General features: G+C 38.5%; 46 protein-coding genes (2 of these 46 running past the window's edge). 8 read left to right on the top strand and 38 right to left on the bottom strand.

Translation table 11 applies throughout. From position 1 onward, the window contains the following. Window positions 1-795 carry the 5' portion of a DNA helicase RecQ gene (recQ, locus tag AC3E9U_RS10695; RefSeq protein ID WP_488746899.1) on the bottom strand. The gene continues 1,401 nt to the left of window position 1, outside the view, so only the first 795 of its 2,196 coding nucleotides appear in the window; the start codon lies at window positions 793-795; its stop codon lies beyond the left edge, outside the window. Between the two features lie 87 nt (window positions 796-882). Here recQ and AC3E9U_RS10690 point away from each other — a divergent pair, with 87 nt between their 5' ends. From AC3E9U_RS10690 to lptB, 4 genes are all read left to right on the top strand, one after another. Continuing rightward, window positions 883-1,848 carry a KpsF/GutQ family sugar-phosphate isomerase gene (locus tag AC3E9U_RS10690; RefSeq protein ID WP_488746898.1) on the top strand — a complete coding sequence of 322 codons (966 nt, stop codon included), beginning with the start codon at window positions 883-885 and terminating at the stop codon, window positions 1,846-1,848. Between the two features lie 26 nt (window positions 1,849-1,874). Further along, complete coding sequence (gene tatC / locus AC3E9U_RS10685) at window positions 1,875-2,666, top strand: twin-arginine translocase subunit TatC (protein WP_488747155.1); 792 nt, start codon at window positions 1,875-1,877, stop codon at window positions 2,664-2,666. A 2-nt stretch (window positions 2,667-2,668) separates the two neighbouring features. Then, complete coding sequence (locus tag AC3E9U_RS10680; protein ID WP_488746897.1) at window positions 2,669-3,013, top strand: carboxymuconolactone decarboxylase family protein; 345 nt, start codon at window positions 2,669-2,671, stop codon at window positions 3,011-3,013. Between the two features lie 177 nt (window positions 3,014-3,190). Next, the gene (gene lptB, locus AC3E9U_RS10675; RefSeq protein ID WP_488746896.1) at window positions 3,191-3,931 is read left to right on the top strand and encodes an LPS export ABC transporter ATP-binding protein; all 741 of its coding nucleotides are present in this window, start codon (window positions 3,191-3,193) and stop codon (window positions 3,929-3,931) included. 96 nt (window positions 3,932-4,027) lie between these two features. Here lptB and AC3E9U_RS10670 read toward each other — a convergent pair whose 3' ends face one another. Both AC3E9U_RS10670 and AC3E9U_RS10665 read right to left on the bottom strand, forming a co-directional pair. Then, window positions 4,028-4,903, bottom strand: coding sequence for a glycoside hydrolase family 25 protein (locus tag AC3E9U_RS10670; protein WP_488746895.1), 876 nt, complete (start codon window positions 4,901-4,903; stop codon window positions 4,028-4,030). Window positions 4,904-4,906: 3 nt separating this feature from the next. Then, entirely contained in the window at window positions 4,907-5,650 is a 744-nt protein-coding gene (locus AC3E9U_RS10665; RefSeq protein WP_488746894.1) for a CDP-alcohol phosphatidyltransferase family protein, read from the bottom strand. Window positions 5,651-5,915: 265 nt separating this feature from the next. Here AC3E9U_RS10665 and AC3E9U_RS10660 point away from each other — a divergent pair, with 265 nt between their 5' ends. Together AC3E9U_RS10660 and AC3E9U_RS10655 are read left to right on the top strand one after the other, a co-directional pair. Continuing rightward, on the top strand, window positions 5,916-6,992 hold the full coding sequence (locus tag AC3E9U_RS10660) for a putative type IX sorting system protein PorV2 (RefSeq protein ID WP_488746893.1): 1,077 nt from the start codon (window positions 5,916-5,918) through the stop codon (window positions 6,990-6,992). After that, window positions 6,992-8,137, top strand: coding sequence for a lipoprotein N-acyltransferase Lnb domain-containing protein (locus AC3E9U_RS10655; RefSeq protein WP_488746892.1), 1,146 nt, complete (start codon window positions 6,992-6,994; stop codon window positions 8,135-8,137). The genes AC3E9U_RS10660 and AC3E9U_RS10655 overlap by 1 nt, the downstream gene beginning before the upstream one ends. Before the next feature lie 194 nt (window positions 8,138-8,331). On the opposite strand, the gene AC3E9U_RS10650 is transcribed toward AC3E9U_RS10655, so the two are convergent. The 33 genes from AC3E9U_RS10650 to AC3E9U_RS10490 form a co-directional block, all read right to left on the bottom strand. Further along, on the bottom strand, window positions 8,332-9,717 hold the full coding sequence (locus tag AC3E9U_RS10650; RefSeq protein WP_488746891.1) for an exopolysaccharide biosynthesis polyprenyl glycosylphosphotransferase: 1,386 nt from the start codon (window positions 9,715-9,717) through the stop codon (window positions 8,332-8,334). 102 nt (window positions 9,718-9,819) lie between these two features. Beyond that, complete coding sequence (locus AC3E9U_RS10645; protein ID WP_488746890.1) at window positions 9,820-10,845, bottom strand: glycosyltransferase family 4 protein; 1,026 nt, start codon at window positions 10,843-10,845, stop codon at window positions 9,820-9,822. Further along, a complete protein-coding gene (locus AC3E9U_RS10640; protein WP_488746889.1) occupies window positions 10,811-12,169 on the bottom strand; it encodes an O-antigen ligase family protein in 1,359 nt (452 codons plus the stop codon). The genes AC3E9U_RS10645 and AC3E9U_RS10640 overlap by 35 nt, the downstream gene beginning before the upstream one ends. Next, window positions 12,160-13,242: a glycosyltransferase gene (locus tag AC3E9U_RS10635; protein WP_488746888.1), complete on the bottom strand. Its 1,083-nt coding sequence runs from the start codon at window positions 13,240-13,242 to the stop codon at window positions 12,160-12,162. The genes AC3E9U_RS10640 and AC3E9U_RS10635 overlap by 10 nt, the downstream gene beginning before the upstream one ends. Window positions 13,243-13,306: 64 nt before the next feature. After that, window positions 13,307-14,425, bottom strand: coding sequence for a glycosyltransferase (locus AC3E9U_RS10630; RefSeq protein ID WP_488746887.1), 1,119 nt, complete (start codon window positions 14,423-14,425; stop codon window positions 13,307-13,309). After that, window positions 14,425-14,964, bottom strand: coding sequence for a serine O-acetyltransferase (locus tag AC3E9U_RS10625; protein WP_488746886.1), 540 nt, complete (start codon window positions 14,962-14,964; stop codon window positions 14,425-14,427). Before AC3E9U_RS10625 ends, AC3E9U_RS10630 begins: the two co-directional genes overlap by 1 nt. A 5-nt stretch (window positions 14,965-14,969) precedes the next feature. Then, window positions 14,970-15,962 carry a glycosyltransferase family 2 protein gene (locus AC3E9U_RS10620; protein WP_488746885.1) on the bottom strand — a complete coding sequence of 331 codons (993 nt, stop codon included), beginning with the start codon at window positions 15,960-15,962 and terminating at the stop codon, window positions 14,970-14,972. Beyond that, complete coding sequence (locus tag AC3E9U_RS10615) at window positions 15,931-16,431, bottom strand: GNAT family N-acetyltransferase (protein WP_488746884.1); 501 nt, start codon at window positions 16,429-16,431, stop codon at window positions 15,931-15,933. Before AC3E9U_RS10615 ends, AC3E9U_RS10620 begins: the two co-directional genes overlap by 32 nt. After that, window positions 16,431-17,180: a class I SAM-dependent methyltransferase gene (locus AC3E9U_RS10610; RefSeq protein WP_488746883.1), complete on the bottom strand. Its 750-nt coding sequence runs from the start codon at window positions 17,178-17,180 to the stop codon at window positions 16,431-16,433. The genes AC3E9U_RS10615 and AC3E9U_RS10610 overlap by 1 nt, the downstream gene beginning before the upstream one ends. Then, a complete protein-coding gene (locus AC3E9U_RS10605) occupies window positions 17,177-18,244 on the bottom strand; it encodes a lipid II:glycine glycyltransferase FemX (RefSeq protein WP_488746882.1) in 1,068 nt (355 codons plus the stop codon). The genes AC3E9U_RS10610 and AC3E9U_RS10605 overlap by 4 nt, the downstream gene beginning before the upstream one ends. After that, a complete protein-coding gene (locus tag AC3E9U_RS10600) occupies window positions 18,244-19,863 on the bottom strand; it encodes a hypothetical protein (protein ID WP_488746881.1) in 1,620 nt (539 codons plus the stop codon). The genes AC3E9U_RS10605 and AC3E9U_RS10600 overlap by 1 nt, the downstream gene beginning before the upstream one ends. Then, window positions 19,856-21,397: a glycosyltransferase family 2 protein gene (locus AC3E9U_RS10595; RefSeq protein ID WP_488746880.1), complete on the bottom strand. Its 1,542-nt coding sequence runs from the start codon at window positions 21,395-21,397 to the stop codon at window positions 19,856-19,858. The genes AC3E9U_RS10600 and AC3E9U_RS10595 overlap by 8 nt, the downstream gene beginning before the upstream one ends. An 8-nt stretch (window positions 21,398-21,405) precedes the next feature. Continuing rightward, window positions 21,406-22,215 (bottom strand): FkbM family methyltransferase, encoded by an 810-nt coding sequence (locus AC3E9U_RS10590; protein WP_488746879.1) that lies wholly within the window; start codon window positions 22,213-22,215, stop codon window positions 21,406-21,408. A 5-nt stretch (window positions 22,216-22,220) separates the two neighbouring features. Beyond that, window positions 22,221-23,390 carry a glycosyltransferase family 4 protein gene (locus AC3E9U_RS10585; RefSeq protein WP_488746878.1) on the bottom strand — a complete coding sequence of 390 codons (1,170 nt, stop codon included), beginning with the start codon at window positions 23,388-23,390 and terminating at the stop codon, window positions 22,221-22,223. A gap of 59 nt (window positions 23,391-23,449) precedes the next feature. Continuing rightward, the gene (locus AC3E9U_RS10580; RefSeq protein ID WP_488746877.1) at window positions 23,450-24,847 is read right to left on the bottom strand and encodes a UDP-glycosyltransferase; all 1,398 of its coding nucleotides are present in this window, start codon (window positions 24,845-24,847) and stop codon (window positions 23,450-23,452) included. Window positions 24,848-24,861: 14 nt separating this feature from the next. Beyond that, on the bottom strand, window positions 24,862-25,767 hold the full coding sequence (locus tag AC3E9U_RS10575; RefSeq protein WP_488746876.1) for a hypothetical protein: 906 nt from the start codon (window positions 25,765-25,767) through the stop codon (window positions 24,862-24,864). Window positions 25,768-25,771: 4 nt separating this feature from the next. Beyond that, on the bottom strand, window positions 25,772-27,199 hold the full coding sequence (locus tag AC3E9U_RS10570) for an MBOAT family O-acyltransferase (RefSeq protein ID WP_488746875.1): 1,428 nt from the start codon (window positions 27,197-27,199) through the stop codon (window positions 25,772-25,774). Window positions 27,200-27,208: 9 nt separating this feature from the next. Next, window positions 27,209-28,924 carry an asparagine synthase (glutamine-hydrolyzing) gene (asnB, locus tag AC3E9U_RS10565; RefSeq protein ID WP_488746874.1) on the bottom strand — a complete coding sequence of 572 codons (1,716 nt, stop codon included), beginning with the start codon at window positions 28,922-28,924 and terminating at the stop codon, window positions 27,209-27,211. Continuing rightward, a complete protein-coding gene (locus tag AC3E9U_RS10560; RefSeq protein ID WP_488746873.1) occupies window positions 28,924-29,625 on the bottom strand; it encodes an acylneuraminate cytidylyltransferase family protein in 702 nt (233 codons plus the stop codon). The genes asnB and AC3E9U_RS10560 overlap by 1 nt, the downstream gene beginning before the upstream one ends. After that, window positions 29,625-30,788, bottom strand: a complete 1,164-nt coding sequence (neuC, locus tag AC3E9U_RS10555; RefSeq protein WP_488746872.1) for a UDP-N-acetylglucosamine 2-epimerase — start codon at window positions 30,786-30,788, stop codon at window positions 29,625-29,627. Before neuC ends, AC3E9U_RS10560 begins: the two co-directional genes overlap by 1 nt. Next, complete coding sequence (locus AC3E9U_RS10550; protein WP_488746871.1) at window positions 30,778-31,785, bottom strand: N-acetylneuraminate synthase family protein; 1,008 nt, start codon at window positions 31,783-31,785, stop codon at window positions 30,778-30,780. Before AC3E9U_RS10550 ends, neuC begins: the two co-directional genes overlap by 11 nt. 3 nt (window positions 31,786-31,788) lie before the next feature. After that, entirely contained in the window at window positions 31,789-32,877 is a 1,089-nt protein-coding gene (locus AC3E9U_RS10545; protein ID WP_488746870.1) for an acyltransferase family protein, read from the bottom strand. Then, complete coding sequence (locus tag AC3E9U_RS10540; protein WP_488746869.1) at window positions 32,874-34,013, bottom strand: acyltransferase family protein; 1,140 nt, start codon at window positions 34,011-34,013, stop codon at window positions 32,874-32,876. Before AC3E9U_RS10540 ends, AC3E9U_RS10545 begins: the two co-directional genes overlap by 4 nt. 37 nt (window positions 34,014-34,050) lie before the next feature. Next, window positions 34,051-35,145 carry a glycosyltransferase family 4 protein gene (locus AC3E9U_RS10535; protein WP_488746868.1) on the bottom strand — a complete coding sequence of 365 codons (1,095 nt, stop codon included), beginning with the start codon at window positions 35,143-35,145 and terminating at the stop codon, window positions 34,051-34,053. Beyond that, entirely contained in the window at window positions 35,145-36,365 is a 1,221-nt protein-coding gene (locus AC3E9U_RS10530; protein ID WP_488746867.1) for a glycosyltransferase, read from the bottom strand. The genes AC3E9U_RS10535 and AC3E9U_RS10530 overlap by 1 nt, the downstream gene beginning before the upstream one ends. A 51-nt stretch (window positions 36,366-36,416) precedes the next feature. Further along, complete coding sequence (locus tag AC3E9U_RS10525) at window positions 36,417-37,619, bottom strand: glycosyltransferase (protein WP_488746866.1); 1,203 nt, start codon at window positions 37,617-37,619, stop codon at window positions 36,417-36,419. Window positions 37,620-37,632: 13 nt separating this feature from the next. Beyond that, window positions 37,633-38,736: a non-hydrolyzing UDP-N-acetylglucosamine 2-epimerase gene (wecB, locus tag AC3E9U_RS10520; protein ID WP_488746865.1), complete on the bottom strand. Its 1,104-nt coding sequence runs from the start codon at window positions 38,734-38,736 to the stop codon at window positions 37,633-37,635. A 22-nt stretch (window positions 38,737-38,758) separates the two neighbouring features. Then, the gene (locus AC3E9U_RS10515) at window positions 38,759-39,784 is read right to left on the bottom strand and encodes a glycosyltransferase family A protein (RefSeq protein WP_488746864.1); all 1,026 of its coding nucleotides are present in this window, start codon (window positions 39,782-39,784) and stop codon (window positions 38,759-38,761) included. Continuing rightward, a complete protein-coding gene (locus AC3E9U_RS10510) occupies window positions 39,768-40,697 on the bottom strand; it encodes an NAD-dependent epimerase/dehydratase family protein (protein ID WP_488746863.1) in 930 nt (309 codons plus the stop codon). Before AC3E9U_RS10510 ends, AC3E9U_RS10515 begins: the two co-directional genes overlap by 17 nt. A gap of 203 nt (window positions 40,698-40,900) precedes the next feature. Further along, the gene (locus AC3E9U_RS10505) at window positions 40,901-42,046 is read right to left on the bottom strand and encodes a glycosyltransferase (protein WP_488746862.1); all 1,146 of its coding nucleotides are present in this window, start codon (window positions 42,044-42,046) and stop codon (window positions 40,901-40,903) included. Next, window positions 42,046-42,897 (bottom strand): class I SAM-dependent methyltransferase, encoded by an 852-nt coding sequence (locus tag AC3E9U_RS10500; protein WP_488746861.1) that lies wholly within the window; start codon window positions 42,895-42,897, stop codon window positions 42,046-42,048. Before AC3E9U_RS10500 ends, AC3E9U_RS10505 begins: the two co-directional genes overlap by 1 nt. Before the next feature lie 82 nt (window positions 42,898-42,979). Beyond that, window positions 42,980-44,236 carry an ABC transporter ATP-binding protein gene (locus tag AC3E9U_RS10495; RefSeq protein ID WP_488746860.1) on the bottom strand — a complete coding sequence of 419 codons (1,257 nt, stop codon included), beginning with the start codon at window positions 44,234-44,236 and terminating at the stop codon, window positions 42,980-42,982. A gap of 55 nt (window positions 44,237-44,291) precedes the next feature. Beyond that, entirely contained in the window at window positions 44,292-45,161 is an 870-nt protein-coding gene (locus AC3E9U_RS10490) for an ABC transporter permease (RefSeq protein WP_488746859.1), read from the bottom strand. A gap of 487 nt (window positions 45,162-45,648) precedes the next feature. Between AC3E9U_RS10490 and AC3E9U_RS10485 the strand changes: the two genes are divergently transcribed. Then, entirely contained in the window at window positions 45,649-46,059 is a 411-nt protein-coding gene (locus AC3E9U_RS10485) for a hypothetical protein (RefSeq protein ID WP_488746858.1), read from the top strand. A gap of 118 nt (window positions 46,060-46,177) precedes the next feature. Here AC3E9U_RS10485 and AC3E9U_RS10480 read toward each other — a convergent pair whose 3' ends face one another. Continuing rightward, window positions 46,178-55,837, bottom strand: coding sequence for a DUF8693 domain-containing protein (locus AC3E9U_RS10480; RefSeq protein WP_488746857.1), 9,660 nt, complete (start codon window positions 55,835-55,837; stop codon window positions 46,178-46,180). 398 nt (window positions 55,838-56,235) lie between these two features. On the opposite strand from AC3E9U_RS10480, the gene AC3E9U_RS10475 reads away from it, so the two are divergent. Then, entirely contained in the window at window positions 56,236-56,970 is a 735-nt protein-coding gene (locus AC3E9U_RS10475) for a tyrosine-protein phosphatase (protein WP_488746856.1), read from the top strand. Between the two features lie 17 nt (window positions 56,971-56,987). On the opposite strand, the gene AC3E9U_RS10470 is transcribed toward AC3E9U_RS10475, so the two are convergent. Beyond that, on the bottom strand, window positions 56,988-57,671 hold the 3' end of the coding sequence (locus tag AC3E9U_RS10470) for a GumC family protein (protein WP_488746855.1). Its footprint extends 1,713 nt past the window's final position; only the last 684 of its 2,397 coding nucleotides appear in the window; its start codon lies beyond the right edge, outside the window; its stop codon occupies window positions 56,988-56,990.

Raw genomic sequence — 57,671 nt, 5'->3', positions numbered from 1 at the left:
ATACGGAACCGCGCTAATGCCGTTCACCTGCAAAACCTGAGCGATTTCCTCTACCTTTTTACGGCTCAGACAGTAAATCACTCCCGATTTCCCTTTATGCTGTTTGATGAAACGGATAATATCCCCTTCAATGTTTTTGGTTTTGGTGCGTACCTCATAGAACAAATTCGGACGGTTGAACGATGCTTTAAACGTGTTAGCATCTGTCATGTCCAAATTCTTAAGTATGTCTTCCTGAACTTTAGGAGTAGCTGTTGCCGTCAATCCGATAACCGGAATGTCACCCAACTGCTTGATGATAGCTCTAAGATTTCTATATTCCGGACGGAAATCATGGCCCCATTCTGAAATACAATGCGCTTCATCTATGGCCACAAATGAAATGGGCACTCCTTTTAAAAAATCAACATACTCTTCTTTTGTTAACGATTCGGGGGCGACGTATAACAATTTAGTCAAACCGGAAGTAATATCTTTCTTCACCTGATTGACTTCTGTTTTGGTAAGCGAAGAGTTTAAAACATGGGCAACACCATATTCCGAAGACAAACTTCGGATAGCATCCACCTGGTTTTTCATCAAAGCAATAAGCGGAGAAACGACAATAGCCACACCATCCAGCACCAAAGCCGGCAATTGATAGCACAATGACTTACCTCCACCCGTCGGCATTATCACAAAAGTATTGTTCCCAGTAATGATACTTTTGACAACGCCTTCCTGTAATCCTTTGAATTGGTTAAAACCAAAATATTTTTTTAACTCTTTATGTAAGTCAATTTCGCTTGGTTTCATTATTTATTAATAGGTATTTTTACATAAATTTGCAGAGAATAAAGATACAAAAATCTTTAATATTCACAAATTATTAAATTTTCTATTTTGACAGTCAGGGAAACCATTTTGGCCACAGCCAAAAAAACGATATTATCGGAAAGCGAAAGCATTGCCAACCTTATAAACTTCATTGATGATGATTTTGCAAAGGCGGTAGAATTGATCTACCATTGCAAAGGCCGTCTGATCGTAACCGGTATCGGAAAAAGTGCCATTATTGCCACTAAAATGGTAGCCACTTTTAATTCCACCGGAACGCCTTCCATGTTTCTTCATGCCGCAGAAGCCATTCACGGTGATTTAGGAATGGTACAACCGGGCGATGTGATTATCTGCATTTCAAAAAGCGGTAACAGTCCGGAAATCAAAGTATTGGTTCCATTGTTAAAACGTTTTGGCAACACGCTTATCGGGATGACTGCTAACAAAGACTCTTTCCTGGGCAAGGAATCCGATTGCGTTTTGAATGCTCACGTAGACAGAGAATCCTGTCCTAACAATTTGGCACCTACCAACAGTACCACAGCCCAATTGGTTTTAGGAGATGCTTTAGCCGTTTGTCTGATGGAAATCCGTAACTTCGGAAGCGAGGATTTCGCAAAATACCATCCGGGAGGCGCTTTGGGCAAAAAACTATTACTTCGCGTAGTTGATATGCTGGATCAGACACACCGTCCTCAGGTGACTCCTGATTCCGATATCCGACACATAATCATGGAGATTTCCGAAAAACGTTTAGGTGTTACGGCAGTAGTTGAAAACAACCATGTGGTAGGAATCATAACCGACGGTGATATCCGAAGAATGCTTGAAAAAAGAGACAGTTTTGGCGATTTGACCGCTAAGGACATCATGACCAAAAATCCGAAAACAGTTCAGCTGTCAGATATGGTGGTAGATGCTTTCAACACTATGGAAAACTACTCCATCACGCAAATGATTGTTACTGAACAAGATCAATACAAAGGAGTACTTCACATTCATGACATTTTAAAAGAAGGAATTATATAATGGCCGCAGACAAACCCGGAAAAGAAATGTCTTTTTTACAACATCTGGAAGAATTCAGATGGTTGTTGGTTCGAAGTACTATTGCTATTCTGATAGGCGGTTGTGTTGCTTACTATTTCAGTGATTTTATTTTCGACACCGTAATCTTCGGCCCGAAAGACGGCAATTTCATCACCTATCGTTTCTTTTGCGATATGGCCAACCAATATGATTTAGACAAAAGTTTTTGCATTCAGGAACTTCCGTTCGAACTGCAAAACAGAACCATGGAAGGACAGTTTTCCATGTTGATATGGACTTCCATTACGGTAGGATTCGTAATCGCCTTCCCTTTCATTTTATGGGAATTGTGGAAATTCGTAAGCCCTGCCCTGTATGAAAAAGAGCGAAAAAATATCAAACTTTTCATTTTCATCGCTTCTATTCTGTTCTTTATGGGAGTCGCTTTCGGATATTTCGTATTAACTCCGCTATCGATTAACTTCTTAGCCAACACTACGATAAGTCATCATATTAAAAACGCCATTGACGTGGAATCCTATATCGGATTGGTAAAAACCACTTCGCTGGCAACCGGACTTGTGTTCGAGTTACCGATTGTGATTTACTTCCTGTCCAAACTCGGCATTGTCAGTCCGAAATTCTTAAGGGATTATCGAAAATATTCCTACGTAATAATCCTGATTATTGCAGCGATTGTCACACCGCCGGATGTTATCAGTCAGACGATTGTATCCATTCCGCTGATCCTTTTATATGAAGTGAGTATTTTCATATCGCATTTCGTGACCAAAAAAGAACAACTGAAAACCACATAATTATGGCTGATTTAGTAAAAGAATTCAACGACTATCGTTCCAAAATGAACGAAAAACTGTTAGCCGACAACAACAAGATCGTTAAACGTATCTTCAATCTGGACACTAACGCTTACGCGGAAGGCGCTTTGGATGTAAAAACCAAAGAGCTTTTAGGACTGGTGGCTTCTGCTGTTTTACGTTGTGATGACTGTATCAAATACCATTTGGAAACCTCATACAAAAATGGCATCACAAAAGAAGAGATGATGGAAGCCATGGGAATTGCCACATTAGTTGGCGGTACCATCGTGATTCCGCATCTGAGAAGAGCTTACGAATTCTGGGAAGCATTGGAGAACAATTAGACAATTTGAAAATGAGGTAATTTGAAAATGACACAACTCGAAAAAAAATTACCATTAAAACAATTTGTTAATTATTAAACCTGATAATTTTATTCTTCTTTAATTTGCTAAACATTTGATTTATGCACCCATATCATTTGGCACATTTTCAAATTTTCAAATTTTCAAATTACTTTTATGAAATTAAGAGCCGAAAATATAATTAAAACCTACAAAGGACGAAGCGTGGTAAAAGGCGTTTCAGTAGAAGTGAATCGAGGAGAAATCGTAGGTTTATTAGGTCCGAACGGAGCCGGAAAAACCACTTCCTTCTATATGATCGTTGGTTTGGTAAAGCCCAATGCCGGTAATATCTATCTTGATGACACCAATATCACTGATTTCCCGATGTACAAACGCGCCCAGCACGGAATCGGATATCTGGCTCAGGAAGCTTCGGTTTTCCGAAAACTAAGTATTGAGGATAATATTTTAAGCGTACTACAACTTACCACTCTTTCTAAAAAAGAACAGGAAGCAAAAATGGAATCATTGATTAATGAATTCAGCTTGCAGCACATCCGCACCAACAGAGGTGATTTACTTTCCGGAGGAGAGCGTCGTCGTACGGAAATTGCCCGTTGTCTGGCTACCGACCCGAAATTCATTTTATTGGACGAGCCCTTTGCAGGAGTTGACCCTGTAGCGGTAGAAGACATTCAGCGCATCGTAGCCCAATTGAAAAACAAAAACATCGGAATTCTTATTACCGACCACAATGTACAGGAAACGTTGGCTATTACCGACAAAACCTACCTGATGTTCGAAGGAGGAATTCTTAAAGCAGGAGTTCCGGATGAGTTAGTGGAAGATGAAATGGTACGACGTGTTTATCTTGGTCAGAATTTCGAATTACGTAAAAAGAAACTGGAGTTTTAATCTCTCGATTATAGTAAACAGAAGCCTCAAACATCAAAAATGAGGCTTTTTTTATGCCTTTACAAGGCAAAAAAAATCGAAAACAACACAGTTTAACTACTTAATCGTCAACCCTTTCAAATCCTCACTATTCCCATTAAACACATTCACATCCACCATACCGGGAATGCCTGGAATTTGCGCTTTTTCAGTAAACTGCCAAAACAGCCAGTCTTTTTGGATCCGTTCCACAAAAAAATTATAATTGGCAATCCATAAAGGATAACCTTTAAATTCTTTCCTCAGAAAATCAGCATAATAACTCTCACACGAATAAATTATCGGTTTCACTTTATAGTGCTTTTCCACATGAACCAACCAACGGCGCAATCCTTTTTTCAGATCATCGATAGATTGATTGCGGGGTAGTTTTTCAATATCGAGTACCGGAGGTAAATCCCCTTTTTTAAGTTTTACGGCCCGGATGAAATTTTCAGCCTGGGTAATTGAATTTTCGTTCGGACGGTAGTAATGATAGGCGCCGCGAATAAAATAATTAGATTTGGCAGCTTCCCAGTTTTCCTTGTAACGGGAATCTGTTTTTGAACTTCCGGCTGTAGCGCGGATAAAAACGAAAGACAACGGGAAATCATCTTCTATTTTGTCGATTTTTGCCCAATCGATCTTTGATTGGTATTCGGAAACATCAAAACCGATCTGATGGGTATCGTGACGGCTCAATACTTCGAAAATACGAATATCTTCTATTTCACGCTCTTCCCTGGTAAGTTCGCTGACATTTCTCTCGGTTTTAAATCCCAAGTAATAAAGAATCCCGTTTCGGTAACTATATAAAACACCAACAAGAAGAACGACAAAAAGCACCCCAAAAGTAAACATCATCAATTTCCCCAAAGGAGTTTTAGATGTTTTTGAAGATTTTGTGCGGGATGTTTTTTTCGGCATGGATTTCCTTGCTGAAACGCGTTTCATGAATTAAACCTGCTTGTTTAAAACCGTATTGTTTAGCACTGAAAGCAATACATAAAACAGAATGATCATTGGAATGGCCAAAAACTGAAAAACTGCCAATAGTACTACGCAAACTGCTAAAAACAGCACCTGAAGTTTATTTTTTTCCCAACTGAAGTACTTTACTTTCAATGAAAACAATGGAATTTCAGCATTTAAAAGATAAGCACTTAAAAAACTCAATCCCACTAAGAAATAAGGGTTACTCAAAATATCCGTAAGCCATTCATAATCACTGAAATACATGATCATCGGAATACTCATTATTAAAAGAGCGTTTGCCGGTGTTGGCAATCCGATGAATGAATCGGTTTGTCGTGTATCGATATTGAACTTTGCCAAACGGTAACACGAAGCAATTGTAATTATAAAACCAATGTAAGGCACTATAGCCATGTAGTGTGTATCAGGTGTTAAAGTATAAATATCCTGGTTCTCCTGAATACCAGATAAAAGCTTGTACATCACTAATCCCGGTACCACACCACTGGTTACCATGTCGGCAAGCGAATCCAGCTGTACCCCTAATGGACTTTGTGCATTAAAAACGCGAGCAAAAAAACCATCCCAAAAATCAAAAAAAATACCCAGACACACTAAGGAAAATGCCTCACGATAACTACCATTGAAAGCATGGATCAAGGCCAAAAGTCCGGCAGTAAGATTTAAGAACGTGATAAAATTTGGGATTTGCTTTTTAAATGACATACTTTTTCTTTTTAAACTGACACAAAGTTATACAATAAGTTCATATAAAATGGAGTTTAGTATTTGAGATTTTTGATTCGTACAAAAAAGTTGTTGATGCTATATAATTAATTGGTAAGTCATTTTGGGAACGATGTGAAAGAATGTTTTTTAATGACCGTTTCATCATATTATATTATATTTGCCCGACGCAGAAATGATAAAAGACTTAACAAGGTTATTTGTAAACAATTATCGATCTCGCCTTTTCACGCTAGCAATTAAAATGACTTTGAATAAGACCTACCTTTTATTGGTGCTTTTTTTCTCGGTAACCACTTACTCTCAGGCTGTTAGAAAGTATTCTAATGAGTTTATGAGTATTGGTGTAGATGCTGCAGCTTTAGGTATGTCGAATGCAGTTGTATCTCATACTGCTGATGTTAACTCAGGTTATTGGAATCCGGCCGGTCTTTTAAAAATGGAAGACAAACAGGTTTCTTTGATGCACGCGAGTTATTTTGCCAATATTGCCCAATATGATTATGCTGCATTTGCAATGCCGATCGATGATCGCAGTGCGCTCGGTGTTTCCTTTATCCGTTTTGGGGTGGATGACATCTTAAATACTACACAACTTATCGACAGTCAGGGCAATGTGGATTACAACCGAATCAGTTTGTTTTCAGCTGCTGATTATGCCGTTACTGTTTCTTACGCCCGGGCTTTACCTGTTCAGGGATTCAATTATGGTGTAAATGCAAAAATCATCCGTCGTGTCATTGGCGATTTTGCAAGCTCCTGGGGATTTGGCTTTGACTTAGGTCTGCAATATGAAAGCCAGGACGAGTGGAAGTTCGGATTAATGCTGCGCGACATCACCACAACTTACAACACGTGGGCTATAAACGAAGAAGAGTACAAAAAAATCAAGGACGCCGTTCCCGGAGAGAATCAGGAAGCCCCTGAAACATCTGAAATCACTTTACCTAAGGCACAATTAGGACTGTCCAAAAAGTTTATTTTCCACTACGATTACAGCCTTTTGGCAGCAGCAAATTTAAACATGCAGTTTGCCAGAACAAACGATATCATTTCAACCGATGTTGTAAGTATCGATCCAGCCATCGGATTTGAAGGCGGCTACATCGATTTGGTTTTTCTTCGCGCCGGCGTTGGAAATTTCCAAAACATTACTGAAATAGACAATTCAAAAAAAGTGAGTTTCCAACCTAATATAGGTATCGGATTCAAATACAAAGGCATTCAGGTGGACTATGCATTGACCGATTTAGGCGATCAGAGTGCCGCACTATATTCCAATATTTTTTCCTTAAAAGTTGACTTAGGTATTTTCAGATAATGGCATCACAGTTTTCCTCCAGAACGATTTTTAGTTATTTACATCTACTGTTCACGTTATCTTTCTTTTCCGTAGCCAAGGCTCAGAACGATTCTTTATCCGACAATGCAGCCATCAGTATTCTTACTTGCGGAACAGGTGCCGAACTGTATTCTTTATACGGACACACAGCATTACGGATTAACGACCCGGTGAACCATATCGATATTGTTTACAATTACGGAACGTTCGATTTCAGTACGCCGAATTTTTACGGGAAATTCATAAAGGGAGATTTGCAATACTTTGTATCCACAAGCAGTTTTGCCGAATTCAACTACAATTATGTGTATGACAACCGTGATATTTTAGAACAAAAGCTAAATCTTTCACATGATCAAAAGCAAAAAATCTACAATGAACTAAGTGATGTTCTTGCCTCCGAAAAACGATTCTATACTTATAAATTCATCGACAGGAACTGCACCACTATGGTTCGCGATGTCATCAATAATGTGCTGGAGCATCCTATTTCTACAAATGTACCAGATACACAGAAAAAATACCGTCAGATTCTTTACGATTATCAGACCGATAAGTTTTACGAGAATTTGGGCATCAACCTAATGTTCGGCGCCAAAACCGACAGACAGTGCGATCAATTGTTTCTTCCGATCGAATTACTGGAAGGCATCGAGCATACAACAATCAATGGTAAAAAATTAAGTGACACGACCGTAACTGTTTTTAAGAGTCAGGAAACCGGTGGAAAGAAATCCGTTTGGAATAACTTCTACACTTTTGCCGTACTTCTGCTGGCGGTCGCGTATTTTGCTTATAAAAAGCGCGCGGTTGCCATCGCATTTCTGTTGATTGCCGGATTATTTGGACTTTTCATTTCTCTTGTCGGATTATATTCGCTTCATCAGGAAGTATTATGGAATTACAATGCATTATTATTGAACCCGATCTACATCCTTATAATTCTTTTTGCATGGAGAAAAAACACGGTATGGACCAATCGATTGGTTTTCCTAGGTTTCGGATGCATCGGAATTTACCTAGTTTACATGCTGAATAAAGCCCATCTGATCATGATGTTGCCGATTGTTATTGTGGCAGTCGTTTCCCTCTTTAAAGTGAAGAAATTCGGCGGTCTAAACTAAAGATCCATATTACGTTATCCTACACTCGTTTTAGAATATCATTATAAAAAATAAGATACAGAAACAAGTTCAGCATGACGGGAAAATTACGAGTTCAGCATATCGGGAAATTCACATACACCTTTATCTCGCTGAAAGAAATAGCTCTGGAGCACCAAATATGAAGAATGTTTTTGCTGCCTTCTACCTTCTGATTACTGCCCCCTGAAGAACAAGACCGTACTAAGTGTTTTCAAAACGATGTTTACATCCAGGAACAGACTGCGGTGTTTGATATAGTACAAGTCGTATTGAAGCTTGATTAAGCTGTCATCAATAGTTTCCCCATACGAATGCTTTACCTGAGCCCAGCCGGTAAGTCCGGGTTTAATAACGTGTCGGGTTTGGTAAAAAGGCATAATTTCCGCAATCTGGTTTACGAAGACCGGACGTTCGGGACGCGGACCGATAACAGCCATATCACCTTTTAAGATGTTTATAAACTGGGGAAATTCGTCTATTCGGGTTTTTCGCAGGAACTTTCCGAAAGGAGTTATTCTTGTATCATTCACCGTCGCAAAAACGGCTCCATTGCTTTCCGCATTGATGATCATTGAACGGAATTTGTAAATTTTAAACGGTACACCGTTTTTCCCAACGCGTTCCTGAGAATAAAGTAAAGGCCCTCTGTTAGCGACAAAATTACCAATTATCAGCAACGGTAAAAGCAACAAACCAACCGCTAGTCCAAATACTGAAACCACCATGTCAAACAAACGGATAGAGTACAGATAAAGTTTATTCTGATTGCTTCTGCTGAATGGAAAATACTTGTAAAAATCCTTTTCGGTAAATTGTACCGGAAGTCGGTTAGTACTGTTTTCGTACACCTGGGAATACTCGCGGATAACAATTCCTTTCTCTAAAAAAAGAAGCAATTTATCGTATATCTCAACCGGTACATCTTCATTGCTCTTATTGGCGATTACGATTTCCGCAATAGAATTTGACAGAATAAATTCCTCCAGAGAACAAGGAAGTATTTTTGTAAGATTAACTATTTTTTTTGAGGATTCCTTAGTGCTCAGATACCCCACCACCTTATAGTTGGGGTCAGCTTTTTCAAGTTCGTGCACCAAACTTTCCACCGTTTTATCATCTGCCAGAAAAAGGACTTTTTTATAAAAGTGGTGTGAGGCCAGGAATTTCTGGTAAAACATTCTCCATAAAAACAACGTCCCCAAAATAGCCACATAGAAAAAGATGATCTGTAATCGGTTTTTTGGAAGCGGGGGCGTTAAAATTGGTGTTAGCAAGTAAACGGAAACCGTAGCGGTAGCGCTTAGTATTATGCTTTTTATGACCTGAACCTGATTTCCCGCCACCTGGAGATTGTACATTTCGAATATTGTTCCGAAAAACAAGATGTAGAATGTCAGCACAAATGTCCAGTAATAACTGTGTATGGAAATGTTGAAGTAATCAAATTTCAAATAAACACCAAGAAAATACAATGCCAGTAACACTAACAGCACATCAAAAGCCCGAAGAAGAATCTTCCGCTCGGATATTTCAAAATGTATTTTTTTGCTGTTAGTCATCGTCATTTCGTATCAGCGCAAATTAACAAATTATTATATAGAAAAGCACTAGTATGTAACAATTAACAAAATAATTGTTGCATCCCTATAAAGACAATCCTTTTAATGATTTCCAAGCAGCAATTCGTTCCAGGACAATCTGACTTTCTCCCAGTCCCAACTTTCTGCTTTTTTTCGGGCATTTCGCACAATAGACCGAACCTCATCAGGATTTTCAATCAGGTATAGCACTGCATTCGTCATAGCTTTAACATCGTCATCGTTCACTAAAAATCCTTCTTCCTTATCTTTCAGCAAAAAAGGAATACCTCCCACATTTGTTGAAACCACAGGTAATCCCAAAGCCATGGCTTCCATTACGCTTACAGGGGTGTTATCTAAATGTGTTGTATTTATAAAAATATCGCTATCAGCAGCAATCGCAATCCATTCCTCTTTAGCAAGTCGGCCGGTAAAAAAAACAGTGCAGTTATTTTCTTCAGCGTACGCTTTGCAGATTTCCATGCTTCCGTCTCTGTCGGGACCTATCATGTACAAAGTAGCCTCTGGATAGGATTTTTTGACTTCTGTCAAAACAGCAACTGCCATTTTAGGGTTATATATTTTATCGAAAGCGCGTACCCATAGTAGTTTTGGAGCAACTTCCCCTCTTTCTTTATACGTATACTTATGAAGTTCAACGGTATTGGGAATATATATTACGTTTGTAAAACCGTACTTTTTAAACGCTGCGTAGAGGTAATTTGAGGGAGCAACATTCTTGTAGGCGTTCCCAAACAGCATTGCGGATAACTTTGGGTTATTCTTCAATCGTATTGGTAAATTCCCGCCATGGAGTATCGGGATGTACTTTTTGGACAACAGACGACACAATTGACTTACCAGAAAAGCAAACCAAAACCCGAAAGTGCTGTAGGTATCTATGAGTACAAAATCGACCTGTCTGCGGTAGCGTAAAACAGAGATAAGCATGTCGAACAGTCGAAGCAGCGGATTTCTTTTTTCCGAAGCATAAAAAACAGTGTAGCCCTCGCCGGACAGTAAAGTTCCTAACGTTTCGATTGTCGTCACATTGGCTCCCTTCCCCGAAAGCTTATTCCCTATGTACAGTAGGTTCTGGTTCTTCAATGGTATAAACATTTAATAACGAAAGTGCGTAGATAAAAGCAGGGGCGGCCAATCGCATTGCGGCATGGTTGAGGGTCAGCAGCCAGAATATTAAAAACGGCAGCGTGTAGACATTATAATTGACTTCTTTTTTAAAGAAAATGACAATGGGTGTCAAAAATAATATGAGCAACCCTATAAGACCAAAACTACCATGTTCTCCTAACATTCGCGTAAGTTCATTATGAGAATTAACTCCTTGCTCATATCCGATGCCTCCATTTCTAAGTTCCCTTCCTCTTCCTACACCAACACCAAAAACAGGATTTTCCTGAAACATCTTTATCTCACTCTCCATAATTTCTTCCCTACCGGTCATCTGCGATTTTTTCTCTCTCCCTAAGGCATCTTTATTTGCATATCGGTTTTCGATAAGTCCGCTGGTTTGACTTGAGGAATAGGTCCAAACTGCTGCAAAAATGAAAAAAGAAATAAAAACAAAAGCGACTAAAGTATTTTTCGCCCGTGAATTAATCAGTCGGTAAACAACAAACAGTAAGATGGCGATCATTGCCACGCTTGTCATCATCCCTCCACGTGAAAAAGTAACTAAGCCTCTAAAAGAAATATAAAACAATAAGGCTAAATTGACTGCGAACAACAAACCTTTTTTAGACTCAAGCAACAATCTGCTAAAAAAAATAAAGCTGCCCAATCCTAATATGGTTGAAACCTGATTAGGACCAAAACCTCCTGAGGTTTCGAAGTTTGAAGATGTTCCCGTAACTGCGTCTTTTATACTCGGCGTATATAGAAACAAATAAAAAGTCGTAGCTACAATCGGCAATCCAATTGCTAAAAGCAAATTATTAACCTCTTTAAAAGTTAATCGTTTATCATAACAATACAGGCATGAAATTGCTAACAAAACAGGTCCAAACACATTAAAAATCAGGTTTTTCCTAACATCCGTCTGCAGACTCAAAGTATAAGAACCTATTATTACGCTCGGTAGTAACAAAACCATAAAAAACAGATAGATCGAAGCTTTTCGGGACATCCCACTGAAAAAAATACCCAATAAGCAGAAAAAGGCAATGCCGTATTTGGCAAATTCCAAAATAAAATAACCTCCGGTCATCCTGTGCAGTACTTCTCCGCCCATTAGATATCCGCATACATAAAGCACTTCGTTGTTTTTATTTTCGTTTTTTAAGACCCAAAAAAAACCAAGTACGGCGACAATCGGTAAATACAATTTCCCCAACGGCTTAATGGTAAAGACTGCCAATGCAATTAAAAAATGCAGTAATATCAGCCCTATGTAATTTCTTTTTAGCTCCAAAGTCTACCCTTGTTTAATAACGTAAAATATTTTTCTAAAATAGCTTTTTCAGCGTAATTTTCGAGTATCTTTTGATTTAAATTCTGCCCCCGCTTTTCCCGCTCCGTACTCTCTTCAATTAAATTGCAAAGTGCTAGGTAAAAAGCCTCCACATCTAAGTTTTCAATTAAAAAACCGTTTTCTTTCGTAATAATACCGGCAATTTCCCCGACATTGGTAACCACAACAGGTAATTTATGAAAACCGTATTCCAATAAAGCTACCGGCAACCCTTCTGATTTAGAAGTCAAAACCCCTATTGTACTTTGATTCAAGATGTTTGAAACATCATTTCGGGAACCATAAATAAAAACCGTATCCTGCAATCCGTTTTCGGTTATTGCTTTTTTGATCGCTTTGGAATAGCTGTCATTAAAATCTTTTCCGACCAAATGAAAACTCCAGTCCGGATAGCTTTGACGTAATTTTCGGGCTACTTCCACTAACAGAAAATGATTCTTCTGCGGCCGTAAGTTAGCCAGACAGACAATCCTTTTACCATTAAGACCACTTAAAAAAGTTGTTGCTGTTTCTGCTTGTTTCTCTCCGGTAAAATTGGGCAGATACCCTATTTCTTTGCAATGCAAGTTTGCTTTTCCCCACTCCAACAACTGATTATTCACGACAATTATCCTAAAAAAAAGAAATGAGGCCATTTTCAGAACGCCAGCTTTTCGCTGCTCCAAAAACTCGCTGTTGCCATAATGGTCATGCCAGACAATCCTGATTTTGGGATAAATCAGTTTCAACATTACGGCCAGTAAAAATGAGCTACTGTGGGCCTGAACAATTTCAACTTTGTTCTGTATAATGTACTTTCTAAAAACGAAAAGCGCTTTTAAATCGATGGTCTTTTTTCGTCCTAAAAACTGATAATGGACATTTGGCGCAATCTGCAGTTTCAGATCACCTTCTTTTCTGGTGGTAATGAGTCCCGAAAACGCAATATGATTAGCCAAAGTATTCGCATACGTAACAGCCATCTGTTCTGCTCCACCAGTTTCCAAGCTATCAATCAGTTGTACAATGCGCATGACTTAAAGTAATAGGTGCAAAAATAGAAAAATAGACAGGAACTGCAGAAAAACTTTTCGACATCTATCTGTGAAGAAAACCCGCAATTTCCCGTTCAAATTTATCCAGCGTGAATTCTCCGGACCACAGCATTCCTTCCTCCGCCATTTTCTCATAAACCGAGGGTTGCTCAATCAATTTCATAATTTGATCCACATCCGTATTTGATTCTTGCGAAAGCAGAATACCTCTGATGCCTTCGCCAAGCATATAGGGCACGCAGGAAATCCTGGTCGAAAGCGGCACACATCCCCAAAACATAGCCTCGGCCACGACTTTTGGCCATCCTTCGCTTTGAGATGGCAAGATCATGAAGTGGCTGGTTTTATAGGCTTCCTGAATTCGTTCGGATGGTTGATTTCCATGCAGGACAACGCAATCTGATAAATTATGTTTCAGAATATAATCCTCAAGAATGATCCTTTCAAATCCTTCACCAAAAATATCAAGACCCGCCTGTATTCCTTTAGCTTTTAATCCCGCAATTAATTCGACTGCATAAAGAGGTTTCTTCCCTTTCGACAAAGTCCCTACAAAAAGAAAACGCAAAGGTTCGTTTAGCTTTCTAACAGCGGTCACTTTCTTGTCCGATTCTTTGTACGTGGCCGTAAAAAAAGGAACTATATTTTTTGTACTGCCTTCCCATCCTCCGTAAACAAGAACTTTTATGTTTCTGGTTAAAAATGTGTTGCTTAAAATCGATTTTTGGAGACGGTAACTCCAAGGCTGTTTGCTGTTAGGGTCCCAATTTCCGGCATATTTAGCTGTTTTTGGCACATTTGGAAAGAAAATCTGAACCATGCATCCCAATAAACCGACATTCCCGGGACAACGCAAATGGATATGATCGGCACGTCGCATCGCTTTATAAATCAAAACCAAATTACACAGTACGAAATAAAAACTTCTTATAAAATCCAGAGGAGCTTTTATATTAAAATCTTTAAGCGCTACGGGAGCAATAGTTTTGAATTGGATCTGAGACACCAATAAGCCTCTGTCTGTCTCCCAAATGGGACAGCAAAACTGGACTTCATCTGCATATTTAGCCCACATACCCATTTCTTTCACGTAGGGTCCGTAAGCCAACCATTCTTCTTTATGCGGGATTATCGGAGCCGCAGATACTATCAATAATCTCATTATATATAGCCCTCCGAACCTTTCGCAGAAATTACAACTGCAGGCACGCCTACAACGACATTATTCAGTTGTACATCCGATGTAACCAAAGAGCATGCACCAATGACCACATTATTTTCTATCGTGATTTTTCCGGCCACAACCGAATTTGCTCCAATATAGACAGAATCACCTATTTTAGGCACACCTCTTCGATCTCCTTTCCCGGAAACCCCTATCGTAACACCTTGTGATATATTGCAGTTATTACCGATAATGGCGTTTGAATTAATTATAATACCTCCAAAATGCCCTATATAAAAAGAATGCCCTATGGATACGGATGCGGGAATTGATATTCCGGTTATGATTTCTATTATCTTTTGCCAGATCAGACAAATAAAAAGCAAAATCTGTCGGATTACCGGTATCTTAATTTTTCGGAAAATCGCATTAGCTATTCGATATTGAAAAATTGCCCAAAATCCCTGAGTAAAAAAAATTATCGCTAAAAAACTACCTCCGTATTTTCTATATTTATTATAATCGGAACTTATCATATAGCCTAAATTGGTTTATAAAAAAACAATGACACCCATCCCACAAAACGTCCTAATGACTCTGTAAAAGCTTCCTGACGCTTCGATGTATTCAGAACATTAATGAAGCGGATTTTCATAAGTAACAAGGTAATAAGATGCCATTTAATTCTGGCCTTAACGGAAGGATTTGAATATTTAACCCGCCAGACGTACCATCCGTTACGGACTACCATTTTCCCGTATTGGTATTTGTTCGGACGGCCTGCTGCATCATGAAAATGAGAAAGCTGCACATTGGTATTAACAACATTTTTTCCGAAACGTTGCGCTCTCAGACAGAAATCGGCATCTTCATACAACCCATATCCTTCAAAATAAGTTGAAAAATCAATTGAATCAAACACTTTTTTGCGGAAAGACATTGACATACCTACCAAAAGATCCACCTCATAGGTTTTACCATTTAGAGGAAACATGCAGGTTCTGCCATGCGAATATTCAGGCATTATATTAGAGTAATATTCAGACTGCAGGCCCAAATAATTACGCATTTTATTGCGTAAAGCCTCAGGATAAACATACCCATCCAAAACATAGAATTTTTTAGGATCATAGGAAATGCCTGAAACCATAGGCTGCCAACGGTTCTCATTGATTGCAATACCACCAATTCCTGTTACATCGGGACTAGAACGAAAGGTTTTGATAATTTCTTCAAAATAATTCTGTTCCAAAACCGTATCATCATCCAGAAAGCACACTATTTCCGAATCTGCTGCGACTTTCCGGATCCCGAAATTCCGCTGCCTGGTAAGCCCTCTGTCTTTTTCGGTAACTCTGTAATAGCGTAAGTTTCGAAGATTTTCAACTGTCAATGCCTGCTCCGTTTGGTTGTCGGGCGATCCGTCTACTACTACTATTTCATCAGGATATGATGATTGTTTCTTTACCGAATCCAATAGAGTTACAATGGCTTTCGGTCTTTTATAAGTGCAAATTATTAGTGTCAGTTTCACTGCCGAATCGTGTTATTTCTTCATTATAAAAAAAGTGCATTCTCTTTTTAGCTTTCAACAGAAGAACTTTTTTGAAGCCTGCTTTTTCAATTCCCGCTATAGAAGCTTTATTTTCCGGATGAACAAAAACATAATAGTTAACCTTCTCCTCTTTGTTTTTAAGCACGATATACTTTAACATTTTGGAATAAATCGATTGTCCTCTGTAATCCGGACTCGTATAGCAATTCCCTATTAATAAACCTTTACATTTCAAATGACTTAAGGTTGGGGAAAAGCCAAATACCGTACTGGCATGTACAATATTTTTTTCATCCAAAACACTGTATTCCGTTTCCCTGTAACTTTTTTGGGTTTTTAAAATCCCATATGGTTCAAATGAAACGGAATCGGCAGGTAAATCTCCCGATTTATACAATAGTACTTCTACTTTTTTAAGCTTTATATATTTTAGAATTTTCCTGAACATTATTGTTTTGTTGCAAAGAAGATTAAATTATTCATCCCTTTTAAACGATTGTATGGCACATCTATCTCCCTGCAATATTCCGATAATGATTTTATTTCAATGTTGACAAAACCAGTATCCAGCAAATATTTCCTCAGATCTTTTTTGGTGAAATAATAGCCTTTCACATCAAAACCATAAAACCCGGTTACCCGGTTACCCGGTTCGCCCTTAAAAAACGGCTTTAAAAGTCTCTTAATCAAAAAGTAGGCGGTCTTCTGAGGCGTTCCGATCTGATTGTGTACAGCACCGATCAAACACCCTTGCGGTTTTAATATTTCATTGGTTGTTTTGAAAATCTGATAACGATCCTCCTTCTTGCTTACATACGTCAACATGCAATTCATTAGGGTAACCAATTCGAAACTGTTCGCCTCGGCCCTGAATTTGGAGGCATCTTCTACTTTTAATTCCACTACAGTATCCATGCCCCATTCCTGGATATTCTTTACGCCTTTCTTAATCATGTTCTCTGAAAGATCTGTTCCAAGGATTTTTTTAATCGGAACATATTTCAAAAGTCCGTGAAATTCCCGGCCGGTGCCGCAGCCAAAAACTTTCGCTTTATTTACAGTGATACCTTTATCACGAAAGTATTTTCCTGCCTTTTCGTAAAGATAAATTTCATAACCTGAAGTATGCGTTGCCGTCTTATCCTGCGAATGAATTATATCTTCTCGCTCCCAAAAATCTTTATTCTCAATTTTCATTCTTTATCTATTTTTTTTGCCAGTAGTTTTGCAACAACTCCTTTGTATGGTTTAATTTTTTTCTCAAAGAAAAGAAATAAATTGAAAGTTAGGCTATTTAGCACTAAATAATATTTAGCATCGTGGGCACGTATTGCAGAAGTATTAAATCCGCTCTTGAAAGATTTCACGCCTTCCGATCCTCCTAAGGAAATATTATATCCGATACAGTTTTCTTTTAGTGACATTCTGATGGCTTCCCACTGCAGAAAATGGCCGGTCAGCAGGTCGGGTGTTTCTCTTTTGGATCCTCCAAAAATATAGGTATAATAGTCTCCTGATTTCACAAGAAATATGGCACCTTTCATATTATTTTCTTTGTATGATACTATGAATTTAGCCCTATCTTCTTTGATCAAATTCAAAATTGTCATTTTAAAATCTGCCCATCTTCTCAGACTGTATCCTGCCCGCTTGGCGTTTTCTTCACAAAGACGGTAGGCATCCTGAATATCACTTTCCTTAGTCAGGTATGCGATTCTTTGCCCTTTTCTTTCCGAGCTCCTGATGTCGCGCCGCACCGTTGATTTAAAATCCGCCATTACATCTTCCTCAGAGGCATATTTGGAAAAATCCAACCAGTTAATTCCTTCCGAGGCATATACATATTTAAAAAGACTACCTTTCTTAAAATTAGTCTCCGAAAGAAAAACATCTGAAACCTGTTCACTTTTTTTGATGGACAAAGGCAAATTGAACTGGCAATAGCAACAATTTAATGTCGCAGCTCTTTTTGAAATAGCCGACACAATGTTCCGAATCACTTCTTCATTATTAGAATCTGTAATAATCGGACCATTAGGAATACTGTAGAATTTAAAAACTGAAAATTTAGAAATAACAGCGCCATATCCCCCTACAATCGTTCCCTGATCCATCAGAAGGCATACTTCATAATCGAATCCGTAACTCTTATAGGATTTTAACCAATCCGAAAACTGAAGGTGATTGGCATAACGACTCTGGTCTATAAAGGCATCCCATTTTTTTAAATACGATGCTTCTTTGGTAAAAATAAATTCCATCAGTCTGCGAATCTAAAATGAATGTCGGTATTATTGTTCCCAATTATGTCGCCGTTCACATCAATATCAAAAGTTACTTGCTCACAACGAGTAAAATACGATGCTAATTCCATGAACGTAGGATTCCATATTTTTTCTTCCCTGATCAATTTTCCTAAGTAATGAAAATTTGCTGCAACTTCCGTAGAAATTTCGGCCGCGTTTCGAAACACTCTGCCTTTATGGTAGGTCATTGGAACGCCAAAATAAGTGTGAGCCACGAAAACACCTTTTTCGACTGAAAACTGATCCAGCATTTTAGGACTCAGTGTGTTTGTGAAATCCAAAAGCTCTAAAGTCTGAAAAACCGTCATTTTCGTTCCGTTAATCTCGAATGAAAAAAGCAACGGATTGTATTTCGCAAGCGGATAAACTACATATTTAGATTTCCCCCAATGCAAAACAATCTTTGCAAGTGGTTTTGCGACTTTAAAAACAGCTTTAAAAAGTCCGGGAAGCTGATTAATCTTCTTTCCCATCAGCACTTTTTTCACTTTGGTCGCTAATGTTTTATATTCCGAAATAACAGCTTCGTTGGCATAAAAATGGAAAAGAATATTCTTCACCATCAAGGCCGTTCTGTCTTTAAACGAACCATTTTTCAATCCACTGTAAAAAGCGTTTAATGTAAAATGTTCCGGATTAAGCTGATTGATCACCCCTGCTGTGGCAGTTCCTGAATCAATATAATTCCAAAAATTACTGATTTGCTGGGTATGCATTTTTGAAAAGAAAACCTCCTGTGGAATCCCATTTTTCCGGGTAAGACTCAGATTATACGGCTGAAAACCATGATCTATCCAGGTGGGCATATTCGGCTGGGGCGCGACAAAGTTCTGAAATTCCAAAAAACTCTGACCGTTTTCTTTTAAGGACTGACTTAATGAATGGTATGCCAATTCGTGCCCGTCGCGAACCCATTTTTTTATTTCTTCGGCATCGTTTTCCCAAGAGGCGTTGTCTTCTCTTTTCGAAAAATGGTGCAGGAAAATGCCCTTCGTTACTGTTATTCCGGATTGTTGAAACAATTCCCGCTGCAATTTCAGGTTTTCGGGCGTATCGAAATCACAATGATCCGTAAAACAGGCTATTGCCGAAAAAGGAATTTTGGAACGGCTCCATTCCAGTGGTTTTTTGTCAGTCGATAAAAGCTTCAGTTCTGTATTTTTTAAATCCAGCGGCACATTTACGAGCGTTTTTAAATGCGAAATCCCATCGTACTGGGCAAGAATTCTGCTGTTTTCCGGATTCAGACGCCATAATAATTTACAAGGATTCTCAGGATCTATTTCCCAAAAACCTACTGTGCAATTCGCCTGTATGCAGATTCCGTTTTCCAATCTCAAGATTTTCGGCGACAAGGGGCCGGCAATATAAAACCGGTAATCGGAGGTCCATTCATACGAAGAGGTCCGAACCGAGGCAATCCTGCAGGAAAAAGTAATCTCGAAATGACTGTCAGGCTTTACATCCGATGCATTAAAATAGGACACCAACGAAAAAGCACCTTTGAAAAAATCAATTCCCTTTTCTTCTTTCAACAATTCGGATTTTGAAAAAAAAGACACCTCTTTAATCATTGTTCATTAGTTTTAAAGCCCATTTTCGGCTTACTTTCCACTGTTGGTTCATAGCCTTAACATATCGCAACGGATTTTTTATCGGCTGATGTTTATAATAGTTTATGAACAACCTCACTTTTTCACTTCGCTGTTGTTCCAATGTCAGGTTCTTGATCTGAAAAAGCAGGACCGTCGGTGAAGGTTTAGGCTGAATCGCCTCGTCGGCCCAGGCAAGAACAGGTTTTGTCCTGAAGCCCCCTATTGGCGCTTTCAAATGCAAAATACTTGGTTTCGGAAAATATAAGACATCATGTCCTTTATTTCTGAGTTGCATTCCGAAATCAGCATCTTCCCCGTATCCAAACTCCAGACGTAAATCAAATCGTACACCGTCTAAACAACTTCTTTTTACAAAACTGTTTCCGGCTCCAAAAGTACCCCATTGCAAAGGATATGAAAAGTTTTCCTTTTCCCCTTTTTGAAGATAAGCCGTTGTTAAAATTTCGGTTCCGTAACTTTTTATGTTTTCAAATACCTTCTCTATTAAATCCGACTCAAACCGATTATCATCATCCGCTAAAAACACCCAATCGCTGGTTGTTTCATTCAAAGCTAAATTTCTGGCGTTGCAGGCACCGGCCTGATGAATGAATATGTGCTTGATTGGAAAAGGCCATTTTTCATTCTCAATATAATCCAGTTCGGACACAGAACCTTCCAGAGGATTTTGCTCTACTATTATAATTTTTTTTGGCAAAATAGTCTGCTTTGAAAAATCTTTCAGAACATCATGCAAATATTCCTTACGACCAATAGTAGGTATGATTACATCAAGTGAAGTGTTTTGTAATTCCTTATTGGAAGTGACTCTAATTCCTTCCATGCAATTTACCGAAGGATTGGATCTCGAGAAAAACAACCCTTTTAAAAATGCTGCAACCGGTAATTTTCTATCGTAATAAGCTATTAATATAAATAGAAAAAAAAGCCACTGTGTTTTGTAATGGAACTTTACGAACTTAAAAACCGTCTCATAGGAATTGATATTCGATTTTTTATCAACGGAAAGCGGTTCGGTCAGTAAGTGCGGTTCGGCATAACAATTAAGCCCCTGCCACATGCCTTTTCGGGCCATCAGATTTAGATATAATTCAAAATCCCTGGTTACCTTTTTTTCTTTGGCAAAATTCGAGATGATTCTGGTATTGACTCCTCCGGCATCCACACTCATTAGCCATGTGGGATAGGTCAAATCGTCGGGAATCTTAATAAACGGCGTTGTATCAATATAACCGATTGAATTATGAATTTTTCTTTTTTCGCTAAAACAATAGGAAGCCATAATACCGTCATGATGAAAAATAGAATCCAGACTGTTTAAATTCAAAACGCCTTTTAATTTGATATGGCACCAAATCAGCAGCTCGTCAGGAAATTCCGCAGCTATTTTTTCAAACCCTTGAATTAGGTAATCATGGTCCGGAACCGTCAGCTTCTGACCATTCCTCTCTAATTCTGTTATGGTTTCGTCGTTATGGTAGGAAATGAGCATTTAGATATTTATTGTTTTAGATTTGGGCCCGCAAAGGTAATTATTTCAGAGGCCGTGAATTTTACCGTTTTATAAGGATAGCCTATTGATTCGAAAAAACGCTCTAACCAAATATAAGTTTGCTCTCCGTTTACCAGGTGATAGGACGCGATGGCAAAATTCGGTTTATATTTCGCTATTGTTTCCACACTTCCCTGCAGCGCTTCAATTTCTGCTCCTTCAATATCCATTTTAACAAAATCAAGTCGGCCGACATTCTTCTCTTTTACCCATTCATCAATGGAAATAGCCTGCTTTTTAACTACTTTATCATTATCCGGTTTCCACACCACGGATGACCCTACTGTGCCGGCTTCGTAAAAATCAATTAATTCCGTTTTATCCCACAACAGCAAATCCAAAATTTCAATATTATCTTCCAGCTTTGGATTTAATCGCATATTCTCCTGGATGCTTTCAATATTGTACTTGTCCGGTTCAAACGCGTAGACTTTTCCGTTCCCACCAACAAGATTTGAAAACAAAACCGATAAATGACCATTGTTCGCACCAGCATCGATGACGACATCGTCTCTTTTTACTTTATAGAAATTTTGGTAAAAATTAAAGTCGGGAACTACCGCATACAAAGCTTCGTTAGTAGTCATTTCAATAGCATTGAAAGTCGTCTCATAACGGACTTTATCTTTTTCCTGAATCAAATTGAATGAAACATTCTTATCCGAATTAAAAAATCTATAGTAATGCAGTTTTATTTTCTCTTTTATGGCGCTTTTGGGTACCAACCTGCTGATTATTTTTTTTATTTTTTTCTTCATCACAATTATCGTTTAGAATTTTGCTGTTTCGACGAAACAAGGCGTTTAAAGTATTCAATATTTTGATTTGAAATCACATCTGCATTAAATTTTTTTTCGACATGGTTTCTGGCGGCCGAACCTACCTTTTGAGCAAGTGTTTCATCCTTTATTATTTCCGAAAGGGTTGCTGCAAACTTTTCATGATCCTCGGGATGAACCAAAAAACCGTTCTCTGCATCAATAATAAGTTCTTCAGCCCAACCTATATTTGAAGCTACAACTGCTTTTTGCATTGCCATCGCTTCCAGCCAGGAAACGGGAAATGCTTCGGCGAATGATGGAAAAACACAAACTGTAGCTTTTTGGATATACTCCTTCATTTCATGATAAGGCACTGCGCCGACATAGTCAACATTTTTGAGTGATGCGGGCGAAAACAAACTTTGCATCATTTCATAGGTGGATTTGCTTCCGCTAATGATATCGCTACTGTCCTTACCTACCAAAAAAAGTCTTACTGACGGATTTTGCGAATGAATTTTATTAAAAATAGCAGGCAATTCCAGCACTCCTTTTTTACGGATCAGCGTCCCGAAATACAAGATTGAATTTTCAGCAGTTTTTACCGTTTCTGAAGGTGAAAAAACAGTTGTATCTACGCCGTTATGTATGATCGTATAGTCAATATGCTGTCCAAAAATCTGATTTGTCATTTTGGCTACGTATTGGCTTACCGCTAAGTGACCATCCGCATTTTTTAAGGCCCTTTTTTCATGAAATTTATTTATCCATTTCACGGGACGTTTATCGAGATGACAAAAATAAGTATCACTTCCGTGTAGCCTGATCACGATCGGACATTTTTTAGGACGTATAAAAGAGGTTATTCCGGTCCAATCAGGTGCTTCAATGACATCAACTAAATTGTCTTGATAGAGTCCGTCAATTATCTTCTCAATTTTTTTCTGGGTTAAATACCTCGATAAACCTTTAACCTTAATGTTTTTTATTTGCTGAACTACTACACCCTGATCATCAAACTGATTATCAGTCTTCTGACCATAAACCAACACCCTAACACCAATTCCTGCTGCTATAAGTCCTTTGGCTAAATTTTTTATACTGGTTCCTATTCCGCCGGTAGATCCTGTCAGTTCATGAGGGTATTCGGGAGTTAGAAAGCCAATTGTCATTTTCTGCACTTTATTTTTCCGGTTTTTGGAAGACTTAATAATTAATTATAAACCAAGAATCAGGATACAATTTGTAATAAATTATCCCAAATCCGTTTTGAAGCATCTTTGGCAGGATCCAGATTAATGGTTTCAAACCACTGTTCTGTGCTTTCCACTTTATAATTCCCTTCGAGAATCTTCCTGATTTCCGTTACAATGCTTTCCTGACTGTCCAGCCAGATAACTGCCTCTTTATTGGGCATAGATCGGAAATGGACAAATTTGTATATTTTATTTACAGACCAGTTTTCCAGTCTTTTATTAGGCACATCGTAATTTATAAAACAACATAGTTTTTTATTGGTCACAAAATCAAAAACCATGGACGATCCCAAATTAATCACCATTTCGCTATGTGCAACAGTATTTGCAAGCAAAACCGCGTCCTCTTTGGTGGGAAGGACTGTATTCCAAATTTCTCCTTTCTTTTCCCAAATGGGATCTACCGGTACAATAATATCGCTGTACTTTTTTAGGACTGTATCGTATCGGTCGGAAAAATCAACCGGACATCTTCTGAATAGGATACCAATGTTTTCTCCATCTGCATTTAAATCAGATACCGCTTTCGCTACATCTTCAAGGTATTGCGCGTCATCCGGACAGGTTGTAACATCATCTCCGGAATAACACAGATAGCGCTTTGCACTATCTAAACCATATTTCTGAAAAAACTCTTGCTTAGGAGCAATAATGTTTTCCGAATAATAAGCCTCAAATTGAGGTGTGCCCGTAACAAAAATCTGGCTGTCTGAAATATAGGGATAATAGCTTTTGAGCTCCTTTTTCATGTACTCGCTCCAGACAAAATAATAATCCGTATTTACGATCATGGTTGCTTTTGGAAGATTGTCCCATGAAAAAATAAAGGTGGCAGTCGGAATACCGAGATCATTTGCGGCAAGCAACGGCGCGACAGCCGTTATCGGTCTTTGGTTGGTGCAGAAAACTATGTCCGGCTTTTCGAGAAGCAAACTCTTTTTACAGTTTTCATAGTAAGCGGTCGATCGCTCTTTTTTATTAATGATCTTCTCAATTTTTTTAAGCCCTGAAGAAGAATTAAAAAAAGAAATCAGCAGTTTGATCGTAATCGATTTGAGCTTTCCTTTGGCTGATTTTGCTTTGAAGGGAAACTTGTAGGAGTCGTAAACATCATCTCCTGTTTTTCGCTTAAACTGATTTAAGGTAATATTAATTTTTGCCGCTTTAAGCACATCGGTTAAAGGGTGTGTTTTCGAATTTTGGATTTTAACCTCATTAAAACCCAGTTCACTAACGTCAAAAACCGTGTTATTCCAATACACCACGTCGAAGCCGGCTTCTTTTCCTAACTTATTGAAATCCGTAAAGGCGAAATTCCGCAATCCTACTCCATCAGGCAATAAAACAAATATCTTTTTTTTACTCAGGTTCATTTTCTCTTTCTATTTCATTTTGCCGAATTAATACTATCCTTTCGCCCAAAAAGCCCGTTTGCCAATTGAACAGAACAATATTTTCTTCCTTTCTCATTCACATGAATATCATCATAAAAATAGGTTGCGTCAGGAAGTATTTCAGAATGATTTATAATTTTTCTGTCACTAGTAACAATCACTTTCGTTTTGTATATAGGTGATTGATACAATATTAATTCTATTTTCTTTTCTGTGCAAAACTCTTTAATACGATTATAGAAAGGGTTCTTAATAACCATATCAGTAATGCTCATATCCTTATTTTGAGGTCCCGGGCTATTCTCCGGATAACTGTAATTTCCATTTTCGTCGAAACGGTTTCTTTTTTCAGGTTTTACAGCCGTTAATAAAGAAGGGTAAAAAAGCTCAGTGTTATAATAACTGACACCAAAAATCGGAAAATAACGGGAATAGGCTAAGGTTTTAAACACGCCTTTTTCCATTTCCGAATAGTAGCTGTATACGTAATCACTTTTCACATAAGGCAGAAAACGGTAATCATTATTGTTTAAAGTTGGCTTGGGATCAGGTGCATCCCATGGCGTAATCGTCAGAATCAGACAATCCGTTGTCTTACCACTGGCATAAAAATGCTGCAGCATCAAATAATGCGTACTCATAGAAGTATCATCAATACTGATGTTAAATCCCTTTTTTCCGCTGATTGAATCGATCAGATTAGTATTCAAAGTTGTTAAACCTGTACTGGAGCCTAAAACCACATAATCAAAATCAGTTTGTTTAACTCCGTTAGCTACATATTCCGGTTTATATAAATTTGATTTTCCGATGAAATAAAGACTCGCAAAAGCAATCAGATTCAGAATAATGAAACTGACCAAACCATATATCCCAATTGTAAATAAAAACTTTTTCATGATCTTAGAATTGGAAATAAATGAAGCTCATCTGATTTTTAAACGCTCCCATGAAACAAATCATGCACAATAAAACAAAAACAAGATACTTATTTATCTGAATGTCATGTGACTTTTTATTTAGATTGTTCCATTCCACAAACAACAGTGTAAGAATCGAAATTATGCAGATGGCGGTAAAAAGAGCATATTTCCCGTCTTTTAAAAACAGATGAACGGAGAGCGAGTTCATGTTGAACATTCCGAAAATATAATGGAATGCTTCTGTCAGTGTATCTGCTCTGAAGAACACCCAGGCCAAACAGACCAATAAAAAGGTCAGTACAATTTTAGGCGCATCTTTTAATGAGTAATCCGAATCGGAAAGATTATTTCTGTTGGTATCCGTTATCAGTAACGGGATGAACAAAAGCGCATGAAGCAATCCCCAGATAATAAAAGTCCAATTGGCGCCATGCCAAAATCCGCTCACTAAAAATATGATGAAGGTATTGCGTAAGCGCATCACTTTTCCACCCTGGCTTCCGCCCAATGGTATGTACAAATAATCCCTGAACCAGGTGGAAAGGGAAATGTGCCAGCGCCTCCAGAAATCGGCAATGTCTTTTGAGAAATAAGGAAACCTGAAATTGCGCAATAACTCAATGCCAAAAAGCTTCGACGTTCCCAAAGCGATATCGGAATACCCGCTGAAATCACCATAAATCTGAAAAGCGAACAACACAGCGCCAAGCCATAATTCAGATGCGGAGTAAGTTCCTGAATTGTCAAAAACCTGATTCACGAAAAAAGCACAGTTATCCGCTACGACCACTTTTTTGAAAAGCCCCCAAACAATCTGTTTCGCCCCTTGAATCGCCTGACTATAATCAAACTGTCTGTTCCTTTTTATCTGCGGCAATAAATGCGTTGCCCGCTCAATCGGTCCGGCTACCAGCAGGGGAAAATAACTTACGAATAAGGAATAATCAACAAAATTGCGTTCGGGTTTAATCCGGCTTTTATAAATGTCGATTACATAGGAAAGTCCGTGAAAAGTATAAAACGAAATACCCACCGGTAATATGATCTGCAATGTCCAGAAATTCGTCCGGATTCCAAGAGTCGAAAGTGAGGCAGCAAGCGAATCCACAAAGAAGTTGTAGTATTTGAAAACGCCCAAAAACCCGACGTTAATACCAATGCTCAGCCAGAACCAGAATTTTTTCATTCCCGCATTTTTCGAATCGTACATTTTCAATCCGGTATAATAATCCAGACCGGTGGAAAACATTAAAAGAAAAAGAAAGCGCCAGTCCCAACAGGCATAAAAATAGTAACTAGCCCCTAAAAGCATTAGGTTCTGAAGTTTAAGTGATTTTTTATTTACCAACCAATAAACTGCAAAAACCAACGGCAGAAAAAACAAATACTGGAGCGAATTGAAAAGCATTAAAATGGTTTAATCGTTAAGGAGCAAGGCCAAGTTGACCCATTGCCAAATATAGAAACTATTATCCTGATTTCCTTTATTATATTCTTGCCAAATTTGATTTACTTTCGATGCGTCGACTAAGCCGGATTGTGAAAACTGCCTGATTTTTTCAGAGACATATCCGTTCAACTCGTTGGCAATCCATTCGCGCTGCGGAGTTTGTAACGGTCGTTTGGGTGCCAAAGCCACTTTATCCGACATTAACTCCTGGCTAATCTGACGAAGCATCCATTTTGTATTTCCGCCGTTAAATTTCACGTCGTCCTTTTGAGAAAAAGCCAACTCCATTAATCGGTAATCCAAAAATGGCTCTCTCAATTCCGTTCCGTGGAGCATGCTGATCCGATCATTAAATCGTAAGGCTCTCGGGATTTTGGTATAAAAAATATCACGGTATTGCATGTTCTGCATTTTGGAATCAAAGGGTTGCGGGTAATTTTCTTTTTCCGCAAATTTTGCAAGGTCCGGCATCAAAACTTCAGGTTTTACAGGACTTGAGGTCACACCCTGAATAACACCTCCTGCCTGATTGTGGTAATAATCATATCCTGCCCAGGCCTCGTCCATTCCCTGACCGTCCAACAATACTTTAATTCCTTTTTTTCGGGCTTCCTGAAACAATAAACTATAGGCTAAAGTGGGAAACCCTCCAAAAGGTTCGTCCTGATTTTCAGCGATTTCAGCAATCAACTGTGGAACATTTTCCGGTTGCAGCAACACTTTATTTAAAGGAAACGGTTTGTCTTTAAGTAACGTTTCCACCCAAGGTAATTCATCATAATTCGCATCATTGCAATAAAACGTAAAAGCTTCCATCGTTTGACCGGAAGACAGATTTTTATTGATCAGTGCAATTAACGTCGAAGAATCCAGTCCTCCGCTTACATTCATTCCAAGAGGGACATCTGCCCTGAAACGAAGCCGGATTGCATCATTGAGCAATGAAGTATAGTGCTCTTTTAACTGGTCGATTGCTAATTTCTCTACGCTATTGACTCTGGAAACGAAATCATACCACTGTTCGGGCTGGATTGCATTTAAAGAATCTATGCTTATTTCTGCATAATGACCCGCAGGTAACTGGTAAATGGCCGACCAAAACGTTTCATTAGGCAGTCCGTAAGTTCCAAAACTCAAATAATTTGCCCAAACTTTTTTATGCTGTTGTTTCGGGATTCCGGCCGCCCAAAGGGTTTTGATTTCACTGGCAAAGACAAATTTTTCTTTATCCTGATAAAAGTAGAAAGGTTTCACGCCAAAACGGTCTCTGGCAATGAATATTTTGCTTTCTGCCTTGTCCCAGATCGCGATTGAAAACATACCGTTTAACCGATGGAGAGACTCTTTACCCCACTGAATAAAAGCATTTAACAGTACTTCGGTATCGGATTGTGTATGAAAAACAAAATAAGACTGAAGTTCTTTTTTGATTTCGATGTAATTGTAGATCTCACCGTTAAAGACTATCATATATCTTCCGCAGCTGCTCTGCATCGGTTGATTTGCTTCTGTCGAAAGGTCTATGATGCTTAGTCGGTTATGTCCTAAACTGCATTCACCGTCATGCCATTCCTGCTTTGCATCGGGGCCACGGTGTTTTTGTGCATCAAGCATTCGATGCAATAATTCACTTCTTTCATTGCTAGAAAGTGAAGTAGAAAGTATACCGGCAATACCGCACATTATAATCTGTCTTTAACCAATTGTAATTTTTCTTCCGCTTTTATCCAATCGTTTGGGGTATCGATATTTACATAAAAATCGGAATCACTTTCTATGTAACTTAATTTTTCACCATAAAAACTCCCCTGCTTGATAACCGAAACTTTGGTTATGTATATCGATCCATCGCGATAAAAAGCCTTCGGAAGTTCTTGTCTTCTTTTAATAATTTCACTTTCGCCGGTCGCAATTCGAAGTAAACCCTTTTCGTCCGGTTCGAAAACCCAATGGGGATTGAACTCATGCGGCACCGGCAAAACACTTACCAGTGCATCCGCCTCTTCATTGATAAATTTCTGAATCGCTTTATCGATAAAACCTCTTTCTCTGAATGGTGATGTCGGTTGCAGCAGGCAAACAGCATCATAATAATCACCCTGACTTTCCAAATATTCAACCGCATGCTTTACCACATCGATGCTTGAAGCTGTATCCGTAGCTAATGCCTCAGGTCGGACAAAAGGTATTTCAATTCCATATTTTTCCGCAACGGAACAAATTTCCTTATCATCAGTAGAAAGAATGGTTTTTTCCAAAAAATCAGCACCTTCTGCAGCGGTGGCACTGTATACCAATAAGGGCTTATCACCAAGTAATCTGATGTTTTTGCCCGGAACTCCTTTTGAACCGCCACGCGCCGGTATGATGCCCAAAACCCTCATTAATACATGATGGTTTTATGGAACTGTATTGGTAGTTTTTCCAGTAAATCCGCGATTTGTTCGCCTGCATCGCCGCCTCCGTAAACTTCGGAAGTGGTTCTCTTTGCATTTGCTATCCGCTCTTCGATGGCTTTTTTGATGCTGGCTTCCTCGTATTCTACATCAATTACATTAGTCCCACGGTCTCTTCGGTTTTGACGCGACCCGATATTAACTGTCGGAACACCTAAATAAGCACATTCACGGATACCTACACTGGAGTTGCCTATTAAGCAATCGGCGTGATTTAACAGATGAAGGAAGTCTTTGCCCTCCATGTTTTTAAAGAAATGTACATTCGGTAAAAGATGGGTTTCCCTAAAAGCTCTTATTCCTGTTGAAGTACCATCTGCTCCGGCATCAACATTAGGCCAAAACCACAGTGTCGGCCTGTTTAATTTGTATACTGCCTGAAGAGTTGCTTCGATGTGTTTTCTTGAATCCTGATATTCGTTGGTAACAGGATGCTGCATAACTACCAAATACCCTTTTGATAAATCAGGTTTTGCTCCTACGCCGCCATACTTCTCATAGGGATCAAAAGGCAAGACTTTGCTGTCTTCCTGAACCTGTTTAGCCAAATCAATCGAAGGGCAACCGGTATTGAATACAAACTCAGGATTCTCCCCTAATTTCAGCACTCTTTCTTTTGCTGTTTCAGAGGCTACGAAGTGATAGTCGGCTAATTTTGTGATTGAATGACGTACTTTTTCGTCAATATTACCCGTTACTTCCCCTCCTTGTATATGTGCCAAAGGAATATTCATATACGATGCTGAAATTGCGGTTGCCATGGTTTCAAAACGATCGGCAACAGTAACCACAATATCCGGTGTAAGGTTATCAAAAACAGTAGATAATTCCAGTATCCCGATCCCCGTGGTTTTAGCAGCAGCTGTCAGGTTCTCACCTTCCAGCACATTGAAAACCCGTGCAGCAATGGTAAAACCATCCTTTTCGATGTAATTAACCGCTGAACCGTATCGGTCTAAAAGTGCCGACGCCGCAACCACCAGCTGGAGCTCTAAATCCGGATGATTCTTGATCGCTTCCAGAACGGTTTTAACGCGGCTGTAAGATGGTCGGGCCGTAATTACAACAGCAATTTTTCTTTTACTCGTCATTTGTGATGTCATTATCTGTTATGAAATCCCATTTTTTTAAATCTTTATTCAGTTTTTTACCGATTACCTCTTCAAAACGAAGAGCGTCGATACCATATCCTTTTGGCTTCTTGGCTTCCAGATCTTCAAAAGTGATGCGATCACCTTGCAAAATATCTTTATTTACAGCCAGCGATTTTTCGAATATGGCCTTTAAACCGGAAAAATGTTCGTTATTTCTTTTGTCGATCGGATTGTTAATTGCTTTGTGGATGCTGTTAGCGCCTTCAACCAGTTCGGCAACCTCATCCATGGTTAGAGATGAGTTGGTGTCCGGACCGAACATACGTCTGTCAAAAACCACATGAAATTCTAAGATTTCCGCTCCCAAAGCAACAGCTGCAATATTTGTGGCCACTTTTGCGGAATGGTCTGAAAAACCAACCCGTACACCATATCTTTCTTTCAGTTCCGCAATTACGTTAAAACCAAATTGTTCCGGTTGCGTTGGGTAGGACGTTGTGCATTGCAAAATGGAAAAGGTCACGTTTCTGTCTTTCAGAAAAGCTACCGTATGGTCCAATTCTTCATAAGAACTCATACCGGAAGAAATGATGACCGGTTTTTGTGTTTTTGCTATTTTCTCCAGCAATAATAAATTATTTACTTCGCCCGATCCAATTTTATAATACTTGACACCTATTTCTTCCAGCCAGTCTACTGCTAAATTACTAAATGGAGAACAGATGAAGTCTATGTTTACCTCATCGCAATGGGCTTTGATCCCTTTCCACTGGTCCAACGTAAAACCCATGCGCTCCCAATAGTCGTAACGCGTTTGGTCTTCATAGGAAAATTTTACCCTGAAAGGTTCATGTATGCTGCTTTCCGCTTCTGCTATGTGCATTTGGAATTTTATGGCCTGAACTCCCGTGGCAGCTACTGCATTTATATAAGAATGCAGTTGACCAAGACTTCCTTCATGGGCCTGACCGATTTCAGCGATTAAGTACGGCATAAATTATACTACTTTAAATGTTTTTTTCCTCTTAAGGAATATTTTCTCGATGTATTCATATGAAATAGCCGAAATCAATATCGTTAGCATAAAACTTCCAATGTATAAACTGACCGTATCGATTCCTTTAAAAAGATTCAATAATGCTACTATGGCAATTTGATGAAACATGTATAAACCATACGATATCTTACCCAAGTAATCAATCCATCGGTTTTCCAAAAGTGTTTGCAACTTAGGATTTTCCACCAAATTTAAAATAATCACCATAAAACATGCCGCGACACTTACCACATGAAAGTAAAAATTTCCTCCGATAAAAAAAAGCAACACCACAAGCGCGAGAAAAGCTAAAAAGCAAACCTTCAGATTTACTATCCATTTTAAAACATCTAATCTATGAAACAAAATATAGCCTCCAAGTGCTCCTAATACTAAAGCATTGATTTCAAGTGTTTCAACAAATTTATAAATTATATCAAAGGTTTCGATCTGTTCCGCTAATTTCATGCAAACGAACAAAAGGACTTCATAACCAAGGATCAATACAACAAACACGGGAATCAGTTTTTTTATCTTAGAAATGATCCATGGCCACACTAAATAGAACTGCTCTTCTGTACCGATTGACCAAGTTTGTGTTGCGAAAGGTACTATTTTTAAACTCACCAGCAAGTTTGGGAGAAAGAACGCGAAAAGCAGAAATATCTTGATCAAATCGAGTGCAGAGTGTATATTCAGCTTAAAGTAGGGCATGCTGAATATTGAAAAATTTGGCAAAACAGCTAATGACAAAAAAACGATCACGAAATAAAGTGGCCAGATCCTGAGCATCCTTCTTTTATAAAATTTCCGTATATCAATAAAACCATTTTTCTCGTTTTCGTTTAAAAGCAGAAAAGTGATTAAAAACCCGCTCAGAACAAAAAACAAGGTCACACCACTTTTTCCCAATATCTTGGCACTATGAAAAAAATTTTCGTAACCGAACTGGCTTTTCATCTGCTCTAAATGGCTTATAATTACAATGGATGCCGCTATGAACCGCAATCCGTTTAAATTTTTAAAATAAATGCCTTGCTTTGAACTCAACTTACTTTGACTTTATAATTACTACTACCCGCTTTTGTTTTTAATTTGTTAGTGCTCCTGACTTTTGAATACTGCTCTTTTTTCCGAAGAAAAATAACTTCAAAATAGTGAAACGAGAAATAAGCAACACCAACGGTAAGCAATACAATCATTATTTGCAATCCCAGATAATTAGAAATCACAAAATTAAATTTCTTCAAAACAAAGGATAAAAAATATATAATGAGCAGATGATAGACATAAATCCCGTATGAAATCCTTCCTAAGAAATTACAAAGTCTGTTTTCCAAGGACACCAGTGAATTTTTATTGGTCGCCACATTCAATATGATAATCAGATAAAAGACCGAATTTATTTCCGAATCTATATAGGATCTGAGATGCAGCGGTCTGAAAACCATCCCAGCCAGTAAAACAGTCCATGAAATTAGCTGAACCTCTTTTCTGTAAATCAACCTTAGTATTCTATCTTTCTTGGTATAGAACCAGTATGCACCTAATGCCCCTAATGCCATGATATTTATTCTGAAATGATACAAAAAATGCATCAAATCAGGAGCCCGGTCAAGAAAGGCATAATACATTACAATCCTGAACAATGCACCTCCAATAAATATAATGAAGAACAGTTTCTCCTTATTTTTTATTTTATCAATCAGAAACGGCCATATCGCATAGAATTGTTCTTCAACGCCAACAGACCATAACGGTGTAATGGGTTGTATATCTAAACCTATCGAAAAAGCAACATTCGCCAATAGAAAGACATATAACAACAAGCTTTCGGTCAGCGAAAATTTTACTTCTGTTACTCCCGTTACGACAAATAGTAATGCAATCAGCAGGGCTAAATAGTAAACCGGCCAAATTCTGAGGATGCGTCTTTTGTAAAAACTCCTGTAATCAATCGCGTTAAATTTGTTTTTCTCAATTAACAGCAAATAGGTAATTAAAAAACCACTTAGGACAAAAAACAAATCCACCGCTCGGGAAGCCATTCCGTTTGTGTTAAATCCATGCGAACTGATTCCGAATAAAAAGGAAAACTGGTCGACATGCCATATAACGACTAATAAAGCTGCAATGGTCCTTATACCATTTAATCCTTTGAAATAAATAACCTGATTTGAACTCATTCCGTTTTTCTTAGTGTATTAGAACACATTCTTTTCATTATGAGTTTAAATATTTTTTAGCATCGGATACCAATTCATTCATCATTCTGTTCCATTCAACAGTTGAATACATTTGTTCCGGTATTTTTTCAAATTCTAATGGTTTTTCCAAAAACTCACTTATCGCATCAACCCAATGGTTAACGATATTAGGATATTGAATCAGTTTACCGAATTTACCCTCTCCCAATACTTCCGCTATCCCTCCGTTTTCAGAAGCAATACAATAATTACCGGTATGCAAGGCCTCGATTAAAGTCATTCCGAAACCTTCATGACACAATGAGGAAAAAAGATAACAATCAGCAACCTGTAAATACTCAGGTAATAAATGATTTTGAATCCTGCCGAAATATTTAACCGAGTCTGTGTCCTCCTTTTTCTCTGTCCCAATAATCCATAATTCCACATCCGGATATTTTTCTTCTATGAATTTCCAGGCATCCAAAACAATATGCAACCCTTTTTTAGGTCGGTCCTGTGAGCACCATATGAAGATTTTTTTATCCTGAATTCCCTTTTCGCTTCTGATCTGCTTTTTTACTTCTGGTGAAAGCGGATAAAATTTCTTAGTATTGATCCCGTTATGTAAAACTGCAAATCTCGTTGGTAAAGCTGTGTAATATTTTTTATGTTCAAGATACGAAGCATGCGTTAACAGTACCATTTCATCGATATAGTCAAAAAACCAGCTTTGTTCAATATTTTTAACGAAAGGAGAAAAACCGTGGTAAAAAAACTGCAGGTAACAATTCCCCCTTAAGCCTTTTTTCACCAATTCTTCCTGAAGCGGTTTCACGATTCCGAAATTATCTACGATCTGAATCACGTATTTTTCATTTTTATCGAGGATTTTCAGAACTGCCTCTATATAATCTGAATAATATTTTTTGGTGATTCTTTTTTTAATTTTAGAATACAGCGTAGGGTGAACAAAAGAATAAGCTACCTGAAACCGATCTGTCGAAGGTTTTCCGCAAACTATATAATCGATCAAATGCTCATTAAGCAAATAATTTTCATATAATTTTGTCCAACTGCCAATCTTGTCGTAAGGCAGCGGAATTTGTGAAATCAGAATTACTTTTGCCATTATTTACGGATCTTTCTTTTAATCTTTCTTAACGAATCATAAATAAAATAATATTTTAAATACAATTTATGGTATTTTTTCACTCCCTGTTTTTCAAAAGCGATCAGTTTTGACAGTAAGGCCACGTCCAAATTTGTAAATTCAATTTTTCTTACAATATCGTTTAACAGCATTAGATTTTTTTCGGCATCCAAAAACTCTTCAGCATAGATCCGGGCTTCCTTTTTCATTTCCAAAACCCTGTCTTTATTAACACAAAGCGTTCTTAATTTATTTGTCAGATCATTAAGGTCGATCTCGCATACAGGCCAATAATAAGCATCTGATCTTGCATATTGATAGGATACGTCAACCAAAAGTGAATTGGTGTGATTCGAGAATTCGTTCATCGGCTGCATATCGGTCACTACCAATCCCAATCCGGAAGCCAAAGCTTCAGCAATAGTCAAACCGATGCCTTCCAATCTTGAAGGATATACGTAAATGTCCCCCTTATAAAACAAACCGGGTGCCGGTACCGTTTCGCAGATCACCTCCAGTTTATTTTTATCTTCTAAACTCTTGATCAGCTTTAAATGCTCAGGGTCAGTGAATTTGACCTGGGTATGCACAACGAGTTTGAAATCTTCCTGTATACTATCAAAAGCTTTTAAAATTAAATCAACTCCTTTCCGGTGCTTGTCGCGTCCGCAGGAATGGAAAAAGGTGACTGTATCCCCATTTACAAAATTAGTCGCCGTGGGTTTAAAAACATCCAATTGTGTTCCCCAAGGTAAATAATAGGCATTTTTATGTTTCTGAAACGCGGTATAATGTCTTTTGGTATTGCAGATTACCGCATCATAAATATCAAAAAGAGGAATTGTTTCTTCCGTATAATAATCAATATACGCAACGGTTTTCACCTTCAAATCTTTACACCAAACCAATGGGATAAACCACTGTTGCTCATTAAAAATAACCAAATCAATGGCATTTGTTTTAACCCATTTGTAGAAATCATTTTTATCGATTACCTGACCGATTCCGGAAACCCTTCTTTTCTTGCTCCAAAAAACATTTCCGGTATCCCAGTTTTTATCACCTATTGCATACTGCTCTCCTCCGCGGGCGAAAATAAAGACATTATTTGCCTCATTTTGCAATAGGGTATCCCTGAAATTTTTAGACACATAAGCGGCACCTCTTTCAAACCAAGTTGTTACGATTCCAATATTCATTCTCTTCTGTTTGGGGTTTCTTTTAAAAAAATCAATAAACCGGCTTCAACCTTATTGAGTTAGCAGTTTATACGACATTACTATCTGTTCTTTAGAAAAATAGTGTTGAAGTTCTCTGATTTTTCGTCTGGCTGTGATTAACATTTCTTCATCATAAATTCTCGTCTGCAAAATTTCCTTTATTGCCTTTTCATCATTCAAACCACATTTAAACGGATAATCATTACCTAACAATCTTGACACTTCCGAGTTTGAAGACGTTAATGCGATGATCGGCTTACCTATATTGACATAATCCACGAACTTTGTTGGTAAAAACGGATTATCCTCAGAGTCGGATTCTATCAACAACTGAAAATCTACTTTCCCTAATTTTTCCAGAGCCGACTCGTATTCAATTCTTGCATTATTAATCTGTACCGTGTTTCCGTTGTCGAAATGTCTAATTGATTCAAAAACCTTGGCATTGATTCCCCCATGAAACTCGACAACAACGTCTGACGCATTGATTTCATTGAAAACCTTCAAAAAACAATATGGATTTCTTGGTTTTAAAAGCGTACCTATATGCGCGATTACTGTTTTTTCGTTAACGGTTGGCACGACATCAAATTCAAAATTTACGGCATGCGGTACAATTTTCACTTTTTGAGGTTGAATTTCATAATCTTTCAAATACCATTCGTATAATCTTTGGGACGGAAAAATCAGATGATCAATCAGATCAAAGCTCTTTTGCTTTCTTTTGATCTTAAAAAATTCAGGCCATCTTTTTCCCGATTTGAATTCTCCCGGATAACACGAAATAGGGTATGGATCATGATAAACCCCGACTGTTTTTACTTTATTTTTTTTTGTTATTGCGTGGTGCGGAGTAAAACCTAATCCAGCGCTCAACAAGAGGATTAAATCGTATTTCTCCTCATTAACATTTAAAAATTTTCGAATATTTTTGATTCTGTTATAGTGATGGAAATCATTTGCCAGAAATACTCTCATGAGGGCATACACCTTTTGAAAACGCATATTTTCCACCCATTGCTGAAACTTGGTCAGGTTATTTTTGGGATGCAGAAATATTTCTCCGCCCTGATACAAATCAATGTACTCCTGACTTATCGAATCTAAGGTTAAAATGTCTACTTTTTCACATTCCTGCCCTAAGAGCTGACATAAGTTATAATTCACGATCGCTCCTGAAGTACTTATATCTCCGATTTCTTCAATTACCGCAAGTATTTTTAAATTGTTCATCCCTTCCTCCTATTCAATTTAACTCACTAACAACTTCTGTTATTTTACTTGATGTTTTTCCGTCTCCGTATGGATTTTCAGTTCTGACAAAACCTTGAAAATTATCCAGCAGAGTCGTAGCTTTTTCAAAAATTCTCTTCTTATCCGTTCCGACTAAAAAGGAAAAACCGGCGTCCAATCCTTCGGCGCGTTCTGTAAACTCTCTTGTAACCAAAACAGGTTTACCAAGTGTAGGAGCCTCCTCCTGTACACCGCCGGAATCTGAAATAATTAAAAAGGCCTGCTGCATCAGCCAGATAAACAAAGGATACTCAGCCGGTGGAATCAATAGAATATTCGGCTGGTCTGCCAATAATTCATTTACAGGTCCCAACACATTCGGATTCAGATGTACCGGATAAATAATAAATACATCTTCTCTTTTTGAAATTTCCAGAAGTGCTTCGCAGATCTGTTGCAGTCCTTCTCCAAAATTTTCTCTTCGGTGTCCGGTCACTAAAACTATTTTTTTGGAGAAATCGATTTTATGTTTCAAATCGGCTATTGCCTCATTTTCAAATCCGTTTTCCAGTTTTTGAATCCCCCAAATTAAGGCATCAATAACAGAATTCCCTACATTGAAAATGGTTTTACCGCAAATCTGATCCTTGTCTAAATTGGTGACAGCCTGATTTGTTGGAGCAAAATGAAGGTCTGCCAATTTTGCGGTCAGTTGTCTGTTTATCTCTTCCGGAAAAGGTGAGAACTTATTATAAGTCCGTAGTCCTGCTTCTATATGACCTACTTTAATCTGTCTGTGAAATGCGGCCAAAGCCACCATTGAAGAAGTCGTAGTATCACCATGCACCAAAACCAAATCCGGAACTTCATTCATCAATACCTGATCAACGCTCTCTAAAATTTTGGCACACAGTTTATTTAAAGACTGATTAGGTTCCATTAAATTCAAATCAAAATCAGGCTGAATTTCAAAAAAGTCCAAAACCTGATCCAACATTTGCCTGTGCTGTGCTGTTACACAAACCTTAACCTCATGTTCTGTTTTTTTCAGTTCATGATAAAGAGGAGCCATTTTAATAGCTTCTGGCCGTGTGCCGAAACAAAGAAGTATTTTCATTATCTTATTCTTCAATCATATATTAATAATCCGCACCGTCACTTAACCCAATGAATTTAAAATAATGACGCTTTACTTTTTTATTCAGAAGAACTTTTGAAATCAGTTTCCCGAAATTATTTTGCCAATTAGAAAGCGGCTGAACGCTGAATAAATTATCATTGGCTGTACTGTCATTCGCCTTTCTCTCTGTCAGCTTTGAAAATTCATCATCCATCCACTCTTCTTTGAAATTCCCCATATGAAAAGCGAAATTACCCAAAGTGGCCAATCTTAAAAAACCAAGTTTTTCGTTTGGCAGATCAATGAATTTATTTTCAACCCCGCCCTGAATCTTTATAAATGCAGGAGAAGAGGATCCTTTATCAAAAACTTCACGTTTTAATGTCGCAACAAAATGACCGCAACCCATCACGGCTTCGGCTTTATTGTTTCGTATCACTAAATATTTTTCCAAATGTATCTGATTGTACAATTTTACATCTCGCCCTAAGCTATCATCAAACTGTTGCATTGCTTTGGGATCTTTAACATCCTTAAAGTTCAGTTTTCCGCGAAAAAAACCAAAGTACCAGTTATTAGCCGTAAATCCTTTATAGGCCTTACTGCTCGGGACTGGACTCACCATTCCCGCTTCCGGAAAATTCACAAATGTTTCTTCAACTGCTTTTTGCCAATCGTGTTTAAAAAGCACATCGGAATCTGTAATCGTAATCAACGGCTCCAGATTTCCTTTTGTACATGCCAATATTGCATTAATTTTTCCCAGATTTTCCTTCGAATGAAAAACCTGATCGATTTTATCGTTTGTTTTGTACAACGAATCAATATATTGTTTGACCTCTACAATAGAATTATTGTTATAGATCGAAATTCTCGTCTTTTCATGGGTTGTTAGCAGCAATGATTCTATATTGAGCCTGAAAACTTCCAACGCATCCTTAAAATACCCTTCCTGATTAGGTATATAAACAGGCACCACAATCCTGTGATAGGCTGAATTAACTAATTTATTATTGAATTTTTCAGGGTTACTTCCTATTCTCATAATGATTAATTAATTTTTGTATTCCTTCTTCCAACGACACAAGTTCCTTTCCTAAAATAGACCTCATTTTCGAAACATCCGGACATCTGCGGGTCATATCCCCTTCTTCCAAAGGTGGCAGATTGATAATTTTCGATTCTGATTTTGTAATCGCAATTATAGTGGTCGCCAACTCCAAAATTGAAATTTCCGTATCACTCCCAACGTTGATCACATCATTTACGCACTCTTCACTGTACATTGCTTTGATGCAGGATTCCACATTGTCATTCACATAACAGAATGAACGCGTTTGCTTACCGTCACCATAAATATAAATAGGCTCATTTTTTAAAGCCGCTTTCAGGAATCTTGGTACCACAAAATCCTCACTTTGATTAGGTCCGTACGTGTTGAAAAATCTGAAAATCGTGAAATCAAGTCCGTATTCCTGCTGATAGGATCGGAAAAATGCTTCGCCCACATTTTTCACAATAGCGTAGGGCAATCTCGAATTTAAGGGCGTAGTGTGCTCGTTTTGCGGTATCTCAAAAGGCTCGCCGTACACTTCAGACGAACTCGAATAAAATACTCGTTTTACCCCTGAATTTTTGGAAAGCGATAGAATATTTTTAATCCCTTCAATATCTTCCAGCACCATCATAGGATTTTCCAACGTTCTTTTCACTCCGACCACCGCCGCATAATGAAAAACATAATCAAAGTTATATCTCCCAAAAATCGGCACCACATCATTGTAGTTGTTTACGTTTGCCTTTATGAAACTCACATTCTTGTTCGTCGGAACTTTAGCATGACTTCCCGTAAGAAGATTATCTACAATTACAATTTCATTATTTTCGTTCTCAGCCAATTTAGTTGCAAGAGCACTCGCTACATTTCCGGCCCCGCCTGTAATTAATATGGTTGCCATTTAACTTCTTTATATTTAGTAGACATCTTTTATTTCTATGCCTTAGATTTAACACAAAACCCTTATCCAAAAATCAGGGACTTAATTTTTATCAATAACGAAAAAAAAATACACTAAAACAATTTGTCAGTAAAAATTTTGCCCCAAAAATAACATATTCCACTAACAGACAATATTTTATATTTAAATCTTCAGACTTGCTTTTATTCCGTATTAATGCTTTTATAAACATTAATTATCTTTTCATTACATACAGAATAAGCTAATTTTTCCCTTGCTATTTCTTTATTGATCACAAAGGCCTGCTCCATAGTATCCTGATCGCTTAATGCCTTTATCACTTTATTTTTTATCTCGGTAATATTCTCGGGCTCTTCTATCAGAAGACCGTTAATCCCTTCCGTGATCATTTCTTCCGTTACACCGCCCGGATTCGATTGAATGGGGAACGCCCCCATAACAATGGCTTCCAAAAGTGTATTCGGCATCCCGTCAGAAACACTATTTCCTATATAAATCAAGGATTTACCCATTAATTCAAGAATGTCAAAATTAGACAATTCATGTTTGTGATAATATTTAAAAGGTAATTCCTTGTCGTGGATGTATTCTATAATTTCTTTGTGAACACCAAAGAACACAACCTGAAAAGGCATTATTTTTCCGGAAGCGTTTAACAATTCCAAAGCTTTAAGAACGTTCATAGCCCGGCCAAAACCGTGCTGATAGCCTTTCACCAGTATAATATTCCTTTCTTTAACCGGATGCTTCAATTTCTCTGTCAGCGTCAGATCATAGCCTCCTCCACCCGGAATAACATCCGTAAACCTTCCTTTAAAACCCAATTCCCTGGCTATAGTATAATCCCGGAGACAGTCAGTATGTAAATAATCGATTCTTTTTAATGCCGATTTGATCTTCCGTCTATGCAGGGCTTTCTTTTGAAAAAAAAACAAGTCGCTGCCCCAACAGGAATAAAGCCACTTAATGTCCGGAAATTTATTCATGGTTTTTAAAATAGGGTAGCTGCAATGCTGCATTTCAAAACTGTGAACCAAATCCGGCTTTATTTCTTTTATCAGCTTTTCCAGCACTTCATTTTCCGTAACTTCGAGAAATGGCCTTACATATTCATAAAGAAAGGGAATTTTCTTAGAGATGAAATATTCCCCTTTTATATGAGGAATCTTTCGTGTTCGTCCGTTCTCAAACTCGGTAATCTTATTTGAAACGGCTAAACTGCCCTGATTGGTAATATCGTACCAATACAATTCCAAGGGTGTTCCCTTTAAATTTTCCACCCATCTTTTCGTATGTATGGAAGGCATCGATATTAAAAGAACTTTCATTATTTTTCAAAAACAATCAACATGTTCTTCCCAAAATAAACTTTACTTTTTTCAAGTTTATACAGTCCTAATTTTCGGTTCAGTTTTTTGATAATTTTAAGTATCAAATCGTAGTACTTTGATTTATTCAAGATCGTTCTTTTACTAAAAAGCAGCTGATTGATCAAAAAGGCATATTTTAATTCAAAGTAAGAAGATCTGTTTTCCACCTTATCAACATTGACATCAAGAACACTGACATTAAACTTTTCTGCAACAAACTTTAATGTATCTATTTTCCATCTTGTTATGTGATGTGGCGGCATGTTTAAAACATGATTTACGTTTTTGGTAAAATACGAATCCGTGCAGGGAACTGCCACAATTAACTTACCTCCTTTTACCAAACCGTTGATGGAAGATTCTAAAAAAGCTTCCGGATTATCCACATGCTCTAAGACATGAAAAGAGCAGACAACGTCGAATGCCTCTTTATTTTTTAAAGAATAATTTTCTATGCTTTCTTTAACCAGATCGATGTTTGCTTCTTTTGCTTTTAAAATAGCCTCATCATTATACTCCAGGCCAACATAGTTTTGCACATTCAGTTTTCTGGCAAAAAAAGCGCTCCCGGAACCCACTTCCAATACAGAATCCTTAGCATCAATATACTTCATGGCGAGACTGAATTCAGGTCTGTCATCCGAATAATAATCCCCTTCCAGCAGCTGAAGTTTTTCATAAAAATCGCCTGAACCTACGACTTGCGGATCGAAAAAAGTCAATCCACAGGTATTGCATTCCAACGTTTCTATCGTTTTGTTTTTTGACAGTTCCTCCAGAATATCAATTCCCAAATCCTTTTGGTACAAATTCGCTATGTCGGATTTTTCAATTTTTTGAACTGACCGAACATTTTTACTCTTACAAAATATACAATTTTTCATAACCTTCTTAATACACCCATTCTGTTAAGCAATACACTGATCCGAATTTTTTATGGGGTGGATTCACACTCAATTTCTCATCCCAAAAAACATAAAAATGGATTACATCCAAAAGTATATCAACGTCATACTTTCCGTCTCCCAGGTATAACGATATCGAATATTTCCCGGGATTCAATGATAAATTCGACAGTACAACATCAACATAATCTTTACCTTCCGAACTGACAAACACTTTATGGTATTGGTACATGTTGGCCGCGTGTACGATCTGATAAAGTTCATTTTTGACAACGTAACCCAAAGTCACTTCTTTAAGTTCCGACTGTTCAAAAAAGACTCTGAAACTAAATTTCCCGCCGCTAACAATTTTTGAACCGTCCGGCTGAATAATGATCTTATTCAGAACCTGATTGTATTTGCTACGCGGAATGGATTTTAAATCCACCTGATCTCTAACTTCCTGTTCCTCAAAAAGGTATCTGTTTACAACTTCATCCGTATCTCCTTCGTCCTTTACCATTCCGTTTTGAATTACGATTACTCTGTTACACAAATCGCGGATGGCTGTCATATCGTGGCTAACAAACAAAACCGTTCTACCCTCACCTCTTGAAATGTCCTGCATCTTTCCGATTGCTTTCTTTTGAAATTCGGCATCTCCAACAGCCAAAACCTCATCCACAACGAGAATTTCCGGCTCTAAAAATGCGGCAACGGCAAAAGCAAGTCGAACAGTCATACCGGAACTATAACGTTTGGTAGGTGTATCAATGTATCGTTCGCAACCACTGAAAGCTACTATTTCGTCTAACTTGTCCGTGATTTCCTTTTTAGTCATTCCTAAAATGGCACCGTTCAGATAAATATTTTCGCGGCCGGTAAGCTCCGGATTAAAACCGGTACCCACTTCCAAAAGCGAAGCAATACGTCCGCGGGTTTTTACTTTCCCGGTAGTGGGCGATGTAACTTTAGAGAGAATTTTAAGCAAAGTGGATTTTCCTGCACCGTTTTTTCCGATGATCCCCAAGACCTCACCCTGCGCCACTTCGAAATTGATATCTTTCAGGGCCCAAACATAATCACTATTCCCTTTAGTCGTACGGTCATTGCTTTCCCCAACTTTAAGATAAGGATCTTCTTTGCCACGGATGCTGTGCCACCAGCGGTTCAGGTCATGACTAAGTGTCCCTGTACCGACGGTTCCCAAACGATATTGCTTGGAAATATTCTCTGCTTTTAATATGATATTTCTATTACTCACAACTACTTTTTCTTTTTACACTTTCTCACTTCTCCTCTCATCCCTCTGCTCAATGTTAGACCGTATCAATAAAGCTTTTTTCTGTTTTATTGAAAATCAACAATCCTGCTAAAAAGAGTACCAGTGTAATTACAACGGTATAAATCAGTCCTCCCGGAGAAATGGTTCCTTCTCCCAAAAGAACATAACGGGACGCTTCCACTATATAAGCCAGCGGATTAAATTCGATTATCCAGCCAACTTCCGGCATTTTATTCTTAACCAGCTCCATTGGATACATCACCGCTGAAACATACATCAACAATTGCACACCAAAAGAAACCAGAAAAGTCAAATCGCGGTATTTAGTAACCATTGAAGAGATTATCATTCCCAAACCAAGTCCCAAAAAACCCATTATCACAACCAAAAAGGGAAATAACATAAGTGAAGCATTAAGATGACTTTCCATTCCTCTGACCATGAAAAAAACATAGAATAAAATGAAAATCAGCAACTGAATGCCTAATTTCACAAGATTAGTAATAACGATGGCAATGGGCGTGATTATTCGCGGAAAATAAACCTTACCGAAAATAGCCGCGTTCTTCTTGAACGTATCCGACGTTTCATTCAGACAGGCTGTAAAATAATTCCAAACAACAATTCCTGCCAAATTAAAAAGAAATGACGGGACTTTTCCGGTTTCGATTCCGGCCACATTGTTAAAAATTATGGTAAACGTTATGGCCGTAAACAAGGGCTGGATAAAATACCATAACGGCCCAAGAATGGTCTGTTTGTATAGGGTAACGATATCTCTTTTTACAAATAAAAACAGTAAATCCCTGTAACGCCAAACCTCCTTTAAATTGAGAGAGAAAAAATTATTCTTCGGGCCTATCTCATAAAGCCATTCATCTTCCGCAAAACTTTTCTTTTCCATCTATAGTAACAAAGCATTTTTTATAAGATTCCAAAATTAAACTATTTTCATGGCTGACCAAATCAAAGCTGTTAAAATAAAGAACATTTTTTCACGGCAGCATTCAAAACTGTTTTATATTTTTTAAAAATTTTATTACAAAATTTTAAAAGCGTAAAAATAATCGCTCTTTTTAAATTTCCAGGCTCTGCAACAATCGATTACGCATCGGTTTAGCGGAATCATCCCTCAACATTTCAAATTGCAGCCTGTAAAATTTTTCATTCCTAAAGCGTTTTGTCATGGTTTTTTGTGTCAAAATGAAAACGCACTCCCGTTTTGACACAAAATCCGTGTCAAAATAAAAATGCAATCGCGTTTTGACACAATTCTATTTTATGAAAAATAACAACATAAGTACAATAACAGGACTAACTCAGGAAGAAACTTCTATTGGTTATCCATTAACAGAAGTCGGTGGTCGATGTTCGAATCCGGAAAACGATCAATGCCTGCAAAAAGCCTGATGTCTATCGCATCGCTTTTGAATTTTATCAAAAACACCAAAGAAATTCCGAAAGAAACAGAAGCCTTACTCGCTACTGAAAACAAGGAAGTCATTAAAATGCTGCAAAAAAAGTTACGAAGCATTGAAATCGATTTGATAAGGACACAAAGGAAGATAAAGCACACGGAAGAAAAAAGAAACAGATGTCTTGCTGCATTAAATGCTGCTGTTTTTATTGCAGACCATCCCAATACAGATTTCCCAAACGATATCCCTTTTCTAATCAGACTCAGATGCCTTACGACATTGAAAAACTATCCGCTTTCTAAGTTGGAACTAATGAAACTGAAAACTGAAAGTCTGGAAAAAGAAAAGGAAAGTATAGCACTAAAACTTAAAAATAATTTATAAAAAAGAAAGATCTCACCCGCCTCTGGTGCCGAAAGACATTCCTTCAGCAAAAGAATAACGTTTGAGATCCTTCTTGATATCAGGCGCATTGTTTCAGCGCCTATGTGTCCGTTTCAAATTACGGCATTAAAACTTTTTTCACAACTGTAACCTTGTCGTCTAACGTAATATCTACAATCAGCATCTGTGATGATGCAGGAATTGCTTCTATTACAAGCTTATCCGTTGGCACATTTTTACCGGAATATAATAGCTTACCTGTCAGATCGTATACTTTCAACCCTGTTATGTTTGGATTATCTGAATATACCGATAACTGATGTGAACCTGCATGCACCCGGACACCCGTAGCAGCAACCTGCGAATCCACACCCAAGGTAGCTCCGATAAAACGCAATTCAAAGCGATCGTTAAATGTTCCGCTGGTCGTTGTAAAAGTAAACGCACTGGCTTTTAAATCGTGGTACATTCCCGTTGTCCGATCCAGTAGATACACATCCTGATTCGCGAAAAGTCCGTCGAAATTTTCCAAAGTGATGCTCATTATACCATTAATAGAGCTTGTATAACCGATAGGAACCACATCTTCTACTGAAAATGGCAGGCTACGACCCTGAATAGCTAATTTGGTACCTGGCAACACAGAGTAAATGGAAATCCTGTTTTCCGATGCAAACGTTTTACCATCAAACAGACGATCCATTCCGTTTGTAGCCGTCTCAATATATCCTATAAGCGCCTCGTTATAAGCGCCCTCTGTATTGCTTAATGAAATCCAAAGACGGTGTTTTTCAAGTGAGATGGCTGCAGAATTGGTATTACCTGTATTTTCTGATCTGAAAAACTGCGTATTATTACCCGAAACCCGCATACTGTTGTTAAACGTAGCCGAGTAAGTTCCGTTAGTCAAAGCCACATTCGCATCGATAAAGAACCCTTGCCCTGCCGCTATTTTTCCCGTAGGCACCGCCCCTCCCGTAATAGCAGGTGAAGCTGTGCTGACTCCTCCGGTAAGATTGTATTTCGCATAATCATCAACAGTATAATTATAAGCATTGTTACCGGAATTACTGCTGCTGATGGCCGTATTATGCGTCCATAGATATATCGTTCCTTCAACAATTCCCGCATTGGCCGGATCGGTCAGGAACAAATCAATATCAATAGCAGATGGATAGGGGTTTCCGATAAGATTCGAAACTCCGGCTCCTTTTGTGATATTTGTTGTAACAATACCATTATTTGGCACTCCCGTAAAACTTGTCTCCACAATTTGTGGTGTGGTGTAACTCAAGCCGTTCGGAGCTCTTCCGATATAGCCTTGGCCATTAGCCATCGTATTACTTCCCGCCTGCGGAACCCAATTATCAACACTTGGATCGTACGAGTAGAACAAAGAATTCGTTGCGAGCTGGCTTAGGGCGGCATTGGCTACCGGAGACGACCAATAGATGTAATCGTACTGTTTCAGTGGCGTTGTTCTTCTTTTGTATATTATATTGCCGCTGTTTGTTACATTATTGGTTTGCAGTAAGCTGCCTGTATCTTCAAAAGTCAAAGAACCTCCGGATACAGTAACGGCGTCAATCAACGCTAAAGTATTACCCGGATTAATCACCACGTTCCCTGAAGTCACCTGGCAGGAACATCCTGTAAGATCCGAAGTCGAGGTATAATTTCCTGCAAAAACTATTTTTTCGGCTGCCGTTGGAGGAAATCCTGTAGACCATACTGTTCCATTCCAGGTATTGGTTACCGACGTATAAGCTGTTCCGAAATACACCTTGGCAGTTGCCGGTTCGCTGACCGCAACAATCCACGTAACATTAGCATTGGAAGGAACTGCTGCCGGAATGGTTGCCGTAAAATCGGAAGTGGTACCCGCAGTTAAGGTTCCTCCTGTCATTACAATTGGCGTTTGGGCCGTACCATTAAAATAATAATACAGCTTCACCGAAGTCATAGTGTTTGTTCCGGCCGTGATGTTAGCCGTGATCGTTCTGCTGTTTATCGCGCATTGATTTCCGGCTGAAGTCATGCCCACAGTATTGATAGCCGCAAGCGCAATAGGTGTTCCTGAAAATTCGTCAGCGCCAATATCCGGAGTTGTTGTATTTCTCACATCACTGTCAAAATCATCGGTTACTGTGCCAACAGGTATACCCCCGCTTTCAATTTGTGTTGGTACAGAAGTATCGATATGCAGATAGTTTGCATTGGAACCCACCGTACTTAAAAAAGCAGGATTACCGGTCACCGAGGCAAGATCGCGAGTTCCAACAACCGGATTATTCAGTCTGATTTTAAAGTCAGCTAAAGTTAAATCTGTATTTCCGGCACTGTCTGTATAAAGAGCCGTACCGTAAAACAGGTTGTTGTTCGATGAATTATTATAGGTAGTTAACCCCGGTTTTCTGAAGGCTACAGATAATCCAGTTCCGGTAGCCCCAGAAGTATTCACTAAAACATTATTGTTCATTGTCAAAGCCACAGTAGACCCAACACTAACCGCGCTACTTCCAAAATTAGCACCTGAACTTGAAGCGGCTAATTTAACCGTATTATTATACAAATTAAGTGTCGTAATGCTATTGGTGCCATTAATACCAACCACTTGATTGGGAGTTCCAGCAAGATTCGCAATAGTTACTGTTAAATCTCCAATAATATTGTTATAAAGATTGTGGGTAGTTCCTCCGGAAAGACCGATACCGTAAACCGCAGTTGATGCCGTCGAAGTACCTAATCCGTAGATTTTGTTTCGGAATACATTATTAGTTGTGCCCCCACCAATATTAATACCATTAATCGTACTTGCTCCTGTAAATGTATTAATGTTATTATCAGAAATATCAGTCAAAGGACCACCTGCTGTCAATCTGATTCCGTATATCTGACCTGTACTAGTTGGTGCATGAGAAAAATTGCTTATAATATTATTGCGTAATGTCCTGTTCCCCGTACTGGCTGCAGAAACATAAATTCCATTAATTGCCATAGCTGCAGTAGAAGATGACGACAAATTACTGATTGTATTGTTTGTAAATGATTCCGTTGTGGAAGCGACACTGGTATAAATACCGACTAAATTACTTGTTGAAGAAGGAGCTGTCGAACTTAAATTGGTAATAACATTCGAATCAAACGTTGCGTTTGTACATTGTGTATAATTTATACCGTAGAAAATTCCTGCACCAGTTCTGGACAAATTGTCAATCCTGTTGTTGTTGCAATTCAATGTTGCAGCAGTTCCACCGAAAATACCATAAAAATTACCTGTATTACCAATAGTGGAAATATTTCTGATTGTATTTCCTTCAATATTAATAGTATTAGAGGTGCCTGTTATCACGGCATTGTTTATTCCATAAATAGTCCCGTTCGAAGTGGATGTCAAAGTTACATTCGAAATCGTATTGTCACTAATATAACATGGACTTGAAGCAGCAGATGCCGTATAATTATAAATACCTGTAAAACTACCCGCTACATTCCCTGCGATGTCCAAGTTCCCGGTACCTGCACTATTTGCATATCCTATGGTATTGCCTGTGATACGCACATTGTTACCATAAGTACCACTTGAGAAAGAAATCCCATACATAGTATAACCAACAGTAAACGTACGAGTTGCTGTCTGGTAAATTTTATTATTCGTTATGGTCCATGCAGAACTTCCCGGTTGAACATAAATAGCCGCACTATTGTTATTTGAAACAAAAAAGTCGTACAAATTACAGCCTGTGATTGTTATCTCGCTATTACAAACAGCTTCACTCGTATTCAACCCAGCTGAATAAATCAGTTTATAAGGAAGGTTTGTTCCTGCCGGTCCAATGTTACAAAATGAAATGGTATTGCTGTCATTACCGGTCGTCGTTCCGTTACCGAAACAAACCACTCCCCCAACGGTTGAAGTATTGGTTGTATTTGAACCCAATATAGTAGCATTGGTTAATGTATTGTTGGTAGCATCTGCGATGAACCTGATGGTAGAGGCATTCGCAGTATTGGCTGTACTTGTATTGGAAATTGTCAGTGTACTTCCACCTGTATTCAATCCGTCTATGGTAACATAATCCGCACCATTGAATTGAATTAACTCAGCAGCACTACCTGAAATTGTTGCTGCAACACCTGAAGCAGGTTTAATAGTCAAGGTGTTAACTGAGCTTGCATCCCCATTTTGCTGTATGGCAATCGGATATGTTTCGGACGGATACGTTGCATCAGTCAAAGAAAAAGTAACCGGTCCACCCAAACATTTGATATTATAATCAGCTACCGCCGCCGTTAACGTTGTATAACTTCCTCCACTCCCTACAGTATAAACACCCATCATAGGAATTGACAGGCTGCCCGGTGATGTTGGTGCCGTAGCCGCTGCAGGAGGGTTGGCACTTAATCCGGCTGCTCCTATAGACGGATATACAGACACATTTGGAGTTGCAACCATATCCTGTGCAACAAAATAGTAATTAACTATATCACCTGGCATACTTCCTGTACCGATGGTAAAATTATAAACGTCACCTCCCATAGACGTCCCTACCTCAGCAGTATAGGCTCCGTTGTTTATTCTCCAGTAAGCCACCGGTAAGTCGGCACCCGATGTAGGCACACCTGTTACATCCGTTATAGTTGCTGAAATGGTTCTGCTTCCTGCGGCACATGCCGGATCCGGAATATGGGTAATTACAGGCGGTGTCAAATCACTAGGGATTCCCGCAAACTCATCAGCTCCTATATCTGGAGTACCTGCATTTCTTACATCACCATCAAAATCATTCGTATAACCCGCTATCGGAGCACCGCCACTTTCAATTTGTGTAGACGTAGCGGTATCGATATGCAAATAATTCGCATTAGAACCTACTATACTTACAAAAGCAGGATTCTCAGTCACCGAAGAAACATCTCTTGTGCTCACCCTTGTTTTATATGCTGCAAGCGTTATATCTGTATTTGTACCGTCTGTAAAAATTGCGCTTCCGTAAAACAAGTTATTATCAGACGTGGAAGCATAGGTGCTTAATGTCGCTGAAGATCTTCTGTAGGCAGCAGCCAAACCTGCCCCTGCAACCGTTGATTCATTGACAAAAATATTATTTCTGAAATCCACAGTAGTACCGGTCGTCGCATATACCGCACTGGAACCAAATAAAGGCCCCGAACTGCCGGCACTTAACCGGACCGTATTGTAGTAGAGATTAACCGTAGTTCCTCCCGTAATATTAATACCATTTAAGGGATTCGCTGCACTGGCTGACGGTGTAGTTAAATCACCTATGTAATTATTATAAACAGTAGTGGTAGTTCCGCCTGAAATACTGATACCCTGCACTGAAGGTGACGCAACGGAAGAACTTAATCCGTATACTTTATTTTTGTAAACAGTATTGGTAGTCCCTGCCGCTATATTGACACCATGTATGTTGGTTGCTCCTGATAATAAACTCACATCATTACCGGAAACTACATCAACAGCTCCGGCAGAAGCCATTCTGATTCCAAAAATAGTACCGGTTGACACAGACGGAACAGTAAAATTATTCAAAATATTATTTTGAATCGTTTTATTTCCTGCGCCCGTCCCCGTATTAATTCCATACACCCCTTGGGCCGCTGTTGATGAAGTAGCTATACCGGTAATAGTATTACCAGTAACTGTCTCAGTCACCGAAGCTACATTTGAAAAAATACCGCCAATGGCATTTGTACTTGTTGTATGTGTTGAACTTAAATTGGTAATTGTATTTCCAGTTACAGTTACGTTTGGTGCTGCACCATAATTAATTCCGTATAAAAGCCCTGCTCCGTTTCTGGAGATATTATCAATTGTATTATTACTACAATTTAGAGTCGTTGCCACTCCCCCATAAATAGCCCAGAGATTACCCGTGGAAGTAATGGTGGTTATATTCTTAATTGTATTACCGTTGATATTAACAGTACTTCCGGAAGCTGTTGCTATCCCATTATAAATACCATATAATGCGCCCACACTGGATGTCAAAGAAATATTTGCAAACGTATTATTACTTATATTCGATGCATTGGCAGCCGCTGGATTACCATTAAAGTAAACACCTTGAACTTCCCCTTGAACACTGGATCCGGTCACCACCAAATTCCCAGTTCCTGAATTGTTGGCATACCCAAAAGTATTCCCGGTAATCTGTGCATTTTCACCAACTGTAGGACTATTAAAAACAACACCATACAAAATCCCGGTAGCCGTAAATGTCCGAGGCGCCGTTTGATACATCTTATTATTTGTTACAGTCCAATCAGTATTACCTGCATATATATAAACAGCAGCACAATATCCGGCAGGGTAAAAATAATCATACAATTCACAATTAGTGATTGTGTTCCCGCTGTTTGCAATTGTCGCATTTGTAGTCGAACCAATACTACCAATTAATTTAGAGGGAAGATTTGTCCCCGCAGCCGTTATTTTACAATTCGAAATCGTATTCCCGTCATTTCCGGTCGTAGTACCTGTTCCGAAGAAAATCACACCTCCTGGATTAGTGTTAGGAACTACAAGAACCGTAGTTGAACCTAACACAGAACTGTTCGTGATGGTATTATTGGTTGCATCCGCCTGAAATTTAATTGTACCAGCTGTGGCAGACGTGCTCGTGTTCGATATTGTCAGTGTGCTTCCACCTGAATTCAATCCATCTATGGTAACATAATCCGCCCCATTGAACTGAATCAACTCGGCAGCCAATGAGCCGGAAATTGTTGCCGAAATACCTGAAGCTGGTTTAATTGTAAGAGTATTAACCGCGCTGGCGTCATTATTTTGAGCTATGGCAATTGGATATGTTTCAGATGGATATGTTGTGTCAAGTAATGTAAAAGTAACCGGGCCGGCCAAACATCTGTAATTATAATCCGCAACCGCTGCTGTTAATGTTGTATAATTCCCTCCAATCCCTACGTTGTAGTTACCAGCCATAGGAGTTAAAAGTTTAATCGGTGTGGTTGGGGAAGTAGCCGCTGCAGGAGGGTTAACACTAAATCCGGCTGCCCCAAGAGAAGGGTACACTGTCACATTTGGAGTCGAAGCAACATCCTGTGCAACAAAATAGTAACTAACACCATCACCCATAGCACTTCCTGCACCGATCGAGAAATTATAAACCCCGCCACCCATGGAAGTTCCTGTAGCCGCTGTATATGCCCCGGAGTTTATTCTCCAATAAGCTACCGGTAAACCGGCACCCGCTGTAGGTACGCCCGTTGCATCCGTAATAGTTGCCGAAATGGTCCTGCTTCCTGGGGCACATGCTGAATCTGGAGTATGTGTAATTACAGGTCCTGTCAAATCATTTGGAACTCCCGTAAACTCATCCGCACCAATATCCGGAGTCGCGCTTCTAATATCGCCGTCAAAATCATTGGTTACCGTAGCAATCGAAGCACCTCCACTTTCAATTTGTGTAGGCACAGTAGTATTGATGTGTAAATAATTCGCATTGGAACCTGATGTACTTACAAAAGTGGGATTCTCAGTAACGGACGAAACATCGCGACTGCTTACTCTGGTTTTAAATGCATTTAATGTTATGTCTAAATCAGTTGTACCCGTTTTTGTATGAACGGCTGTACCATAAAACAGATTATTATCAGATGTCGCTCCGTAAGTTGCTATACCGCTAGCCAGCCTTAGCGCTACTGATACCCCTGTCCCATTCGCTGGAAAATTATTAATCAAAATATTATTTCGCAATGTCATTGAACCTGACATATAAAACGCGCTCGACCCAAAATTTGTTCCGGAATTCGAACCATTCAACACAATGGTATTATTATAAACATTTGCAGTTACACCCCAGGCATTAACCCCTACTACCAAATGAGGCTCAGCTGCAATGGTTGTCGCAATTGGTGCCGTTAAATCGCCTATAATGTTATTATAAAAATTATAGGTTCCACTATTTGTCATACTAAAACCATATACAGTCGCTCCCGCTCCGGGACCATTTAACCCATACACTTTATTACTGTAAACATTGGTAACCGTCCCTGTTGACATAAAAATACCATTGGCTCCGGTCGTAGAATTCGGTCCGGAAATCCCACTGACAGTATTCCCTGAAACCGTATTAAGAGCACCTGCATTAACCATTCTGATTCCAAAAACACCTCCTGTTGCCGCCGTCGGAACAGTGATATTGCTCAAAGTATTATTTTGAATCGTTTTATTTGCCACACCCGTTCCGGTATTGATACCATATATCAATTGATTACCCGTTGACGTAGATGTTAAACCAGTAATCGTATTACCGCTAAGTGTTTCAGTCATCGAGGCAACATTTGAATAAATCCCGGCAAGGACAGCTGTACTTGTGACATGTGTTGAACTTAAATTTGTAATAGTATTTGAATTAACCGTTACATTCGTTGCTGCCCCATAATTTATACCATACAAAAGCCCTGCTCCTGTTCTGGTGATAGTATCAATTGTATTATTATTACAATTCAACGTGGTTGCAGATCCTCCATAAATAGGATTAACAGTATTAGTAGTCGCTGCAGTTGAAATATTTCTAATGGTATTACCATTAATATTTACGGTGTTTGAAGATGCTGAGGCACCACTGTAAATACCTAAAAATCTTCCGGTAGAAGATGTTAATGAAATATTTGCAATTGTATTGTTAGTTATAGTAGCAGCATTGGCAGCCGTAGACGGAACATTAAAATAAATTCCTTGAAATTCTCCTGCAACAGCAACTCCACTTAGGGTCAAAGTTCCTGTTCCTGAACTGTTAGAATACCCAATAATGTTCCCCGTAATTTGCAGATTACCACCATATGTCGCATCATTGGAAAGAACACCATATAAAATCCCAGCAGTCGAAAACGTTCGGGCTGCAGTTTGGTACATTCTATTATTCGTTACAGTCCAATCGGCATTTCCTTGTGTTAAATGAACCGCAGCACACCCCGCACTTAAAAAATAATCATACAAATTACAATTGGTAATTGTGTTTCCACTGTTTACAATTGTTGCATTTGTATTCGAACCCATACTTCCGATTAATTTAGAAGGAAGGTTTGCTCCGGCAGGCCCAACGTTACAATTCGAAATCGTATTCCCGTCATTTCCTGTCGTAGTACCGGTTCCAAAAAAGATAAGCCCTCCGGCAGTAGCATTATTTACAGCTACAGTAGTTGAACCCAACACCGTACAGTTTGTAATGACATTATTGCTTGCATCCGCCTGAAACTTGATCGTCCCAGCTGTAGCAGATGTACTTGTGTTCGAAATTGTCAGTGCGTTTCCTCCGGCATTCAGACCATTAATAGTCACATTATCAGCACCATTAAACTGAATCAACTCCGATGCTAATAAGCCGGAAACAGTCCATGATCCACCGCTGGGACTAATCGTTACTGACGACCAGGTCCCTGCCCCAAGTGAAGCAATTGCACCTTCCGTCGTATTATTGGTAATCGCTATATTAATATTTGCACCGGCTTGGGCTGTTCCGATACCTGTGAATGCAGCGGCTAAAGTCGGATAAGTTCCGTTGCCCGAAACGGCCCCGGATACAGTAACATTCTGTGCCCTGCCGGCAACCGACAGCAGCACTGTAAAAAGAAGTGTAAGAACTAAAGAAAAACAACTTTTATACGCATTTTTTTGCTGAAATAGTATTTTCCTTAAAATCGATTTTTCAAAACTTTTTTGAAGCAAAACCAAAGACATTTCCACGTTTTCAATTTTACTTCCCATATAATTGTATTTATTTCCCATAAAACCATTTTTTACGAAAAATAAAACTATCAATATAATCTTTAGAAAAAGAGTATCATTTTAAGAGTTTCTTTATTAATAACGTTTTTTCCAAAAACAAATAATTTTATAACTTTTAAATACCGCATGTGGTTTTTAGCAACTCATTTTAAACAATACTCACTAAAACCGTTAAAAAAATAGGGAAACAAAAACATAAAAACATCAACAAGAATAAAAAAACAATTTCACAGACACCTAATATTCTTACAAAAAGAACAAATAAACGTCAAACTCAACAGAAACCTCTCCGAAAAAAAACTAAATATTAATTTTCTGCAGATTGGGACGCCAATAAAACAAAACCCATCCTTTTTCAATAATAAAACTATCTCAGCAAAAAATCCTACTTTTGCGCCATGTTATCATTTTTAAAATCCAAACCCGTTTTAAAGGACCTCATCCCCGACAATTATGTGGATATCCATTCCCATATTTTGTTTGGTATTGATGATGGTGCCAAAACCATAGAGGATTCCAATTATCTGATGCAATCCGTATTGGATTTCGGTTTTTCAAAGTGTATCACTACACCTCATACCTTTGAACATGTTTGGGACAACACGCCACAAAGCATCCAAAAAAAATACCAGGAAGTCAAATCGCTTTCACCGGAGTTAACAACCAAATTATCTCTGAACGTCGCTTCAGAATACATGATCAATGAAAGTTTTGTACAACTTTTTGAATCCGGGCAGTTACTAACACTGAAAGACAAGTATGTATTGGTTGAACTTTCTTATATCAATCCGCCTTTCCAATTGTATGACACAATTTTCCGATTACAGTTAGCCGGTTATACTCCCGTTTTAGCCCACCCGGAACGATACAACTACTATCATAAGAATTTCTCCGAATACGAAAAACTAAAAAAAGCAGGCTGTTATTTTCAGCTGAATTTATTATCGACCGTAGGGTATTATGGGAAAGAGGTAGCCGATACGGCAAAAAAACTTCTCAGTAAAGGCATAATCGATTTTACAGGGTCGGATATTCACCACAACAACCATATTGAGGCTTTTTCAAAAAATATCAAAATAAAAGACATCCTTCCGCTAACCGAAGCGATGAAAAACAATACTATCTTCAAATAAAAAAATAGGCTAAGTGCCTATTTTTTTATTTTGTTTATTAACTTGATGTACCAAGGCACTTTTATCTCCTCCGTTCCATAACCATACACGCCATAGCCATAGCCATAAACACCATAGCCGTAACCATAACCTTTTTTCACTTCGGTATCGTTAAGTACTATTGCCATATTCGGCATTTTCTTTTCTACGTAAAGCTGGTACGGAACCCTTAGCAGGTCTTTACCCAAATAATTGGCGCGAATCACATACACAAAAGAATCGGCGTGATGCGACGTCAGTAACGTATCTGTCACCAAATGCACCGGAGATGTATCCACTACTATATAATCGTATTCCGCTTTTAGAATCTTAAACAGTTCGTCTACTTTCTGACTCATTAAAAGTTCGGCCGGATTGGGAGGAATAATACCCGACGGCAACACATAGAACTGGTTAAAATCCGGTATTTTATGAATCAGTGAAAGCAAATCACAATCTTTGTTCGAAAGATAATTCGTCAGTCCTTCCTTAGGTAAATGCAGGTATTCATCGATCTTCGGATTTCTGATATCCATTCCGATAAGCAATACTTTTTTACCGGAAAGCGCAATGGTGGCGGCAAGGTTTACTGCCAAGAACGTTTTTCCTTCTTTTGGAATCGTAGAGGTTACAAAAATAGTTTTCGCCTGCCCGTCAGGAACCTGGTTAAGCATGAATTCAAG

Source organism: Flavobacterium sp. 21.1 (genome assembly GCF_057801535.1).
Note: the sequence above shows the minus strand (reverse complement) of the source record. Positions and strands in the feature narration are given on the sequence as shown.

Excerpts from the sequence above, each read along its gene's own strand:
- tatC (WP_488747155.1), top strand. The coding sequence starts at position 1,875 with ATGTCTTTTTTACAACATCTGGAAGAATTCAGATGGTTGTTGGTTCGA.
- AC3E9U_RS10680 (WP_488746897.1), top strand. The coding sequence starts at position 2,669 with ATGGCTGATTTAGTAAAAGAATTCAACGACTATCGTTCCAAAATGAAC.
- lptB (WP_488746896.1), top strand. The coding sequence starts at position 3,191 with ATGAAATTAAGAGCCGAAAATATAATTAAAACCTACAAAGGACGAAGC.
- AC3E9U_RS10670 (WP_488746895.1), bottom strand. The coding sequence starts at position 4,903 with ATGAAACGCGTTTCAGCAAGGAAATCCATGCCGAAAAAAACATCCCGC.
- AC3E9U_RS10665 (WP_488746894.1), bottom strand. The coding sequence starts at position 5,650 with ATGTCATTTAAAAAGCAAATCCCAAATTTTATCACGTTCTTAAATCTT.
- AC3E9U_RS10660 (WP_488746893.1), top strand. The coding sequence starts at position 5,916 with ATGACTTTGAATAAGACCTACCTTTTATTGGTGCTTTTTTTCTCGGTA.
- AC3E9U_RS10655 (WP_488746892.1), top strand. The coding sequence starts at position 6,992 with ATGGCATCACAGTTTTCCTCCAGAACGATTTTTAGTTATTTACATCTA.
- AC3E9U_RS10650 (WP_488746891.1), bottom strand. The coding sequence starts at position 9,717 with ATGACTAACAGCAAAAAAATACATTTTGAAATATCCGAGCGGAAGATT.
- AC3E9U_RS10635 (WP_488746888.1), bottom strand. The coding sequence starts at position 13,242 with ATGCGCATTGTACAACTGATTGATAGCTTGGAAACTGGTGGAGCAGAA.
- AC3E9U_RS10630 (WP_488746887.1), bottom strand. The coding sequence starts at position 14,425 with ATGAGATTATTGATAGTATCTGCGGCTCCGATAATCCCGCATAAAGAA.
- AC3E9U_RS10625 (WP_488746886.1), bottom strand. The coding sequence starts at position 14,964 with ATGATAAGTTCCGATTATAATAAATATAGAAAATACGGAGGTAGTTTT.
- AC3E9U_RS10615 (WP_488746884.1), bottom strand. The coding sequence starts at position 16,431 with ATGTTCAGGAAAATTCTAAAATATATAAAGCTTAAAAAAGTAGAAGTA.
- AC3E9U_RS10610 (WP_488746883.1), bottom strand. The coding sequence starts at position 17,180 with ATGAAAATTGAGAATAAAGATTTTTGGGAGCGAGAAGATATAATTCAT.
- AC3E9U_RS10605 (WP_488746882.1), bottom strand. The coding sequence starts at position 18,244 with ATGGAATTTATTTTTACCAAAGAAGCATCGTATTTAAAAAAATGGGAT.
- AC3E9U_RS10600 (WP_488746881.1), bottom strand. The coding sequence starts at position 19,863 with ATGATTAAAGAGGTGTCTTTTTTTTCAAAATCCGAATTGTTGAAAGAA.
- AC3E9U_RS10595 (WP_488746880.1), bottom strand. The coding sequence starts at position 21,397 with ATGCTCATTTCCTACCATAACGACGAAACCATAACAGAATTAGAGAGG.
- AC3E9U_RS10590 (WP_488746879.1), bottom strand. The coding sequence starts at position 22,215 with ATGAAGAAAAAAATAAAAAAAATAATCAGCAGGTTGGTACCCAAAAGC.
- AC3E9U_RS10585 (WP_488746878.1), bottom strand. The coding sequence starts at position 23,390 with ATGACAATTGGCTTTCTAACTCCCGAATACCCTCATGAACTGACAGGA.
- AC3E9U_RS10580 (WP_488746877.1), bottom strand. The coding sequence starts at position 24,847 with ATGAACCTGAGTAAAAAAAAGATATTTGTTTTATTGCCTGATGGAGTA.
- AC3E9U_RS10575 (WP_488746876.1), bottom strand. The coding sequence starts at position 25,767 with ATGAAAAAGTTTTTATTTACAATTGGGATATATGGTTTGGTCAGTTTC.
- AC3E9U_RS10570 (WP_488746875.1), bottom strand. The coding sequence starts at position 27,199 with ATGCTTTTCAATTCGCTCCAGTATTTGTTTTTTCTGCCGTTGGTTTTT.
- asnB (WP_488746874.1), bottom strand. The coding sequence starts at position 28,924 with ATGTGCGGTATTGCCGGTATACTTTCTACTTCACTTTCTAGCAATGAA.
- AC3E9U_RS10560 (WP_488746873.1), bottom strand. The coding sequence starts at position 29,625 with ATGAGGGTTTTGGGCATCATACCGGCGCGTGGCGGTTCAAAAGGAGTT.
- neuC (WP_488746872.1), bottom strand. The coding sequence starts at position 30,788 with ATGACGAGTAAAAGAAAAATTGCTGTTGTAATTACGGCCCGACCATCT.
- AC3E9U_RS10550 (WP_488746871.1), bottom strand. The coding sequence starts at position 31,785 with ATGCCGTACTTAATCGCTGAAATCGGTCAGGCCCATGAAGGAAGTCTT.
- AC3E9U_RS10540 (WP_488746869.1), bottom strand. The coding sequence starts at position 34,013 with ATGAGTTCAAATCAGGTTATTTATTTCAAAGGATTAAATGGTATAAGG.
- AC3E9U_RS10535 (WP_488746868.1), bottom strand. The coding sequence starts at position 35,145 with ATGGCAAAAGTAATTCTGATTTCACAAATTCCGCTGCCTTACGACAAG.
- AC3E9U_RS10530 (WP_488746867.1), bottom strand. The coding sequence starts at position 36,365 with ATGAATATTGGAATCGTAACAACTTGGTTTGAAAGAGGTGCCGCTTAT.
- AC3E9U_RS10525 (WP_488746866.1), bottom strand. The coding sequence starts at position 37,619 with ATGAACAATTTAAAAATACTTGCGGTAATTGAAGAAATCGGAGATATA.
- wecB (WP_488746865.1), bottom strand. The coding sequence starts at position 38,736 with ATGAAAATACTTCTTTGTTTCGGCACACGGCCAGAAGCTATTAAAATG.
- AC3E9U_RS10515 (WP_488746864.1), bottom strand. The coding sequence starts at position 39,784 with ATGAGAATAGGAAGTAACCCTGAAAAATTCAATAATAAATTAGTTAAT.
- AC3E9U_RS10510 (WP_488746863.1), bottom strand. The coding sequence starts at position 40,697 with ATGGCAACCATATTAATTACAGGCGGGGCCGGAAATGTAGCGAGTGCT.
- AC3E9U_RS10505 (WP_488746862.1), bottom strand. The coding sequence starts at position 42,046 with ATGAAAGTTCTTTTAATATCGATGCCTTCCATACATACGAAAAGATGG.
- AC3E9U_RS10490 (WP_488746859.1), bottom strand. The coding sequence starts at position 45,161 with ATGGAAAAGAAAAGTTTTGCGGAAGATGAATGGCTTTATGAGATAGGC.
- AC3E9U_RS10485 (WP_488746858.1), top strand. The coding sequence starts at position 45,649 with ATGCCTGCAAAAAGCCTGATGTCTATCGCATCGCTTTTGAATTTTATC.
- AC3E9U_RS10480 (WP_488746857.1), bottom strand. The coding sequence starts at position 55,837 with ATGGGAAATAAATACAATTATATGGGAAGTAAAATTGAAAACGTGGAA.
- AC3E9U_RS10475 (WP_488746856.1), top strand. The coding sequence starts at position 56,236 with ATGTTATCATTTTTAAAATCCAAACCCGTTTTAAAGGACCTCATCCCC.